A 43,274-nucleotide genomic window follows, 5' to 3' on the forward strand; every position below is an offset into this window, starting at 1 on the left:
TACGGTGATATGGTCCCGTATTAAGCAGATACGGGACAAATTTAGATAGAGCTAAAAAGAGAGGGACTAGCGTTTCAAATCAATGTAGATCTGCTCTACTTTAGTACGAGCCCAGTCTGTTTTACGCAAAAACTTTAAGCTAGATTTAATGCTTGGGTCTTTTTTGAAACAGTTGATGTTCACCATGTAACTCAACTCTTCCCAACCGTAATGCTCAACCAATTCAGTCAGTAGCTTCTGCAATGTGATGCCGTGAAGTGGGTTATTTTCTTGTGTCATGAGATGTTCTCGCCATTTATTTGAGCTCAGTATATCAGTTTCGCTTTATGAATTATCAGACCATTTAAGCTCGTAATCTGTCTCGATAATAGAAATTTCTTCTCGACCTTTATTTCCAAATAACTGAACCTGACTTTGCATCCAAGCTTCAAAGCGTTTGATTTTCTCGCGATGAAAGTATCCCGCAGGTGCACACAAGAAGTAATTGTACTTGGGCTTAAGTGCGATGTTACCTATACGTACCAACTTCTTTTCCTGCAAATACCGATAAACCAAGCTGTGTTTGACCAGTGCGACACCTTGAACGGATAACGCCCCTTCTAAAACAAAATGCGAACCATCAAATTGCAGTGATGAACGTCCTGCCTTTGCTCCAACAACATCTAACCATAGATTCCAATCCATATCAGGCCAGCGGTCTTCAATTAGTTCAGCTTTGTGTAGATCGTCGATGTCATAAATACCATGCTTCTCTTGGTAGATAGGGTGGCAGACAGGGTAAACCACTTCGTCCATTAACCAACGCGATTCAATGTTTGGATAACTACCATGACCATATCGAACGCAGACATCGACATTAGAGTCTTCAAACGTCACGAGCTTGTTGGTCGGTTCAATCAACATGGATAGATCTGGGTGACGATCGCGAAAGTCACCAATTCTAGGTACCAACCAGTGTTGGGCAAATGATGGCACGGTCGAAATAGACAGTTGAGTGGGATTTGGGTCTTGGTTAATTCGCCTCACACCATCTTGAATGTGGGCAAAGCCTTTCTTAGCTTGCAGGTAAAGCACTTCACCTTCATGAGTGAGTACTATTTTTCGGTGCTGACGAATAAACAAGTCTGCACCTAACCACTCTTCAAGTTGGCGAATTTGTTGGCTTACTGCTGCTGCTGTGACAAACAGTTTTTCTGCCGCAAGTTTAAAACTGCCAGTTTCAGCTGCAGTGTAAAAGTAATAGATCCCTTGAAATGGTGGAGTTCGTTCTCTCACATTAGTTTTCCTTAACTGAATGTCAGTATCTATCGTTTGTCGATGTTGCTCTGTTGGTCGATTATTGACCATAACAAAGCGAAAGATCAACAGGAGAAAGGCTATGAATACGATAACAGCGACATCAAGGGCTAACCAATTATTCTTATCATCGTTATCAGTTAAGAAATTCTATTCTAACTTTGAGCGTTATCTTCAGAATCGTAGAACCAGACAACAGCTGTCTGAGTTACCAGAGTATTTATTGAGAGATGTCGGGATTACTCAGAATCAAGTCGATAAAGAACTGAAGAAATCGTTTTGGGAGTGAGTCAAGACAGCGTAGCTTTTAACTCGACGTTGCTTTAACTCAACATAATTTGTCGGTGTCGGGAGGTTTACGTTGCCGCTCTATGCTCATTGCTTATTTAAGCCTATTCCTTGTTTAAGAAATTAGTAGGTGAGATCTAATTATCCAATAGCTCGTTTACTTCTTCGTGCAACCAATTGGTGAACGCGGTAATACGCTCTTCTCTCGGGGAGTTAGGGTCAAAGCATAGGTTGACTTGAACCCCAGGTGTCATGCCTATATCAAAGGGCTTCACTAGCAAGCCGCGTTCGATGAAGTCACCAGCTAAGCTGTCTGTTGCCAAGCAAACCCCATGTCCCGCCATGACAGTCGTTAAGCCCATATCAAAGGTACCGACTTCCATCCACTGAATGGTGCTGCTTTGAGTCGATATGTTTGCTTGCCTAAACCATTCCTCCCACGGGAAACAACCGCTATCAAACTGAATCAGCCAACATTTGAGGAGTTGTTCAGGTGATGTGAAGTTCAAAGAGTTTGCGAGTTCAGGGGAACAAAAAGGGTAAACCGGTTCGTTGATTAGCATCTCAAGAGTCAAGCCTTCTTCAACGCATAGATCTTCGCCTTGTCGAATAGCAACATCAATCTCGCCATGTTTTAAATTTGGGGTATCACACCCTGTTAGTATCTTAATTGGGATCTCTGGGTGCTTTACCGAGAACTTCCACAGCCTAGGTAGTAACCAACGAGAAGCAAAAGAAGGGGGACTTCTAACAACAAGCAGCCCTTGAATAGGTTCTGATTGGATCTTGTTTAACCCCAGCAGAACCTCTTGAAATCCATCAGAGACATGTCTAAAAAGTGTGTGCCCTTCATGCGTCAAAGTCATTGCACGGCCCTTACGAATAAAGAGCTTACATCCAAGCTGTTCTTCTAACTGTCGAATCTTCTGGCTGACGGCTGCTTGAGTGACGAACAGCTCTTCAGCCGCTTTGCTGTAATTGCTCAAGCGAGCCGCAACTTCAAAGTAACGGAGACCTGAAAGGTGACGCAGTCTATTGTCCATAATCTCAGCTTATAGTTCTTGTTAATAATGGTTGTTCGATTATCGAACAGGTTGTTTTCATAATAGCGACAAATAAACAAGGAATACAAGAGAGATAAAATGAAAACAATAACCTGTTGGATCGGCAGATTTGTTAATCAGATGCTTAAAGTTAATGATAAAACCAAGATGAGTAAGACGGTTAAATCGAGACAAGTTATTAGTTCGGAATCGCTGAGCAGTCGAATGAGGGAGGACATCGGTCTGGACAATGGGAGCAATGATGCGGCTGATTACACTAAATACCTATAAGTTGAGCTTACAAAAAAGGAGCCGTACTGGCTCCTTCTCGATTTTGATTACTCTTCCCAAACTACCAATTTATCTTTCGGCCAGTTATGACCGACTTCATGGTATTTCTGCTCAAGGATATGTCGCTTTATCTTGAGAGTTGGAGTAAGAACACCATTATCAATGCTCCATGGTTCTTTAATCATCAGTACGCCTTTGATCTTCTCATGCGAAGCTAACTGTTCGTTCATTTTTTCAATGACGCGTTTGCTTGTTCTTTCGTAACGAGCCCGATCAAAATTAGGGAAGTCATGCGGTACTACGAGCAGGATAGGGCCAGGTAAGCCTAAGCCTATCAAACACATCATTTCTACACGACTGTACTCAAAGAGTTTATTTTCGATTGGTACAGGAGCGACAAACTTGCCTTTTGCGGTTTTAAAGGTATCTTTCTTACGCCCACGAATCGTTAAATAGCCCTCGCTGTCGATATCACCAATATCGCCCGTATGAAGCCAACCTTCTGAGTTAAAAGACTCTTGAGTTGCAATGTCATTTTTGTAATAACCAGAGAACATGCCTTTGCTTCGAACTAAAATCTCTTCGTCTTCTGCAATTTTGAGTTCAATGCCCGGACCTGCATTACCTACAGTGCCAATTTTGTCTGCTCTAAACGGGTGGTTAATCGTGCTGTAGGCGAAAGACTCAGTCATTCCCCAAGCTTCGGTAATGTGTAGGCCAACACTCTCATACCATGCAAGTAGAGCTGGTGATACCGGAGCTGAGCCACAGCCAAGAACGCGAGCTTGGTCTAACCCCAGACCATCAGCCAGTTTCTTCTTAATGAGGTTATTCACGAACGGAATTTTAAGTAAGAAGTTCAGTTTTTTCTGTGGAAGTTTATCTTGGATTCGTTGTTGGAATAGAGTCCATAAACGAGGAACTGAAATAAACAAAGTTGGACGATGCATTTTTACATCATCAATAAATGTGTCTAAAGATTCAGGGAAAGCAGTAACCACCCCACCCATCACTGAAGAACCAAAGATGTACACTCGTTCGGTTATATGGGCAAGCGGCAGATAAGAAAACAGGCGATCGCCAGGTTGGATACCAATGTGATCGATTAATCTCTGAACTGACCATGTAAAGGCACCATACGTGAGCATTGCGCCTTTCGGTAACCCAGACGTACCCGAAGTATAAACAAGCGACATCAGCTTATCATCGTGATGCTGAGGTCTTTTGGTTGAGGGTTCATGTGTTTCGATAAGTTGCTCAAAAGTGTGCTGGCACTTAGCGGCAGTATCGTAGGGTAACGAGATACTAATTAGACTCGGATTATCATCGAGTACTTTTTGAGTGGCTTTAGGATCATCAAGCTTACCGGCAATTACAATTTTACTTTCACTGTGTTCAATACAGTATTGAATAGTGTCTGCACCCGCTGTTGGAAAGATTGGGACGCTGACAAAATCTCCTAACATCATGGCAAGATCACAGATAAACCACTCTGCACAGTTTTTTGAAACGAGAGCGACTCGATCGCCGGGTTGAGCTCCGAGTCCTTCTAATGCTGACGCCAGTTTTAGTGCTTTGTCGGCCACTTCTTTATAAGTAAATTCAACAAATTGGCGGTTGATGATTTGTTTTAAATAGACTTCATCTGGGCGTTCTTCTGCCCATTTTAAAATCATGTCATTGGGTGTAGGGAGAGCTGTTGCTTTTTCTTGGCTAAACTCGTTAGGCTGAATCATTGTCTAACTCCATGTTTTTCGCTAAGTTATTTTTGTTAAAATCATGTTAAATGTACCATGATTTTTTCTTTTAGGGAGTAAAATTAGCGTTTTCTGTTATCCGTGCAGGCACGTCTGTAACTTGCGGGTGTTACTCCGGTCCTTTTCTTAAAGATTCTTGAAAAATACGACACATCCTTGTATCCACATTGGTAAGAAATAACAGCTATTTTTGATTCGGTATCGGCTTCGATTAACTTTTTGGCTAACAGGATTCGTTTATCGCATACAAAGTCTCTAAAGCTTACTCCAAAGTGTAGATGAAACTTCTTAGAAAAGTAGGTTGTTGAACAATGGCACTTTTCTGCGATTTCTGTTTCTCTGATTTCTTTGTTGATGTTGTCCATAACAAAGTTAACGACTTCAGAGGTAAACAACTTTGCAGGTAATTGATTGTTGTTGTTTGTATCTCGGTCTAGATCAAAGTGAGGCTCGAAGATATGTTGTGTTTTACGTTGTAGTTCTTCGAACTTACTGGTCAGATGTTTACTGTTTGTTTCGATAATAAAAAATATATTCTTATGATTTCGAACGATATTAGGTAACGGGTCTGAGCAAATAATGACTATTCTTTTATTTAGGTTCTCGCAAATAGATAAAGCCATTGTAAGTAGTTGAAGTTTATCTGGCTTATTCAATATGAAAAACACTAACCTTACATCTAAGTTACTGATTATAGATATATCTTGTCCAAAGTTTTCAATAGGAAAGTAGTGGCTTATTTTATTGATAATAACAGCGTTAAAATCACTATCCTTATCTGATAATAAAGGTGTTACTACTTTCATATAAATACCAACTCTATTTCATATTTAAATGTGGCTTTAAAATTAGCTAAATTACTATACGTAACAATTAGATTAGAAGTACCACAAAAAAGTGCAAGTGAATGGCAAAAAAATCCTAACCGAATATATCTCTCACCTCTAGATTTAGTTTACAGGTAAACAAAGCCTGATACGTAAATCAAGGAGAGGTTCTCATGGATAAGTTTTTGAATAATTGTAAAGAATTCATGAAAGATGAAGAAGGGTTGACTGTTATCGAGTACGTAATCGGTGCAGCATTATTAGTATTAGGTATGACAACCGTATTTTCTGGTTTAGGGAATACTCTGGCAGCCAAACTGAATACAATCGTTGGTGGTTTATGATCGGAAAGGAGTGAGGCAGCAAAGAGGGCTTACTTCGGTTTCCTATATTATCGCTGCTGCCTTACTTGTTATTGCGATAGGGTTGGTTTTTTCTGGGATGGCAACAGCCTTACTTAGTAAAATCCAGAGCATTATTTTGAGTGTATGAATTAAATATATGATTAATGAGCCTTCAGTTTTTTGGGCATTGCTAATTGCAGTTTCGGTATACGATGTTGAGAAGCATCGTATACCAAACAAAATATTGATACTGTTTTTGTTTGTGTATTTTTTATCAATGTTTAACCGCAATTACACCTTTGATGTTTTTTTAATGTCCTTCGTTGGATTTGTGGTGTTTTTTTGTTTTGGATTACTCTTATATTTTGTAAGAGCTATGTCTGCAGGAGATGTGAAGCTATTAGGTATTGTGGGGATGTATCTCGGGTGGGGACAGTTACTTGATGCGTCGTACTTTATCTTACTTTCTTCTGGAGTGATCGGGACTTTCTACCTGCTATATAACTTTTCCAACTCGAACAGTCTTAGTATTAAAGGCTATTTTGAAAATAAGCTGATCGTGCTTGGTGGAGTGACACCAGTATTGGATGAAAGTGAGAGTTTGCACGCTAGGTATTCAAATAAGGTGACGATGCCTTTTGCACCCTCTGTTGTCATGGGATTGGCGATGTATAGCTACTTTACTTAAATCTGTTGTTGGTTAGCTTCATGGAGAGGAATAATATATGGATATTATAGGGCGTACTGATCCAACAACTTTGAAGCCTCAAATTTCAGCCCCAGCCGTTCCTACATCTATTGATATGTTGGGTGTTCCTGAAGTTGTTATAGAAAACCTTGTGTTGAAGCACCTGTCAGCCTACCCCAAGTCGGATGTTTTAGATCTTTCTAACTATTTATGTGTTGTGACACATATTGTTGAAAGTGCGTTGGCTGTGTTGAGAACAAAGTCATTGATTGAAGTTTTTCAACCAACCTCGAACCTTTCTCTCTCATCTGCATCTCATAGTCACGTCCGCTATTCCCTTTCTGAGAAAGGACTTGAAGAAGCTGATCTTGCCTTTAAACGTGATGCTTATTTAGGTCCTGCCCCCGTTTCACTTACTCAATATAGTGATGTGGTAAAGCAGCAGGATCTAAGAGCAGAGCTAGTGACTCGGCCACATGTCGAAGCTGCACTGAATGATGTATATGGTGTCGACAAAATGATTTCGGTATTGGGGCCAGCAATAAATTCGGGACGAGCTTTGTTGCTGTATGGGCATGCGGGGACGGGTAAAACATTTGTAGCTTCACGTATTGTCAATGCGCTGCATACGTCTGTTTTCATTCCTTATGCAGTCTATGCCTTAGGCAACATTATCAAGGTGTTTTCTGCACAACATCATAAACCGTTAGACAGTAACGGTAGCGATCAAAGTATCTCCCTCAAAGATCAATACGACAAGCGTTGGCTTAATTGTGAAAGGCCGAATATTCAGGTGGGTGGAGAGCTCACTATGGATATGCTTGAAGTCAATCATTCTGAGAACAGTCGTGTTTGGTTAGCGCCTGTACAAATGATGGCAAATAATGGGATTTTTATCATTGATGACCTTGGTCGTCAGCCCATGCCTGTCGATGCTTTGCTTAATCGTTGGATTGTACCAATGGAATATTCCTTTGATTATTTATCGCTACCTAATGGCCAGCAAATCACGATGCCGTTTGTTCTAACGCTTGCCTTTTCTACCAATCTAAATCCCAAGAAAATAAGCGACCCTGCATTTCTACGTCGTTTAGGTTACAAAATTGAATTCAAGCCGCTGAATCAGCGAGATTATGAAGCTTTATGGATGAGCGTCGTCGCTGAAAAAGAGATGGAGCTTCAAGATGGTTTCTTTGAGCGTTTGTCTCAAATGCACACGCTTCTTAAGGTGCCACTTTTCCCCTGTTTGCCGAAAGATCTCGTTGGTATAAGCAAAGACATTCTTTCGTTTGAGCAACTCCCACCTGTTATCACATTCGATATTCTTTCCATGGCATGGGAAGTCTATTTTACCTCTGATGGACACGAGGAAGAGAATAATGAATAAGAGTCAAGTTTTCCTACTGTTTTTACTGTCCGTAGTATTCGGCTTAGCGGCTGTATTTTTTGCTAAGCAGTGGATGGATGATCAAGTTCAGCCAACCGTTGAAGTTGAAACGGTCGAGCGTCACCCCGTTGTTGTCGCATCACAAGAAATTGAAGCCGGAACCATTATCGAGGATCAGTTTTTAACCACCAGGTTGATGGAAGTTGATTGGATTAATGAAAATAACTATTCGGATAAAGCGGATCTGATTGGCAAGGTTGTTGCGAATACTATCTATGCCGGAGAGGTGCTTCACAAGTTACGATTTACTGTACCAGGAGAAGGGTCAACACTTGCCGCTCTTATCCCTGAAAATAAACGTGCGGTAACGATACGTGTTGATGATGTTATTGGTGTGGCGGGGTTCTTATTACCGGGTAATAAGGTTGATATTCTCAATACCGTTTCTTACGGAAAAAATTCTGCAGCGACTCAAACCGTTCTTAAAGATATTAAGGTTTTGGCTGTAGACCAAACGGCTAAAACGAAAGAAAACAGTCCGATTATTGTACGAGCGGTAACTCTTGAGATGACGCCGAAAGAGGCCGAGAAACTTCTCACGGCTAAAAGCAAAGGCAGTATTCAGCTGACCTTGAGAAACCCACACGAAGTAGAGAAAAAAGTGGTTCGTCGATATGTGCCTAGACCAAGTGTCACCATTATCAAAGGTACAGAAACATCTAATGTGCGCGTCAAGGATTGAGGTGAAATATGAAAATATTAATTGCGTGTGTTTTGAGCCTGATTTGTTTTTCGACGGCCAGTGTTGCGGCATTGCAGACAGGAAAAACAGTCACGGTTCCACATCATAAATCTACGCATGTGGTTCTGTCGGGAAAAGCGGCGAAGGTTTCTCTTGGTGATCCTGAAGTCTTAGATATTGTAATTTTAAAGTCAAATGAACTGTTTTTAATTGGTAAAAAATTAGGTGCGACAAACCTAATGGCTTGGGATTCACGAGGTCAGTTGATCGAGTCTATTAATATTGAGGTTACTCATGATCTTAATAGCCTCAAAGCTAAATTATATGAGTTCCTTCCTGATGAAACTATTGAAGTGCACAGTGCGCAGAATCGCTTACTGCTAAGTGGTCAGGTCAGTAACCAGCAACAAATGAATGTGGCGATGCGAATCGCGGAAACTTATTCATCGGGGCAGGCTGCTGACGAATCAAAAGAAAGTGGCAGTGAACAAGCTGCAGCGACAGGCGTTATTAACCTAATGTCTATTGGTGGTGCTCAACAAGTCATGTTAGAGGTGACGGTTGCAGAGGTTCAGAGAAGCTTAGTGAGAAAGTTTGATGCGAATTTTCATTTCTTCCAAACAAGTGGTTCGAATTTTTCTTGGGGAGCGTCTTCAGTACCTGCGGGTGTGTTAGGAGCAACCCCAATCTTCGATATCCCAACCTCTACTGATTACGGTATTTTAGGGTCTTTCATTGATAGTAATACCTTGTTTACTTTCGCATTGGATGTTGCGAAACAAAACGGTGTGGCGAAAGTTTTAGCTGAACCAAATTTAACCGCACTAAGCGGTTCCAAGGCTGAGTTTTTAGCCGGTGGTGAGTTTCCTATTCCTGTTCCCGACGATGATGGAATTACCATTGAGTACAAGGAATACGGTGTCGGGTTGAAATTCATACCTACCGTACTCAGCGATAAAAAAATCAATCTGAATTTGGCTGTTGATGTCAGTGAAATCGCTAATAGTAGTTCGTTAACTATTGATCCTGGAACTACCAATGCGACCTATCTTATCCCTCCAATTACTAGACGAAGTGCTTCGTCGACGCTTGAGTTAGCCGATGGCCAAACAATCGGTATTGCGGGTTTACTCAGTGAGAATGTCAGAGATGTCAGCAACAAAATGCCGGGTATTGGTGATGTGCCTATTTTAGGTCAGCTCTTTAATAGTCAAGAGTATGTGTCTGGAGAAACTGAGCTGGTCATTCTTGTTACGCCTCGACTCGCCAAACCGGTGGATAGAAGTAAGGTAACACTGCCAACTGATGCCTTTGTTGATCCTAATGATCTGGAATATTACTTGTTAGGCCGAAGCGCTTACATAGCTGAACCGTCTGAATCTGATTCAGAGCAATCTCAAGCTTCACAGGATATATCACCGACCGATGGTGGTAGCGAAGGCTCATTTGGGCATGATTTATAAGGGGATAGATATGACTAAAATAATGATGATCTTTCTCGCAATGTTATTAGTTGGCTGTGCGAACGATGCTCGTTTAGGGCATTCGGTAGCACTAGTGAAAACAGAGCAAACGTATAACCCTAATGCTACCCAAGAGAATTTACTCGAAGTACCTGATGGTACAGGGGAGCGGATGCAGACTGGTTACGACAGATATGTTGGCAGAGGTGAAAACGAACTGTCCGGAAGTAGTAGCCAGATCTTAGAAGATTTTAACTAAATCTGGAGGTACTCATATGTTGTATCGAGTATCACAAAGCCCTAAAAAGCAACAAGGCTTAGTTGTGGTGATGATTACTGCTGCCTTGTTGGTTTTTCTAGCTGTCTCAGCGCTAGCTGTAGACATAAACCATATGGTTGTAAATAAAACGCGCTTACAAAATGCAGTTGATTCTGCAGCGCTGGCTGCCGCAACCATATTAGACAATAGCAAAGATAAAGACGCGGTAGACGCGGAAGTCGGTACGGCGCTCAATGCTATGGCGGCTTCAACAGGGAACCAAGAAATTGATTTTTCGACCGCTTCTATAAGCATTGATTATTCGAATGACCCACAGGATTTTACTGGCACGGCGACGTTCGGTGCAAGTGATGATGTTTATGTGCGAGTTCGCGTGGATGCACTAGAGATGGATGAATTTTTCATTCATATGTTTGGTCTTGATAAGGCAGTATCGGCAAGTGCCGTTGCTGGGCCAAGCTCAGGGCAAGAAGTCGTTAATAACGTTGTACCCATTGGCGTATGTATTGGTGATGGCACTTCGGATAACGATATTGATCCTGAAGATGGTTTTCACGATGACACCGGTGAGGTAATAACCAATGTGTTTGGTTATGAGGTCGGTACCGTTCATGCTCTTAAGGTAGGGGATAACAAACTATCTGAAATGGGTAATGGTAATTATCACCTATTAGACTTTGGCTCTGGTGGTAAAACCGTCAAAGAAGGCTTAGGTGGGAATTATAGTTATCCTGTAGCGATTGGTGACAATATAACCACTAAACCAGGTGGCACGGTTGGTCCCACAGGCGATGGCCTGAATACTCGTTTTGGTGATTATGGTGGTGGCTTATCTGCATCAGATTATCCTTCAGATTATGTAACCACAGAACCTACCAACGAAATAACGATTGATGCCGGTACGGGAGAGATCGACTCTGACGGAAGTTATACCTACGCTCAATATGAGTCAGAGACTAACGCCTGTATAGCAAGCGGAGGTTCAGGGTGTGCATCTAATGGTGTGGCTTGGCGAAGAATTTTACCGATTCCTATGGTTGATTGCTCAGGTAAAAGTGGTGGTGCAACCGACTTTACCGTAAACAAAATTGGCTGTTTTTTCTTGTTGCAAAAAGCACCAACTAATAACTCAGGTACACCCGCCGTTTTTGGTGAGTTTATCCACTCTTGCAGTGTTGCTGGTGGTTCTGGTAGTACAACGTCGACAACGGAAGGGACTTATAAGATTGTTTTGTATAAGGACCCCAATAGTGGGGAGTCTTGATCATGAAGCAATCTAATCAATTTCAACAGGGGTTTGCTGCTGTAGAGATGGTCATTGTGACTCCCGTCTTATTGTTTTTTCTAGTTTTAGTTCTAGAGCTTGGCAATGTTCTGGTTCACTACAATGTGATATCGAAGTCAGTACAAAATGGCGCTCGTTATGCGGTTAGTGAAGTATATGGAACCATTGGTGGAACCATCGCACCGACGTCTGAAATTCAGAATGTCGTGGTCTATGGTCAGAACAGCGCGGGGACAGCTGTACTATCTTCATTGACGACATCGGATGTGACGGTAACCCCGCCTTCAGGCGACAGTTATGTACGAGTTAGTGTGACGTATGATTATGTTCCACTTTTCTTGTCTATTCCTTTTTCGAATGAGAGTTTTGCTGTTCCATTAAGTGTGACTTCAGTGATGAGGGTGCTGTGATGACAAGGCTTAAAAGACGAATTGAAGGGCTGGCCATTATTGAGTTCACTCTGGTCTCATCGCTAATTTTTCTACTTCTCTTTCTCATTTTAGCGTTGGGTGCCTATATATTTTCGCTACAAATGGTTAGTGAAGCGACTAGGAAGGCGGCTCGGTTAGCGACGGTATGTTACGTCCTAGATAGAGACAATATTGCAGGAATGGTGGTGGATGATATTCCTCTTGTTGGATTTACTAATGCGAACTTAGAAGTGGCTTACTTAGACGCGAGCGGGGGAGAGGTTGCTTCTGATTTTGAAGCGAACTTTGGCACCATTAAGTTTGTGCGTGCTAGGGCTACGGGTTATGGCATTCAGTTAATCAGTAACCTAAGCTTTCTAGGAGTGAATGGATTTCTTGCTGCCCCTGCGTTTGAAACAATATTACCAGCTGAAAGCTTAGGTGTGGTTAGGGCGGACTCTGAAAAAAGGAATCGGTGTCCATAAGTTATTTATTACGGGAGTAGCGGTATGGGGGAAGCGATCAAAATAACGCCGAATGAAAACGATAAAGATATGACGCGTTTAAGAACGAATCTAAAGGTTTGGTTAGTCTACAGTACTGACGGCTTTCATTCGCATATGAGTAAAGAACTAAAAAAATGCCGAAATGTTCATGTAACGTCGTTTTCTCTTGCGGCAATGAGTGAGGAATACCTAAAAAGTGCAGATGTCCCAGAGCTTATTTTCGTTGAAGCTAATGGGAATTGGGCTCAAAAAATGGTTGAGTTGCAAGGGTATGATTTGTCTTTAGAAGACAAGGATTTGTCTTTAGTTGTGCTTGGTGATGAAAGTGATAACGGATCACTAAAAATAGCACTTCGTTTAGGGGCATCAGATTTTTTGTCTCATAATGTGACTCTATCGGACTTACTTCCATTATTGAAGAAAACCGCTTCCGAAAAACTTGAGAACTCCAGTTACGGAGAGTTTATCTTGTTTTTGAATACCAAAGGAGGGATGGGGGCAACTACCTTGGCTTTAAATACTGCCATTGAGATGGCGACTCAACATCCTAATGAAGTTCTTTTACTTGATATCGATCTTCAGTTTGGCGTGATTCCAGACTATTTGAACATAGTTCCGACTTATAGCGTTTCTGATGCGATCAACAGTTCTAATGATTTGGATGAAATGTCTTTGGGCTCTTTGGTAAATAAACACGAATCAGGTCTCCATGTTCTAAGCTTTAAACATGAAAATAACGCTGATGATTTCGAGCAGGCTCAGAAAATTGGCAGATTACTTCCAATTCTGCGTCGTTTCTACCCTTATGTGATCATTGACCTGTCTAGAGGCTTAGATCACGTATTTGCATCAGCAATATCACCCGCGACTAAAGTACTTTTGGTTTTGCAACAGAGCTTAGTGTCAGTAAAAAACACAAGCCGACTAATTAAATCTCTGAAGTTTGAGTACGGCTTACAAAGTGACTCAATAGAGGTCATTCTCAACCGTTATGAAAAGCGACATTCAATTAAGTTGAAAGACATTGAGCAAGCAGTGGGTAACCACGACATACACCTTATGCCAAATGATTTTAAAGTCGCGCTAGAGAGTGCCAACTTGGGGCAGCCGTTAGTTCAGTCGAGAAAAAAAAGCTCTATTACTCGCTCTATCATCGACTTATCTCATGTTCTTTCACCACCGGAGCAGGAAGAGAAAGGGTGGCTGAAAAAGTTGTTTTCATAATGAGTTGATGAAAAGTAAACACGAGGGATTGTGATGTTCTTTAAACGAAAAAATGTAAATCCAGAGTTTGAAAAAAAAGTAGAACAGATTTCGCATGATTCAGAAGATGCCAATCCTGTTGAACGTTTATCAAGTGTTGAGACGTCCAGTCACTCTCGGACAGAAGCGAGCGTTGAAAAGGAGAAAGCGATCGATGAAGCTCGAAAAGTACTGGAGCAAGAATTATCAATCAAACACTTCTTTCATAAGCAGTTGCTTGAAACGTTAGACTTAGGGTTACTTTCTAGCTTGGAGAAAGAGCGCGCCAAGCTAGATTTGCATGAAGCTATCGTTCAGTTGATGGCTGATGATGGTAGTCATGCACTCAGCGCAGAAGGTCGTAAGCGGGTCATCAAACAGATAGAAGATGAAGTTTTTGGTCTTGGTCCATTGGAGCCCTTATTAGCTGATCAAACTGTATCGGATATATTGGTCAACGGCCCTAAAAGTGTCTACGTTGAGCGAAGGGGGAAACTCGAAAAAACGCCCTATACTTTTCTTGATGACCGCCATTTAAGAAACATTATTGACCGTATCGTCAGCCAGGTTGGTCGTCGGATAGATGAAGCATCACCTATGGTAGATGCCCGCTTAGTTGATGGTTCCCGTGTTAATGCGATTATCCCGCCTCTCGCACTCGATGGCCCTTCCGTTTCGATCCGTCGTTTTGCTGTCGATCGTCTGACCATGGATAACTTAATTGGTTACGACTCAGTCTCGCCTCAGATGGCTAAATTTGTGGAGGCTGCCGTGAAAGGTGAGCTGAATATCTTGATTTCAGGAGGGACGGGGTCAGGGAAAACAACCACACTGAATATCTTTTCTGGTTTCATTCCGCGAGACCAGCGAATTATTACCATAGAAGACTCGGCAGAATTACAACTGCAACAACCACATGTTATTCGTCTCGAAACCCGCCCTGCTAACCTAGAAGGGAAGGGAGAAATCAGCCAGCGCGAATTGGTTAAAAATACCTTGCGTATGCGACCAGACCGAATCGTGGTTGGGGAGGTGCGTGGTAGCGAAGCCGTTGACATGCTAGCGGCGATGAATACGGGTCATGATGGTTCACTGGCTACCATTCACGCGAATACCCCCCGTGATGCCTTGAGTCGTGTTGAAAACATGTTCTCGATGGCAGGGTGGAACATATCAACCAAAAACTTACGAGCTCAAATTGCTTCGGCTATCCACCTCGTCGTACAGATGGAGCGACAAGAAGATGGTAAGCGTCGTATGGTGAGTATCCAAGAGATCAACGGCATGGAAGGTGAGGTGATTACGATGTCGGAAATATTCCGTTTTCAGCGTAAAGGTATTGATGAAGACGGCAATATTATCGGTTATTTCACAGCAACGGGGGTTGTGCCTCAATACCATGACCAGTTAGTCAAACGTGGACTCGACCTGCCTTTCGAGCTCTTTAGTGAGACCAAAGGTTAAGGAGGGAATATGGATAATGTAAGCGTTTCATTAGCCCTATTATTTATCGCAGTACTTTTTATTTCACAGGCGTTGTTATTACCTGCTGCCGGTAAGAAAGCGAAACATAAAGAGTTGTCTCGCCGCTTAAAAGAAACGCAGCGTAATATCGATGCAGAGAGTTTGTCATTACTTAAGGAACACTATAACAAAGAGCTTTCTCCGCTGGATCGTAAGCTCATCGTTATTCCTTTCTTCGCTGGCTTGAAAAAAATGTTGGAACTTGCCGGTATGAAAGTGACGTTAAGCCGGTTCTTACTTGTTGTTTCTCTTTGCGCCGGAATACTCTCATTGATATCGATAATGACCAACCAAGTATGGTTCCTTACTGTCGCGGCATTCATTTTTGTTTGGGTTATCGCCTATCTATTTGTGCAAAATCGAGTGACCTACCGAATGGCTCGATTTGAAGAACAGCTTCCTGAGGCTTTAGATATTATTCGACGTGCATTACAAGCAGGACAACCCCTCGTTCAATCATTTAACGAGGTTGGCGAAGAACTTCCAGATCCAATCGGTGTTGAATTTAAAAATACCTATAACCTGCTTAATTATGGTTATGACTTACGTTTGGCGATTCTACAAATGACAGAACGAGTACCAACCGTCTCAATGTTGGCATTTTCTAGTGCTGTAATGTTGCAAAAAGAGACAGGGGGTAACCTCTCTGAGAATCTGCAAAAGGTATCTGAAGTACTTAGAGCACGTTTTAAACTGGAAAGGAAAGTCAGAACGCTCTCTGCTGAAAGTCGTTTATCAGCATGGATCTTAACGTTATCTCCTTTTGGTTTGTTTTTCGCATTAAGGGTCGCTAGTCCTGAGTATATCGAGCCACTCTATAAAGATCCCCGCGGCCTATCCATGGTGAGTGTCGGTATTGTTCTTTTGGCTATCGGGGCCTTGTGGATTAAAAAGATCATCAGCATAGAGATATAACCTATGGAATTATTAAATATTGAAGTTTGGAAGCAGATGTTAGCAGACTTTGGAGTTAGCTCTCAGATGGTTATCTATTCGATGATTTTGCTTACAACAGTGTTGTTAACGCTAACGCTTGGATTTCTTTTTTTAGGAGCTCGTTCTCCCTTGGACAAAAAACTGAGACAGATATCAGAAGATGGGGCACCTACCGGCAGAAAACCATACGACTTCTCGAATACGTTAGAATCATTAAGCCCTTTTATAAGTAAAGGTAATAAAAAAGATAATGAAACTTACTCAGAAAAGTTGATGCATGCAGGGTTTCATGAGAAGAGCTCGTTATCGGTTTTCTATGCGTTGAAGGTTTTATCTAGCTTAATAGGTATCGTCGCGGGCTTTATGGTTTATTACATAGCGTTAGGCGGAGAGTATAATAAATTACTCATCATGACCTGTGTTTTTCTTGGCACATTCACACCTAATATTATTCTAAGTAAGCTGCAAAAAGAGCGTCAGAAAAAAATCAGAAACGGCGTCCCTGATGCGCTTGATCTTCTTGTTGTATGTACTGAATCAGGGCTTGGCTTTAATGCAGCTCTTGGACGTGTTGCATCAGAGCTTTATATCTCTCAGCCTGAACTTGCGGATGAACTAGAGACTGTGTTTGCTAAAATTCAAGCGGGCGTCACTATGCCTGATGCGCTTAGGCAGCTTATCGAACGAACTGGTTTAGTTGAATTGGAAGGCTTGGTTTCTTTGCTTTCTCATGCATCGAGAATGGGCGGAAGTTTAGCGCAAACGCTCCGTGACTATACTGAAGATTTTAGAGATAAGCGTCAGCAAGCCGCTGAAGAAATCGCTGCGAAAATACCGACTAAAATGTTATTCCCCATGTTGATATTTATTTGGCCTTGTTTTTTCATTGTTGCACTTGGCCCTGGACTCTTGATCGTAATGGACGCATTAAGTGCGCCGGGAGCAAGTTTATGATGTTATACAATAAGTTTCTTCTACTACTATTGCCCATTTTGCTACTTGGTTGTGCATCTTCTGACGAACCAACCAACCAATTTGATGCCGAATTGTATTCGGGTAAACCAATCGATAGTTTGACTAGTGATGATCCACCGCTAAATGAAAAAGAAGCAATTATGCGCGGTGACATTGCTCTGCGAGACAACAATATAGACTTGGCGTTGTATGAATACATACGCTCTTTGTCTTTCCCTGAAAAAGAGTTTCACGATAAAACTCTGTTCACTATTGGCCAAATACATTCGTCTCGCGGTAACTATGCGTTGGCCGAGAAAGCTTACCTTGCAGCGCTAGATTTTAACCCCGCTCACACTGAAGTTTTGGAGCAGTTAGGCGTTCTATACACCAAACAACGTCGTACAGATGAAGGACGGAGTTATTTCTTTAAAGCGATTAATTCAGACCAAGTTCGTTTAAAAAGCAGTGAAACTATCCAGAACTACCAAGCATTGAGCCAAAGTGAAGTGGCCAGTTTGAAGGTCGATAGTATGTCTCCTGCATTGGCTTATATGGGGATTGGGGTACTGGAAGATGTTGACGGTAAGCATCAGATTGCACAAGAGTACTTTAAAAAGTCACTGACGATAGATAAAAGTTCAGTCAAAGCTTTGTTGAATATGGGCTATTCTCATTACATGTACGGTAACTACAAAGAAGCCTATCAATACACGCGTTCAGCTTTAGAGTTGGATCCGAATAATGAAAAAGCTCAGAATAATCTGGCACTTATTTATTTAGCGTCTGGGGATATTAAAAAAGCAACCAACGTATTTATGAGACATATGGAAGCTCCGGAGGCGTTGAATAATGTTGGTTATTTCCTAATATTACAAGGAAAGCCCGATCAGGCGGTTCCATATTTACAACAAGCTATCGATAAAAAATCATCTTACTATAAAGTGGCTAATGAAAACTTAAACAGAGCACTAGCGGAAGTGAGAGAGATGGAACAATAGGGATTTGATTTTGGCTCAATGAAAAGGATATTCATATTGCCTAAAAGCGAAAGCTTTAATAAAGATATCATTACAATTTCTGCTCTTTGGCTAGTTTGTGCCACAGTGATATTTTTTTATAAGTGGGAAAGCGTTTCAATACTCAACTTGAATGACAATGACGACTATATGCGTTTTGTTCAGTTTCAAGAGTGGATGAAGAACGGCCATTGGTATCTAGAGCCGATGAGCAACTTCAATACCGCTGATGGTATTATTATTCATTGGTCTCGATTTCCTGACCTAATACTATCTTTAGTCGCTTTCCCATTGCTATTTATGGTCGATGACAGTATTGCGTATGCAATCTCAATTTCTATTGTCCCATTGTTTTATTTGTTGTTTTACGCACTGTCATGTTTTTATTTATGTGAGCATTACTTTGGAGGTAAGTATCGCTTCATAAGCATGATGTTCGCTATTTCTTCCCCTTCAATTATTCATTTCTTACCCGGTTCTATTGATCATCACAATATTCAACTTATATTAGCAACACTGTTTCTGTCTTTAACACCTATTACTATTCACAACCTTAAACAATCATGGCGTGTTTACGCTCAATCTGCTTTTCTGTCTTTATCGTTGTGGACAGGAATGGAGAATATATTGTTATTTATGGCTTTCTTTGTCATTTATACGGTTTATTGCAGCTTTTTTCATAACGGATGGTTTAGTTACATCTCCAAGCTATACGTAACTTGTACTATGTTTTCTATTTTTGCTGTTTTATTAAATAGACCTTACGATGAGTTTTTTGTTTTAAAATATGATGAAATATCATTCATTCTCATTATTCTTTTTCTTAGTGGTTGGGTGTTTGTTAATATTTACAATCGATTGGCTAATGATGACATGAGCTTAAATAAAAGAATGTTATTGTTTGTTTCCCTTGGTTTGTTGTGTTTGTTTCCTGTTGGGGTTCTTTATCCCTCGCTGACCAGTGCTTTGTTTATTGATTACCCACCGATACTTAAACTTTATTGGCTAGATCAGGTCACCGAGGCTAAATCTGTAGTTGATTACATAGAAATTAAAGGTTTTTTTTCTGTTGATAACTATGCCTTACTATTGGTACCCGCTATTCTATACCCAGTTTTAAGAATTAAAAATCACCACTGTACAGTACTGTATCTCATATTCATGTTTAATTTAGCTCTTGCGATATTTTGGCAGGTTAGAGTAATAAGGTTGTGCTTTGTTTTAGCTGCACCTTTTCAAGCATATTTTATTATTAAACTATCTGAATATGTCAGATCCACAATATTAAAAATCATCATTATTTTTTCTGGATCTCCGTTATCGGTAGCATTTTTCATTATTGCATTGTCTCCAACAGGGGGAATTACCACTACCTTTGATGATGAATACAAGTCACCAAGTATCTTTAATGTACTAAAAGATAACGGTATCAATTCACATACTATCCTTTCTGGAATAGAAACTGGCGCACCTGTATTAGCTAAAACGAACAACAGTATAATTGCTGCTCCTTATCATAGAAATATTGTGGGCAACCAATTTTTAATCGAAGTGATGTTAGAAGAGAACATGTTTCTGGCAAGAAAAAAAATAGTAGATAAAAAGGTTGATTATATATTGATCGGTAATGATCCTCACTTATCTCTCCTCAAGAATTCTGGAAGCGAGGACTCTTTAATTAGAAGGCTTTATGGAGATAACATTCCTGCTTGGCTAGATGTTACATACGATGGAATTGAGGATGGTTACCGAGTTTTTAAAGTAAGGAGTGAGCATGAATAAACAGAAAGTAGCAATATTACTCCCATGTTATAACGAAGCCGGAGCCATTGGCGAAACGGTTACCTCTTTTCAACAAGCCTTACCGGGTGCATCCATTTATGTTTACGACAACAATTCGACCGACAACACGGTCAATGAGGCGTTACAAGCTGGAGCGATTGTGCGACATGAACCTCGCCAAGGTAAAGGGGAGGTCGTGAGGCGGATGTTCTCCGATATCGACGCTGATATTTATGTGATGGCTGATGGCGATGACACTTACGATGCATCAGTATGCCCGGCTTTGATCGAGCAATTAAAGACAGAAAATCTTGATATGATTATTGGCAGTCGCGAGCGAACTTCAATGGCTTATCCTAAAGGACATATCCTTGGCAACAAGATGTTTTCAACACTGATTAATTTAGCATTCAATGCACAATTGAATGATGTATTTTCTGGCTATCGAATTATGAGCCATCGATTTGTCAAAACCGCACCTATCTTCAGCGATGGCTTCCAAATAGAAACAGAACTCACCGTGCATGCGTTACACCATAATATGTCCATTAAAGAAGTCTCAACTCAGTACCAATCTAGGCCGGAAGGAACCGCTAGCAAACTGAACACCTTGAGTGATGGCTTCAAGATCCTCAACTTTATCTTGTTCTTATTGAGAGATGTAAAACCAATGTTTTTCTTTGGCGTGCTCTCGATATTGCTTGGTCTTATTTCATTGAGCTTAGGTATTCCCGTTATTGTTGAATTCGTTGACACGGGTTTAGTGGCAAGGCTACCTACAGCTGTTTTGTCTAGCTCAATAGCTTTGATCGCTGTGATGTCTTTTTTCTGCGGTTTGATACTCGATAACGTATCACGAGGTAGGCGAGAGATGAGAATACTCTCTATTTTAAGATTTAAGGACGATAAATAATTAGGCTGAGGTTTTTGGCCAAGGGAGCTGCACTCGAGTGCTTGAAGTGCTAGGTGGAGTTGCAATTGTATAGCTGCTGCTGTGATGACGATTTTGATTAAAGTAAGAAGTAGGCGACTAGCTCCCCTACCTCTTACTCTCAATTATTACTTAGATTGCCAGACTGGTAATCGCACCCAATAACATGAAGATCCCCACTAAACCTACAATCGGCATCTTCACGGTTTTCAATAGCCAAACACCAACAATGATCAGAGCGAAGTCTAAGCCGCTACTCACTGCACTTGTGAAGATGGGTTGGTATAGAGCCGCAAGTAATAAGCCGACTACTGCTGCATTCACACCAGTAAGAGCACCAGCCACCAAAGGTTTACTCGCAATTGCCTGCCAGTTCTTCAATACACCCAGTAGCAGCAAGAAGCCCGGTAAGAACACCGCAATCGTTGCGAGCAGTGCCCCTGTGATCGGTGCTGATGGCATTAATACATAACCTAGGTAAGTGGCTAACGTAAACATCGGGCCTGGTACGGCTTGCGCTGCGGCATAGCCTGTTAGGAAGGCATCTTGAGACAGTTGGTCACCAATGCCATTCTGTAGCAACGGAAGAACCACGTGACCGCCACCGAATACCAAGCTGCCTGCTTGGTAGAACAAGCCAAATACTTCAATGCCTTGAGAGTAAGCACTGAATAGAGGCAGACCAACCAGTAAAGCAACGAAAATCACGAGTGGTGTTAACGATATCTTGTGCGTCGAAGGTACTGTTTTTAATTCGTGTGAGGTTAAGAACTTACTGCCAACCATAGCAGCAAACAATAGAACTAATACCTGAGGCCAGATCCCAGGAATTAAAAGCAGAACAATCGCGGTTATCACACACAGTGCTGTTGCTATCTTTGATTGGCAAAAGTTTTTGTACATGCCGAAAGTGGCGTCAGCTACAACCACGACCGCGAGTAGCTTAAGTCCGTGGATGATTGAAATGAAAAGCGGTGCTTCCAACAACTGGTTGCTCACTAAGGCCAATATCAACATTAGGATGACAGAAGGGGAGGTGAAGCCTACAAATGCGGCAATCGCACCGGTTAAGCCACCTTTTTTGTAACCAACCGCGAAGCCAACCTGACTTGAGCCTGGACCCGGCAGAAATTGACTGAGGGCGACAATTTGCCCGTACTCTTCGTCGGATAACCAATTCAGTTTCTCAACAAAGGTTTTACGGAAGTAGCCAATGTGTGCCGCTGGTCCACCGAAGCTAATCCAGCCAAGCCAGAAAAAGGTTTTAAAAATTGAAAGCATGATCGATTCCAGATAAATGTTTAGCGTAATTTAGGTGGAGTTGAACTATGATTCAAATTAATTGTTTTAATTATAATTATGAATGATATGGGATTGATTTGTGGCTGATTTTAACTGGAAAGGAATTGACCTTAACTTATTGATTGCACTGCAAGCTCTATATAAAACCAACAGTGTGAGTAAGGCGGCAGAACGTTGTTATGTCAGCCAATCAGCGATGAGTCATAGCTTACAAAGACTGAGAAAGCTGTTTGATGACCCTTTGTTTGAGCGGGTCGGTAGCAAGATGGAAGCGACCGACCGAGCGATTGAATTATCAAGCACCGTCGATGCCTTACTCAATACCATTCAGTCAGAAGTACTGTTGTCTAAATCGTTTGATGTAGCAACCTATAAAGGCACTTGGAAGATCGGTCTGACTGATTATGCTGAGCAGATGTTCGCTCCAATGTTGTTTGATCTCATTAAGCAATCTTCGCCTTATTCCCAAGTGACGTTATTCAATGTCAATCGAAGCAACTATCAACAAGTGTTTGAAGACGCTAAGCTCGATATCGCGATCGGTAGTTTTGGTGAGGTACCAAAGCCTTATCGAACAAAGCATTTGTATACAGAGCAACATGTGTGTTTGTTCGATCAGTCGGTTTTATCTATTGAACAACCAATGTCTTTAGATCAGTTTGTGTCTGTAGAACATGCATTAGTTTCTCCTGCGGGATCTCTAAAAACGGGTGTTGATGTTCGATTGGCTGAGCTAGGTTTCAGTCGAAAAGTCGCTATATCTTCAAGTAACTTCTTGACAGTAAAACGATTAATTCGTGGTCGAGAGTTGCTGTGTATTGTTCCTCGGCTCGTGGCGCGTAATGATATTGATACCGAAGATACTTTACTGGCGGTGAAACCACCTATCGATGTTCCAGACTTTGATATACAGCTTGTCTATCGCAAGGCAAAGCATCTAGATGATAAAAATAAATTACTTAGAAAGTTGATTGCTAAAGCTATTTCATCTGTGATTAGTGACTAAATTTATGAGCTGTGATTTGACGTTAAGTTTGTCCAAATTATCCCTAAAAAAATCCGGTTAATTACTAGAACGTGACTATACTTAATTTACGACTCAAAGCAGTCGTAAAGAATAGGCTTTTTGATTTACCTAAGTAAAAAAATTGGTTATATCCTCATGATATAGCTTAAAAAACTACCAGGCTAAACGGACTTAGTTGGTCTTAAAGCGCTAGCTCCCCCTAGCGCTTTTTCTTTTATGTCGATTCTGGCAAAAGGGTCTGAATCCTTTTTAGCAGTTGCTCGATCTCTTGTTTTTCATAGTGAGCCGTCACTTTCGGTTGGCTGCTTTCTCTTGGGAGTAATGCCGTTTCGATATGGTGCTGCAGTAAAGCATCTTGTGAGTTGGCGTTGAGCTTCTCTGCAAGTATCACAGCTTGTCGACCAATCGTGGTGAAGTCTTGTTTGACGGTGGTCAATGGTGGATTAAAAAACGCACTGTCCTCGATTCCATCAAAGCCGACGACCGCAACCTTATCAGGGACAGGTATCTGCAGTTCTTGCAGTGCACGTAAAGCCCCCAATGCCATCTGATCACTTGCCACTAACACGGCATCAAATACGGCTTGTTTAGCGACAGCTTCTCGAACGCCAAGATAACCACTCTCTGCTTGCCAGTTTCCTTGATATTGATACTGCACCTTACTCTCTGCATCTGATAACGCGGCTAACCAACTTTGGTGACGAATCTTTGAGGCGCTGGATTCGTTCGGACCAGTGATTAACAGGAAGTCCGTTCGTCCGCTCTCAAGTAGATGTTGAGCCGCCAGTTTTGCTCCTTCCGCATGATCACCGCAAACATAGTTCACTTGGCTGTTAGAAGGGACATCAATGAAGATTAGGTTGAGGTGCTGATATTGTTCCACTAACAATTCTGCATCGGCACTCTTTAATGGCACATTCAGAATAATGCTGTCGACCTGTTGAGCCATCAATTCACGAATGGCCTCACGGGTGTTCGCGAGATTAGGCTCGGAAACAACAGAGAAAGCGACGCCATAACTCATATCATGAGCCTGCATTCGCACGCCATTGGCGATCATTGCTGCGCCATGCAGTGCCATATCGAGAGTGACTAAGCCAACGCTGGTGGACTTGGCTCGACTGAGCATTTGAGCACCTTTATTGGGTACATAACCAAGTTGCTTTATGGCGGCGTTAACCTTGTTGCGGGTGGATTCCGCGACGTCTTGTGAGCCATTGGTTACTCGAGATACCGTCTGGGTGGATACCCCTGCCAGTTTTGCTACGTCTTTGAAGGTGATACTCATCGCTCTGCTCATCGAATATTTTAGAGTGAAATAAGCCTACCGAAATTTACCAAACTAAACTCTGCTCACTTTCAAATAAATGTCTTTCAAAACATTAAAAATGTTTCCGGAAACAGTCGATCTTGTGCAAGTTTCTCGAATGTTAAAGCCAATTTACATCACGATTTTGTCGGTTTTGGATACTAATTTGGCGTGATGGGTTCACTATTATTTCTATATTATGTTTACGAAAACAATAGAGATTAGTAATGAACGAATTTATTCACTTAAAGAGTAAAAACCATAGTTTGATCATTAAATCAGGGCGCGTTCCAGAGGTTTTGCATTGGGGGGCAAAGATCGCAAGTATTGATGAAGATCTTCTGCTTTCGACAGAGAGACCGATTTCTCAAGCGCGACTAGATGTGGATGTGCCTCTCTCTCTTTGTCCTGAGTTAGGCAGTGGGCACTTTAACGCTCCGGGCATTGAAGGTCATAGAGAAGGGCTTGATTGGGCTCCCGTCTTTAAGACAGTTCGTTACGATGCTCAAGATCAAGAAGTGAGTTTCCTCCTTGAAGACAAGGTTGCTCTACTGGATCTTAAGGTTGAGATCAAACTGGATTTCGAATCTGACGTCGTCCAAAAGCGTGTAACTGTCACCAATAACGGTAGCAATAAATACTACCTGAATAAGCTTTCTTCCACGTTGCCATTGCCAATTCATGCCAACGAACTTATGACGTTCCATGGCCGTTGGTGTCATGAGTTTCAAACGCAACGCCAGCGTTTTGAACACGGCGGCTTCATGCAAGAGAACCGTCGCGGTCGTACTTCACATGAAAACTTCCCTGGCATGTTTGCAGGCACTCAAGGGTTCTCAGAGCAGAACGGTTTGGTGTGGGGATTTCATTTGGGTTGGAGCGGTAACCACCAAATGCGCGCGGATGTTCGTAGTGATGGTCGCCGCTTTGTTCAAGCGGGAGAGTTATTGCTAGCGGGTGAATCGATTCTAGAACCAGAGGCTACTTATCAGACACCTTGGCTCTATGGCTGTTACAGCAATTCTGGCTTGAACGGTATTGCTCAGCGTTTTCAGCAATTTGTTCGCGACAACATTATTAAATTCCCAACCGAAAAACCTCGTCCCGTTCATTTAAACACATGGGAAGGGATCTATTTTGATCACAAGCCTGACTACATCATGAAGATGGCAACGGAAGCGGGCGTGATGGGCGTTGAACGTTTCATTATTGATGATGGTTGGTTTGTGGGGCGTGATGGTGAACGTACCGCACTGGGCGACTGGTATTTGGATGAAGTGAAATACCCAAATGGCTTAGAACCTGTGATTGAACATGTTAATCAACAGGGTATGGAGTTTGGCCTTTGGGTTGAACCTGAGATGGTAAGCCAAGATTCTAACCTTTACCGAAACCATCCGGATTGGGTGCTTGGTTTACAAGGGTACCATCAACCATCTGGTCGTTGGCAATACGTGTTAGACCTACAAAATGAAGCGTGTTTTAACTACTTGTATGAACGCCTCAGTGCGCTGCTGACTCGATACAACATCACTTACCTTAAGTGGGACATGAACCGAGAGTTGGTTCAACCTGGGCATCAAGGTAAAGCTGCTGTGCATGGTCAAACTAAAGCGCTATATCGCCTTGTTGATGAGTTGAATCGAGCGCACCCAGAAGTCGAGATTGAATCTTGTTCTTCGGGCGGCGGCCGTATCGATTTTGAAATTCTAAAACGAACACATCGTTTCTGGGCATCGGATTGTAATGATGCCTTAGAGCGCCAAGCCATTCAGAAAGGCATGAGTTACTTCTTCCCACCAGAAGTGATGGGGGCGCACATTGGCCCAGCAGAATGCCACTCAACCAACCGTCGTCACAGCATCAATATGCGTGGTGTAACTGCACTCATGGGGCATATGGGTGTTGAGCTTGACCCTGTTAAAGAGTCACCGGAAGAGAAACAAGCATTCTCACATTACATTTCACTGCATAAGCAATTTCGTCATGTTTTGCATTCTGGTCGTAGTTTCCGAATGGATCCTTCGGACAAAAATCAGAATATTTATGGCGTTGAAAATGACGATGAAATGCTGATCACCGTGTGCCAATTGGCGATGCCTGAATATGCTCTGCCTTCGCCACTTCGTATTAGCTGTGTGGAAGACAACGCGATGTATCAAGTGAAGTTAGTGGACATGCCAAAAACCAGTTTCCAGTTGATGAAACAGCGCCCCCAATGGCTCGACAAAACGTTGACCCTGAGTGGCGATAACCTCAAGGAAATTGGATTGACCTTACCGATTCTAGACCCAGAGTCAGCCTTGATTGTTCATCTGAAAAAAATATGAAGCGTTAACTCTGAGCTCCCCCTACAAATAAAATTCTAAATATAAAAATATAATCGGCAGCGAGGAATTGCTGCCGCAATAACTAAACTTAAGGAAAACAAAATGTCTATTACAGTTCTGCTGTCATTCTTGTTATTTACTGGTTTTGTTGTCGCGTTTACCTACAACAAAGTTAAAAATGACAAGAACACCTCACAAGACGGTTTCTTTCTTGGCGGAAGAAGCTTAACCGGTGGTTTGATTGCCAGCTCCCTAATTTTAACCAACTTGAGCGCGACTAGCTTTGTTGGCATGAGTGCACAAGCTTATACCCACAACATGAGTGTCATGGGGTGGGAAGTGGCCTCTGGTGTCACTTTGGTGATCATCGCTTTGATGTTGGTACCGCGTTACCTGAAGCAAGGGATAACGACGATTCCAGACTTCTTAGAGAGCCGTTACGACATGTCGGTGAAGAAGTTTGTGACGTTACTTTTCTTGTGCCAGTACGTCATCAATATCTTGCCAACCACACTTTATGCTGGTGCCGTTGTTTTGGGGGAGATCTTTGATGTTCAAGCTCTGCTAAATATTTCAGAGTTTAGTTCAATAGCACTTATTTCGGCGACGATTGGTCTACTTGGCTTCTTTTACGCGATTTATGGCGGCCTAAAAGCGGTTGTGATTGCGGATACGATTAATGGCGTAGGCCTGATTGTTGGCGGCATGATGATCCCCGTGTTTGGTTTGATGGTGTTGGGCGAGGGCAGCTTTGGTGCTGGCTTGGATATTCTGCTTTATGCAGCGCCAGAGAAGCTTCAATCGGTGGGTACAGAAACCGATCCACTGCCGTTCTCAACATTGTTTACTGGTCTGCTTCTGGTGAACTTGTACTACTGGGGTACTGACCAATCCATCATTCAACGTGCACTAGGTGCTAAGAACCTGAAAGAAGGTCAGAAAGGGGTTATCCTTGCTGGTGCAATTAAGGTTATCTCTCCGCTGTTCCTAATTATTCCAGGCATCATCGCGTTCCACATGTTTGGCGCTGATGCCGGTAACCCTGACACCATGTACACGCGCTTGGTAAACGAAGTTTTGCCTAAGCCGTTGGTTGGCTTCTTTGTCGCGGTTATGTTTGGTGCCATCCTAAGTACATTTAATGGTGTGCTTAACAGTTCGACCACTCTATTTGCATTGAATGTCTACAAACCTTTGTTTGGCCAAGGTAAAACAGATGAAGAGCTGGTGGGTAAAGGCCGTATCTTTGGCGTTGTGATCGCGATTATCTCGGTATGTATCGCACCATTCATCATGTACGCACCAGAAGGTTTGTTCCAATACCTACAAATGGTAGCGGGCTTCTTCAGTGTGCCAATCTTCACTATCGTGTTTGTGGGTTACATCTCTAAACGTGTGCCAGCTCTAGCGGCTAAAGTGGCGTTGGTGGTATTTGTAAGTTCATACGCTGCGATGCAGTTAGTGTTCAAAACACCTATTCACTTCTTACACCAATTGGCGATTCTGTTTGTTGTATGTACAGCGCTGATGTTCATCATTGGCTACTTTATGCCACGTGAAGATGATTACGTGATGCCTGTGAATGAAAACATCGATGTCACACCTTGGAAGTTCCGTTTCGAAGCTTCGGCTATCATTCTCTACATGGTATTAGGTGCTTACGTGATGTTCTCTGATGTTGGTTTTGTCTCGGATGATCCAACCATCATGCAGGTGTACGGTGTGTGCGGCATTGTAATGTTGTTCGGAATTGCTGCACGGTTGGCAAAGCGCAAGAAAGCACTTGAAGCTGCCGCATAACCTTCACAGAGCCTGCCATTCGTTCCTTTAGAATGAGCTTGCTAAGTAAAAGGATCATAGTAGGCCAATAACTAAAAAGGCATCTCAATCGTAATGAGTGAGATGCCTAAAATATTGTTTTTATACTGGTTATTGTTTGGCTACTTACTACTTACAAAGAAAAACGAGTCCACTTTTTTGTTCTCCAACGATACGCCATGATGACTCCGCGGAACCATTCATCCATCGCGATTGCCATCCAAGCACCAAATACGCCATAACCCCAATGCACACCAAGTAAATAACTCATCGCAACGCCAATGCCCCACATGCTAAGAATGCCCATTTTGATAGGGAACTTAATATCGCCTGCGGCTTTTAAGCAAGAAATGAAAATTAGGTTAAACACGCGACCAGCTTCTAATAGTATCGAGCCTGCGATGAGTGCGGCAGTCAGTGCGATGATCTCTGGGTCTTGAGTGAATAAATCCAAAATCTCGAATCGGAAAATATAGACCACGCAGGTAATGGTGATAGAGGCGATAAAGCCTACTACAAAGTATCGTTGTACACGGTTGGCTATCTCATCTATCCAACCTTTACCAATGTAATAACCCGTTTGGATTTGGCTACCTTGGCCGATGGCTAAGGCAAAGGCAAAAGAGAGACGTGCGATGTTTTGTGCGTAAGTAAACGCGGCCAGTGAAGACGTTCCCATCTGAACCACAAAGAAGGTAATACTGATTTGCGCCATGTTGTAAGAGAGTACTTCTCCAGCGTTCATAGAGCCGATCTTCATGATTTTTTGATAGATAGCTTTAGGCACAGATTTGAACTGTTTCATCGGTAGGTCAATGCCTTTGTTTCTTACGACACCGATTAAGATCAATAAGCCGATCACTTGGCTAATGACTGTCGCTGTTGCAACCCCTTGTACGCCGTACACTGGCAACCCGAAAGGTTGGTAAAGTGCACAGTAGTTGCCGAAGATGTTGATCACACCTGCAATCATGTTGATGACCATCGGTGATTTTGAATAGCCATGGCTGCGCAGAATCGTGGTGAGAACGACACCTATCGTGACATTAAAGGTGAGAGCACCACTGATAAACAGATACTCTTGAGCGTACTGTTCGACTTGAGCTTCCAGTTGGTAGAGCGGAATAAAATATTCAGCACCAAGAATCGCAATCATACTGAGTAACACACCGGTAATAATGGCCAAGATAATGCTCGCCACGCCCACGTGAGCGCTCTCTTGAGTGCGAGAAGCACCGTTGTACTGTGCGATTAGGATGCCTGTACCACTGCTGACCATGGTTGATACGATGATCAGAAAAAAGGATATCTGAGAGATAACACCAACGGCGGACACGGCTTTGTCTGAGTATCCCGATAACATGAATACATCGCTGGTGTTGAGTGCGGTTCTTAGAAGAACTTCGATAAAAATTGGCCAGGTGAGCGCAACGATTCCCATGCGTTTATTTAGGGTGGAATCAGCATTAGGCATTTAGGTTTTCTCAAAAAAGGGATAGGCGACACTATAGTTTAGCCATTATTGCGTAAACGACTATCAAATTAATGTCCGGAAGACTCTGAAGGATAAATTAATTTCGAATAAGGCTTCAGAAGACAACATTTAGGGACGTGTTATGAAATTTTAAAAGCAGTTTCATAAATTAAGGAACAAGGGGGCGAGGATTGTGGCTGTGTGGAATGATATGAAAAGCGGGTTTGAAATAACACGGTAAAGCTAACGATATCTAGCTTTACCGTTTTTAACGACTTAGTTAATCCGCTGACCTTCAGCATCAAACAGATGGCAATCTTTTGATGAGAAATTTAGATTGAGAGACTGATAACGTGCGACCTCTTGATCTCCGGGTAGGTGGACTTTAAAGCTATCAACACCACATGATTGGCCAAACATGTAAGTACTATTGCCCAATCGTTCTACCACTTCGCTCTGGAACTCAATAGTGATATCTGACTCGCCATTGATCTCCAAATGTTCTGGTCGAATACCAAGAGTCAATTTTTGTCCTTCGGCAAGGCCATCACTTGGCAATGGTAGAGTCATTTTATTAAGTCCATTGACGGTCAGTTGGGCATGAGTTTCTGATGTGCTGTTCACGATACACGGTAAGAAGTTCATTTTTGGAGAGCCAATAAAGCCGGCCACAAATTCATTTTGAGGGGAATGATACAGTTCGAGAGGTGAACCCACTTGCTCAACTCGACCATCTCTCAGTACCACGATTTTGTCTGCAAGTGTCATTGCTTCTACTTGATCGTGCGTGACATAAATCATGGTATTTTGCAGATCTTGATGCAATTTTGCGATTTGTAACCGCATATCGACACGAAGTTCAGCATCTAAGTTTGATAAAGGTTCGTCGAATAAGAACACTCTTGGGTTACGAACAATCGCTCGACCAATAGCAACACGCTGACGCTGTCCACCTGACAGTTCTTTAGGTTTACGTTTCAACAAAGGGTCTAGTTGAAGCGTTTTCGCTGCACTGGTGACTTGTTTCTCGACGACTTCCTTAGCTACACCGTTCATTTTCAGGCCAAAGCCCATGTTTTCTTCAACCGTCATATGCGGATAAAGGGCGTAGGATTGGAATACCATCGCCACACCACGCTCGGCAGGATCGACATCGTTAACCAGATCATCGCCAATATGGATCTCACCTTCAGTAATCTCTTCCAAGCCAGCAACTAAGCGTAAGAGAGTTGATTTACCGCAACCAGACGGCCCAACGAATACTACGAATTCGCCGTTACTTATTTCTAGATCAACACCATGGATCGTTTGAACATCACCATATCGTTTGATGACCTGTTTTAAGCTGATATCAGCCATGCTCTCTCCTTGCTTCGTTGGACTGCATCTCTTTGCCTTTAAAACATACGCTTTCATCAGAAATTTGTTAGGTGCCTCGCATGATTTATTGATCGTGGTCATATAAATTTGGCGATCTATACCGATTTTTGTGGAAACGTTTACAAAAATAAAACATAACTGTGCGCAATGTTATCAATAAGCCTAATATTTGAACGTAATTACTATAAATGCTGCGTTGCTTGATTAAATTTAGAAACCTAGGTGGAAATTAATCAAATAGTAAATGAAGCTTTTAATACAAGGAATTTCGGGAAATGGAGCAATCTGTGAAAACGATATACCCAGAAAATCGCATCCCATCGGCGAAAAAGAAAAGGCGCATTAGTTCTAAGGTGTCGCCTTGGCTGTTCTTGGCGCCAGCCATCGCTATCTTCTCTCTCTATGTTATCTACCCCATCTTGGACAGTATCTGGCTGAGCTTCTTTGAGTGGGACGGGCTAGGTGAAAAAGAGTGGGTAGGGCTTGAGAACTATCGTGAGCTATTTGACTCTGATGCTTTTTATACTTCGTTAACGAATAACTTCCTTTGGTTGATCTTCTTTATGCTTGCGCCACCGTGTGGCTTAGCGATTGCCCTTTTCTTAAACCAACAAGTGAAAGGCATTCGTGTCGTAAAATCCTTATTCTTTTTCCCCTTTGTTATTTCTCAAGTGGTGGTCGGCCTCGTATTTTCTTGGTTTTATGACCCGTCATTTGGCCTTTTCAATATGGTATTGGGTGCGTTCGGTTTTGAGTCTATTTCAATACTCGCTGACGAAGACTATGTGACCTACGGGATCATTGCCGCGGGCCTATGGCCACAAATTTCTTACTGCATGATCTTGTATCTCACGGGGTTGAACAATCTCGACCCAGAGCAATTAGAAGCGGCGCGACTTGATGGTGCAAAGAAGTGGCGCATGCTCTGGTATGTAGTTCTTCCTCAACTAAGACCGGCGACGTTTATCGCCGTAGTCGTGACCGTGATTGGTGCCCTGCGTTCTTTCGATTTAGTGGCAACCATGACGGCGGGTGGACCTTGGGGCAGCTCGACGGTACTGGCGTATCAAATGTATGAAGAGTCTATCTTTAACTATCGAATGGGTTACGGTGCAGCGGTTTCTGTGGTGCTGTTTCTGATTATGGATATCTATATCGCTTACTTCTTGTGGCGTATGTTAAGGAGTGAAAAATAATGTTTCCGCAACCAATTCAAAAAGCCGGTCGCTTTACTAATATCAGCTACCGAGTCGCGTTACCTATCTCGATCGTGATGTGGTTATTACCGCTAATCGCCGTGATGATGACGTCGATTCGGTCGATGGATGACATCAACAAAGGTAATTACTGGGGCTGGCCGAGCGAGATTCAGTTCATTGAGAACTACACCCAAGTTTTTACCTCGACCTCAATGGGGCAGTACCTAATCAATAGCTTGATCATCACACTGCCAGCGGTCGCAGGGGCTGTCGCACTCTCGACTCTGGCTGGGTATGCCTTGGCGAAATACAACTTCAAAGCCAACGTTTGGATATTTGCGATGTTTATTGCGGGCAACTTTGTTCCGTTCCAAATTTTGATGATTCCAGTGCGTGATTTAACGATTGGACTTGGCCTTTACGATACCCATTGGGCATTGATTTTCTTCCATATCGCTTTTCAAGCCGGATTTTGTACCTTGTTCATGCGTAACTTTATCGTCGGGATCCCAGATGCCTTGATCGAAGCGGCGCGTGTTGAAGGGGTGAGTGAATGGAAAATATTTTGGCATGTTGTACTCCCTCTGGTTCGCCCAGCTTTAGCGGCGTTAGCCGTATTGGTGTTTACCTTTATTTGGAACGATTTCTTCTGGGCTCTAGTACTGGTTCAGAGTGATGACGTTCGCCCTGTAACTGCGGGTTTGAGCTCACTTCAAGGCCAATGGCTGGCGTCTTGGCAGTTTATGTCGGCGGGTGCAGTGGTTGCGGCTATCCCACCGGTAGTGCTGTTCTTTACCATGCAAAAGCACTTTATCGCAGGCCTGACATTAGGTGCGACCAAAGGGTAAATAACGAGATAAGAATCGATACACGAATCTAGCAATAGCGACGGCTTTAGTCGTTATTGCTACCGACATCCCGAATGGATGAATCATTGAAGAGAAACTAAAACACGAACAACCCTACGAGAGAAAACAATAAGAATTGGACTTAGAGAGCTTAGCTCCATAACAAGGACCTCAATATGAAATACGTGAAACATATCGCTGCCTCTGCAGTGCTCGCTGCCTCCATGTCTGCAACATCGTTTGCAGGTACCTTAGTCATCAACTCAGATGCTTCTGATCCAGCGCCAAAAGAGGCGTGGGGTGAGATCATTAACCGCTTTGAAAAAGAAAACCCAGATATTACGGTTAAGTACAATTTGTACGATCACGAGTCGTACAAAACAACGATTCGTAATTGGTTGGTCACTTCGCCGCCGGACGTGGTTTTTTGGTATGCGGGTAACCGAATGAAAGCCTTTGTTGATCGCGGCCTGTTTGAAGATGTGAGTGATATTTGGACTGACAACAACATGAAGCAAGACTTTGCGTCAGCCGCACCTGCAATGACGGTGAATGGCAAGCAATTTGGTGTGCCATACACGTATTACCAATGGGGTATCTACTACCGCAAAGATATCTTTGAGCAGTATGGAATTGCTGAACCTAAAACATGGGATGATCTGAAATCGGCATCGGCAACGCTGAAAGAAAATGGTGTGGCGCCGTTTGCTATTGGTACTAAGTACTTGTGGACTGCTGCGGGTTGGTTTGATTACATCAACATGCGTACCAACGGCTTGGATTTCCATATTCAGTTGATGGAAGGCAAGGTGCCTTATTCTGACGAACGTGTGAAGAAAACCTTCGCTAACTGGGCTGAGCTTGTTGAGCCTGGTTACTATCTAGAAAATCACGCCTCTTATTCTTGGCAAGAAGCTCAACCTTTCTTGTACAACGGTAAAGCGGCGATGTACCTGATGGGTAACTTCATCACGCCTAACTTCCCTGCTGAGTTAGATGGCAAGATGGATTTCTTCCAATTCCCTGTCATCGATCCAAGTGTTCCTATGTCTGAAGATGCGCCTATGGATACGCTACACATTCCTTCAAAAGCGAAAAATAAGGAAGATGCACGTAAGTTCCTAGAGTTTGTTGCTCGCGCTGAAAACCAACAGCTGATCAATGAGATGCTGTTACAAATTCCGACCAACAATAAAGCCAAAGCCAAGTCTGATCCGTTCTTAGATAAAGGTGTAGCAATGCTCGCTTCTACCGATGGTACGGCTCAGTTCTATGACCGTGATACCGATCCTGCGATGGCCAAAGAGGGCATGAAAGGTTTCCAAGAGTTTATGGTTCACCCTGACCGAATCGAAAAAATCTTAAAGAAACTCGATAAGGTGAGCAAGCGTACCTTTAAGTAATATCTCAATAGCCGCAGCGGTTCAGGCTGCGGCTTTTCTTTTGTCTCTCTAGGGATTATTGCCAGTGCTGATTCGTTGGTGTTCGTCATGTTTCAATGTTATGGAGCACTGAGTATCACTTGCAATGATTCACTTTGAACGGTTTATCGTAAGGAACACTCAATGAGAACTTTCTCTCAAATCATCTCTGCCCGCGAATGGGAAAACCAACACATCACTCATCATAACGTTGTTGAGGCTCATGCTCCTTTGAATGGTTACACCTCGTTGGCTGAGGCTGTGGGGAAGAAATCGTCACGCACCTTGTCTCTCAATGGGGTTTGGAAGTTTCAGTTGTTCGATTCGCCTGAGTTGGTCGGCGAAGAGTTTGTCTCTGAACATTTTGATGATTCCTCATGGAAGTCGATCGCAGTGCCAAGCAACTGGCAGATGCAAGGCTTTGATAAACCGATCTATACCAATGTGAAATATCCTTTCGCTGATAACCCTCCCTTCGTCCCTAGCGATAATCCGACAGGGCTCTACCGAACGCATTTTAACTGCATGGAACCGGAGCTATTAGATACCCATAGGCTGACCTTCGGTGGCGTGAATTCCGCATTTCATTTGTGGTGCAACGGCAAGTGGGTTGGCTATTCGCAAGACAGTCGATTACCGGCTGAATTTGACGTATCTGAATACTTACAAGCAGGCGAGAACACGCTAGCCGTCATGGTGCTGCGTTGGTCTGATGGTTCCTATCTTGAAGACCAAGATATGTGGTGGCTCAGCGGCATATTCCGTGATGTGACTTTATTGAGAAAGCCCAAGGTCGCCATTGAAGATGTTGGTGTTGAGACGCAGCTAGATGCTTGCTATCGCGATGCTGTTTTAAATATTTCTACGCAAATAACCAAGCACAGCAATGATGTAGAAGGCTGCGATAAGCTGAAAGCTGAACTTTATGATGCTCAAGGACAGTTGGTTTGTGAACCTCAAATCGTGGGCTTTGGTGAGCAAGTTGTGGATGAGAAAGGACCTTGGTCTGAAGTCGCTGAACACCGCATTTCAGTGGTGAATCCGAATAAGTGGAGTGCCGAGTCACCCTACTTATATCGCTGTGTGGTGTCATTGCTCAATGAACATGATGAGCTTGTCGATTGTGAGGCTTACGATGTCGGATTTCGATGTATTGAAATTACCGATAGTTTACTCAAAGTTAACGGTAAGCCGTTGTTGATTCGTGGTGTGAATCGCCATGAACATCACCCTGAATTGGGTCACACCATGACTCGTGAAGGGATGATTCAAGACATCAAACTGCTCAAACAAAATAACTTCAATGCCGTTAGAACCGCTCATTATCCGAATCACCCATTATGGTATGAATTGTGTGATGAGTATGGCCTGTATCTGGTTGATGAAGCGAATGTGGAAACCCATGGTCAGTTTCCGATGTGTCGACTGTCTAATGATTCGTCGTGGTTGAATGCGTACATGAGACGAATGACAAGGTTAGTGGAGCGCGATAAAAACCACGCCAGCGTGATCATTTGGTCGTTGGGTAATGAGTCGGGGATTGCTCGTAATCACCATGCGATGTATCAATGGGTGAAACAAACGGATCCAACACGTCCCGTTCAGTATGAAGGTGGCGGGGCAGATACAGCAGCGACCGATATTTTATGTCCTATGTATGCGCGTGTTGATTGGGATTTACCTGTTGTTGAGAGTCAACCTGAAGTGACACCTCGCGTGGGTATTCGCAAAGCGATCGCTCTGCCAAACGAGCATCGTCCTCTTATTCTCTGTGAGTACGCCCATGCAATGGGGAACAGTCTGGGTAGCTTTGATAAATATTGGCAAGCGTTTAGAGATAACCCAAGATTACAGGGCGGATTTATCTGGGATTGGGTCGATCAAGGGATCACAAAAACCGATTCGAGCGGCAAGCCATATTGGGGATACGGTGGTGATTTCGACGACGATATTAATGATCGCCAGTTCTGCATTAATGGTTTGGTATTCCCAGACAGAACGGTACATCCAACGCTACATGAAGTGAAAAAGGCGCAACAGTTTTATCAGTTCAATCTGGTTTCTGTATCACCACTGGTGATTGAGGTACACAGCGAACACCTATTTGTGACCAGTAGGATTGAAACGTTGAATTGGACGGTTACCCAGAATGGTGTGGTGACGAGCGATGGTTGTATCGAATTGATGGTTGGTGCGGGTGAGAGTGTTCAGATAGAACTCAATGGTGTGACTATTCCTCATACGGCCAATGCGCTTAATTACCTTAATCTAGAAGTGGTATTAAATGCCAATACTGCGTGGGCGAATAAAGGCCATGTGACGGCGATTGAACAGCTTACCTTACCCACTCAGCCGCAATTGATGTTGGATGCCAACCTCTCTCAATTTCCACCGAAAGTAACTGAAACTGACGCGCTGCTGACGGTGAGTGGTGATGCTTATCAAGTTGAGTTCGACAGATTATCTGGGACATTAGAGAGCTGGAAAATCAAAGGGGTGGAACAGCTTGCGAGTGGTCTTCGAGATAACTTTTATCGTGCACCGTTAGACAACGATATCGGTGTCAGTGAAGCAAACCGCGTCGACCCCAATTCATGGATAGCACGCTGGCAGGCTATGAGGTTGGATAGGCTCACTCCAGAGTGTATCGAATTTTCATCCATCACTCAGAAAAACGGGGTAACGGTGACGGCAATCATTGCTCACACAGTGGAAGGGCAGGTTCGTTTGTTGTCGACTTGGCGGTACCAATTATTTACCGATGGTGAGGTTAAGTTAGGTGTGGATGTACAAGCGGCGAAAGGTTTGCCATCTCTGCCTCGAGTCGGTTTTGAGTTTGCTTTGAACCATGTGCCTGATGGGGTGGAATGGTTTGGTCGTGGGCCACACGAAAACTACCCAGATAGAAAAATGTCAGCCCATATGGGGCGATATCAGCAGAACATTGAACAAATGCATACCCCGTATATTTTCCCTTCTGATTGCGGCTTGCGTTGTGATGTTCGTGAGGCAAAGGTTAGTGAATTTGAACTGCAAGGAGACTTCCATTTCTCAGTCAGTCGTTTTGGGTTACAGCAGCTACAGAAGGCAAAACATACTTGTGATTTAACCGAACAAGAACAGCTGTTTGTTTATGTCGATGGCTTTCATATGGGCGTCGGCGGCGATGACTCATGGACGCCAAGTGTCCATGATGAATACAAATTATTGAAAGAGCAGTACCATTATCAGGTGCGCTTCTATTGTGGTGAGAACGGTTAAAGTACAGCGAATAGAGTAAAAGGATCATAGTAGGCCAAATAGTCTAAATGCTTGTTTGTTCGATTATTTGGCTTCAGATATAAAAAAGGCACTCAACATAACGCTGAGTGCCAAAGCCTGAAATTTGTTAATTCGCAGTATCTTATTGAACCGGTGTATTAATGAATCTCAGAGGACAGGTAAAAAGGTTCAATTTACTCTGCGTCAGTAAAGAAATCGTTGTAAAGCATGTACAAGTGAGCCGCACTCCAAGAGAAGTTTGGTGCGCCTTGTTGTTCGCCAGTTAGTGGGTTGTAGTTTTCACGGATTGGACCGTCTTGAACTAATCCATCGGCGTGGTCAAAGAACGCACCTGCCATTTCAATCGCATCGTCACGGTAGCCGTAGCTATCCATGCCTTTTAGGCCGAAGTAGAATTGATCCACCCATACACGTCCACGCCAGTAAATATCTGGGCCAAATGCAGGGCTAGAAAGCGCTGCTGTGCCTAGTGGAACGTAGGTATTGAACTCTTCTGTATCTTTCATTACAGAGACAACTGCATCAGCGTTAGCTTGAGTGGCAGCAGCATTGAACAATGGTGACCAACCTTCAGGGCCTTTACCACGCTCTACAATCGGTTTACCTGCACAGCCATTCGCTAGTGGTTTGTCTTCGATACGAATGTCGTAGAAGAAGTTAGTGCCTTCGTCGAACATACAGGTGTTGATGTAGTTCGATAGATGCTCAGCTTTTTCACGGAACTCTTTCGCTTCTGCGTCTTTACCAAGAATGTCAGCCATTTCTGCTAGGTACTTGTTATCGCTGTACATGTAGCTTGCTTGGTCGACAGATTCTTGCAGTAGTGAGTAGCCTAGTAATGTGCCATCTTCAGCGCGGTTTTGAGCGAACTCAACATCCCAATCGCTGCGCTTGCCGCCATTCGCTACATACGCGTCTAGCTGGTCTTTATCGATGAAGCCAAATGCGGCTGCATCGTCACGACCTGACTCCCAAGACGCGGCAGTTTGTGCTGGGCTTTCGATGTAATCGTAGTTACCTTCAGCAATCACTTTATCCAGTGCAGCTTGGCCTATAATTGTCTCGTGCTTATCGCCACGAACCACGGTGAAGTACATTTCACCTTCCGGTGTGTTGTGTGCTTTATCACGTGCTGCGCCGTATTCAGGTACGCCGTTGCCGTTGTTGTCACGGTTGCGCAGCCACCAATCGTGGTATGCCACGAGCTTTGGATACATCTCTTCGAGCCAAGCTTCATCGCTGGTGGTCTTATAGACTTCCATTACTGCCCATGCTGCTAGGCTTGGTTTGGTATTACGTTCATTCCAGTTACCGCCATCGCCGCCACGTTCTGGACTTAGGTTGTAAGCGAGTAGATCGGGCACGTAACCTTCATCCCAAGGACGAACGGCATCGTCAGCCTGAATTTGGTAAGCGAACATCGCGCGGATGTTATCTTTCGCTACATCTGGGTTGAAGTGAGCCATTGCGTAGGCTTGCTTCCATGTGTCCCAAGGCCAAGTTTGGTTGCCCGAGAACCAACGCGCCGTCACGGATGGTGTCACAGAGTCAAACTCCATCGCACCTGCAGCGCCACGCCAGTTACCGTTTAGGGTTTCCATCGCTTTAACCGCAACACGCTCTTGCTCTGGTGTCGCGTTCGGGTTGGTTAAACCCATCTCAAGATAGCCTTCCCAACGTTCTGCTGATGCCGCTAAGAAGTCGGTAGGGTTTGCCATGATCTTTTTGATTTCAGGCTGTTCCGCTTGCGCTTCTTCTGCCGTTAGAACATGCGAGTATGTGGTGTAGATAGTCGTCGATGCTTCAATGTTTGCCGTTGAAGTAAACGCTAAACCGTCAACCGTGGTTTTCGTTGGAATCGACTTGTGAACTTGGTATTCAGACTCACCAGAAGTCAGTAGATCCCATGTCGAACGAACCTTACCGAAGGTCACTTTTAAGCCATCGTCGGTTGCGACGATTTGACGGTCATACTCAGGGTAAGTTTCAGCGATTGTTTTGTCGGTTTGTGCCACGCCTTCTTTAGCGTGCGTCTTTTCTAGTAGTTCACCATCCCACACCAATTCAACCGGTGAGTCGGTAGTGATTTTGGTTTCTAGCAGAGAGGTACGGTTTGAAGCAAAACGCATCGTCATTTCTACGGTCACATCGTCAGATTTTAGCGTCTGAACCAATGCGCCCGGTAGGCTGTAAGCTTCCATAGTGAAAGCCACTTTTTTGCCGTCTTTGAACACGCTTAGGCGGTCGAAGTTATCAGCCATGAAGTTGATGTATTCTTCGGTAAGCAGTGCTGTACCTGGGAATCCGCCCATGCCTTCTGCACTGTCTGGCAGCAGGTGACCGTGCCATGCACCTAGGTCGAAGAATGGGTTAAAGCGTTGGTGGTCATCGAAGTCGTAGTCACGCATGTATTCAGGTGAGCCAGTACGGTCGATAACGTTCTTAAATTCGTTGGCTTGCAGTTGCTCTGTGTCAGAGCCAGAGCCAGAGATTGAAGCACAACCAGTAACGACAAGGGCTGCACCGATAGCGAGAGCTGCGAATGATTTATTCAGTTTCATGATCAATTCCTGTTATTACCAGTAGAAGTATTGCATTGCGAACACCTGAGCGTCGCCGATTTCAGTGTCGCTGCCTACGCCAAAGCGGTTATCGAAAGCAGTCGCAAACGCGCCGTTGCCGTATTCATACCAAACGCCAGCATTGATGTAAGAGGTGATTTCTTTGTCGCCATTGTCACCGTCAAAGTTTGCGTAGTTGTAGGCTGCAGATAGGTAAACGCCTTGTGCCGCTTCGTACCATGCACTGGTTTGAATACCAGACTCGCTACCGAAAGACTCTTGGTTACCTTTATCTGTATCGTGCCAAACACGAGTGGCGAAGTTTTTGTACTCAGCACCCAATAGCAATAGTTCACCACCATCGTTGTTACGAACTTCACCACCACCCATTAGGGTTAAGTCGTCGGTCAGATCGTATTGGAGGTAACCATTGACCATGGCGTTCTTATCTTTCCATTGGTCTGCGAAGCTGTCGTATTTACCGAAGTGAACAAGAGCATCGTCTTCAGAGAAGTCAGACTCTGGCGCGAAAGAAACGCTGTAGCGAAGCTTGCCTTCTAGGTTTTGAATCTTCACACCAAGGTGCACGTCTCGCGTGTTTGAGATCGCGTAGCCGTATTCAACCGTAGGGTCACCCCACCATTGAACGTCATCTAATGAAGAGTCCATACGACCAATCATGAATTCTGTTTTGTTATCTGTGCGGTAGCCAGCGTAAAAGCGGTTGAAACCACCTTCAAAGCCGCCCCAGCCGTGGCCCGTTGCCCAAGCATTGCCTTCGTCGTCGGCTTGTACTGTCCAGCCTTCCATATAAGCAAGACCAAACCAATTACCGTGCTCGATAGCCAAGCCAGCTTCAATGTAAGTACCGTCTGCGTAGCGGCCTTTATCATCACCTTCGAGTGCCACGTGACCACCAAGGCCAAGCTCACCATAAAAGTTAAATAGGGTTTCAGTTTCTGTCTGAGGAGGCTGAGTATCACTGTGGTTTGCTGCGGACTCTTCCGCGTGGGCAGTGGTACTTAAGGCAGCAAGAATACAGCTTGTAATAAGAGTGTTTTTAGTAAAACTACTTTTCATTTTAATCACTTCTGTGTCGGGGTTATAAATGAAGGTTCGCAAGCAGTTCTGACTTCTAATGTGGGGTGCTCTTCAAGGCGTATTGGTCAGGTTACTTACGATCGCAAAACCAATATTAATGATAATTTTGATGTTTAAAATTAATTAAGTTTAAAAGTGTGATCTATTTTTAGTAAATGTTTACTTTGTTTTTATTTTGACTTTCAGTTGAATTTGCAGAGGTATGGCTAGGGTTGTAAGTATTCGGGAGGTGAATTGTTTGATGGGTGGTTAGATTGTTGGTTCGAATGCTTTGATTCTTGAATGGCTTTGATTTAATCGAGATGGTTAGTGGAAATGTACCGACAAATAAAAAGGCACTCACCAAATGCGAGTGCCTGAAGTTTAAATGAGAGTGCCCGAAGTTTAAGTCAGAGTGCAGGGAAAACTAAGCGTTCGCCGGTTCAGGTTTTTCTTCTAGTTTTTTCTCTTCTGGAGATAAGCTTTTTTCATATTTGCCGTACTTCCACCACGCGTAGCCAAGGAAGATAACAATCCCGCCCACGTTGTAGAAGATGATGGTCATGATGTCAGCACCTGTTGGGAAGGTTGACGCAAAGAAGCCAACAGTGAAAATGCCGATCAGAATCGAGACCACGGTAATGCCTGTCATACGTGAGCCCATTCTGAAATCACGAGGTAAGTGATCCAACTTCAAACGTAAATTAAGGTACGCGATCATGATGAATAGCGGTGGCAACATCGATGCTGCAGCTGTCATGTTGATAATGGTACTCATCAGATCTTGAACCGTATCGGACGCCAGTGTCGGAATGAACATCAGTGGAATCACAATCAAGAACTGAATCCAAGCCGCACGCTCTGGAACGCCTTGTTTGTTTAGAGCGACTGTTTTCTCACCGAAGATACCTTTAGGGATTTCAGAGAAGAAAATCTTAACGGGTGTCGCTGTCCACATCAGCAGAGAGCCTAGCATCGCCGTGAATGAAACCACGCCCACAAAGCGATTCATTAGGATTTCAGACAACCCAAAGTGTCGTGCTAGCCCTTCGAATACCTGCACTGAGCCGCCAGTAAATTTAAGCTCTTCTCGCGACACAAACACGTTTGCTAGTACTGAACCCACCGAGTAAAGCGCACCAATGAAGATACCGGCAATGATGATCACTTTAACGAAAGACTTGTGACCACCTTTGATGTCGTTAACGTAAACCGCAACCGATTCTGCACCGCCTGCCGCCATGAAGA

36 protein-coding genes are annotated in these 43,274 nt (G+C 43.4%); 24 read left to right on the forward strand and 12 right to left on the reverse strand.

The features are described 5' to 3' along the window. Positions 1-66: 66 nt before the first annotated feature. The gene (locus AACR09_RS02165; protein WP_017106559.1) at positions 67-279 is read right to left on the reverse strand and encodes a VF530 family protein; all 213 of its coding nucleotides are present in this window, start codon (positions 277-279) and stop codon (positions 67-69) included. A gap of 45 nt (positions 280-324) precedes the next feature. After that, positions 325-1,275, reverse strand: coding sequence for a LysR substrate-binding domain-containing protein (locus AACR09_RS02170; RefSeq protein ID WP_193835946.1), 951 nt, complete (start codon positions 1,273-1,275; stop codon positions 325-327). Between the two features lie 103 nt (positions 1,276-1,378). On the opposite strand from AACR09_RS02170, the gene AACR09_RS02175 reads away from it, so the two are divergent. After that, complete coding sequence (locus AACR09_RS02175; RefSeq protein ID WP_076645905.1) at positions 1,379-1,585, forward strand: DUF1127 domain-containing protein; 207 nt, start codon at positions 1,379-1,381, stop codon at positions 1,583-1,585. Between the two features lie 136 nt (positions 1,586-1,721). Here AACR09_RS02175 and AACR09_RS02180 read toward each other — a convergent pair whose 3' ends face one another. From AACR09_RS02180 to AACR09_RS02190, 3 genes are all read right to left on the reverse strand, one after another. Continuing rightward, positions 1,722-2,627, reverse strand: coding sequence for a LysR substrate-binding domain-containing protein (locus AACR09_RS02180; protein WP_076645906.1), 906 nt, complete (start codon positions 2,625-2,627; stop codon positions 1,722-1,724). A gap of 338 nt (positions 2,628-2,965) precedes the next feature. Continuing rightward, entirely contained in the window at positions 2,966-4,654 is a 1,689-nt protein-coding gene (locus AACR09_RS02185; protein WP_017084229.1) for an AMP-binding protein, read from the reverse strand. An 83-nt stretch (positions 4,655-4,737) separates the two neighbouring features. Then, on the reverse strand, positions 4,738-5,481 hold the full coding sequence (locus AACR09_RS02190; protein ID WP_102535114.1) for a helix-turn-helix domain-containing protein: 744 nt from the start codon (positions 5,479-5,481) through the stop codon (positions 4,738-4,740). A gap of 194 nt (positions 5,482-5,675) precedes the next feature. Here AACR09_RS02190 and AACR09_RS02195 point away from each other — a divergent pair, with 194 nt between their 5' ends. The 16 genes from AACR09_RS02195 (at position 5,676) to AACR09_RS02270 (ending at position 20,977) form a co-directional block, all read left to right on the forward strand. Continuing rightward, a complete protein-coding gene (locus AACR09_RS02195; protein ID WP_086715348.1) occupies positions 5,676-5,846 on the forward strand; it encodes a Flp family type IVb pilin in 171 nt (56 codons plus the stop codon). 157 nt (positions 5,847-6,003) lie between these two features. Beyond that, positions 6,004-6,534: a prepilin peptidase gene (locus AACR09_RS02200; RefSeq protein WP_193835947.1), complete on the forward strand. Its 531-nt coding sequence runs from the start codon at positions 6,004-6,006 to the stop codon at positions 6,532-6,534. 37 nt (positions 6,535-6,571) lie between these two features. Beyond that, positions 6,572-7,921, forward strand: coding sequence for an ATPase AAA (locus AACR09_RS02205; protein WP_017080022.1), 1,350 nt, complete (start codon positions 6,572-6,574; stop codon positions 7,919-7,921). Next, positions 7,914-8,663 (forward strand): Flp pilus assembly protein CpaB, encoded by a 750-nt coding sequence (gene cpaB, locus AACR09_RS02210; protein ID WP_017080023.1) that lies wholly within the window; start codon positions 7,914-7,916, stop codon positions 8,661-8,663. The genes AACR09_RS02205 and cpaB overlap by 8 nt, the downstream gene beginning before the upstream one ends. An 8-nt stretch (positions 8,664-8,671) precedes the next feature. After that, a complete protein-coding gene (locus AACR09_RS02215; RefSeq protein ID WP_102498641.1) occupies positions 8,672-10,126 on the forward strand; it encodes a type II and III secretion system protein family protein in 1,455 nt (484 codons plus the stop codon). Further along, positions 10,089-10,385, forward strand: a complete 297-nt coding sequence (locus tag AACR09_RS02220) for a hypothetical protein (protein WP_017080025.1) — start codon at positions 10,089-10,091, stop codon at positions 10,383-10,385. Before AACR09_RS02215 ends, AACR09_RS02220 begins: the two co-directional genes overlap by 38 nt. A 16-nt stretch (positions 10,386-10,401) precedes the next feature. Further along, positions 10,402-11,670 (forward strand): TadE/TadG family type IV pilus assembly protein, encoded by a 1,269-nt coding sequence (locus AACR09_RS02225; RefSeq protein WP_108092834.1) that lies wholly within the window; start codon positions 10,402-10,404, stop codon positions 11,668-11,670. Between the two features lie 2 nt (positions 11,671-11,672). Then, complete coding sequence (locus AACR09_RS02230; RefSeq protein ID WP_029222737.1) at positions 11,673-12,101, forward strand: TadE/TadG family type IV pilus assembly protein; 429 nt, start codon at positions 11,673-11,675, stop codon at positions 12,099-12,101. Further along, positions 12,101-12,586, forward strand: a complete 486-nt coding sequence (locus tag AACR09_RS02235; protein ID WP_029222738.1) for a TadE/TadG family type IV pilus assembly protein — start codon at positions 12,101-12,103, stop codon at positions 12,584-12,586. The genes AACR09_RS02230 and AACR09_RS02235 overlap by 1 nt, the downstream gene beginning before the upstream one ends. Before the next feature lie 24 nt (positions 12,587-12,610). Next, entirely contained in the window at positions 12,611-13,831 is a 1,221-nt protein-coding gene (locus AACR09_RS02240; RefSeq protein WP_102398355.1) for an AAA family ATPase, read from the forward strand. Positions 13,832-13,864: 33 nt separating this feature from the next. Beyond that, positions 13,865-15,313: a CpaF family protein gene (locus tag AACR09_RS02245; RefSeq protein ID WP_004734450.1), complete on the forward strand. Its 1,449-nt coding sequence runs from the start codon at positions 13,865-13,867 to the stop codon at positions 15,311-15,313. Positions 15,314-15,322: 9 nt separating this feature from the next. Continuing rightward, positions 15,323-16,288, forward strand: a complete 966-nt coding sequence (locus tag AACR09_RS02250) for a type II secretion system F family protein (protein WP_193835948.1) — start codon at positions 15,323-15,325, stop codon at positions 16,286-16,288. Between the two features lie 3 nt (positions 16,289-16,291). Beyond that, a complete protein-coding gene (locus AACR09_RS02255; protein WP_102498635.1) occupies positions 16,292-17,263 on the forward strand; it encodes a type II secretion system F family protein in 972 nt (323 codons plus the stop codon). Further along, positions 17,260-18,264: a tetratricopeptide repeat protein gene (locus tag AACR09_RS02260; RefSeq protein WP_104215535.1), complete on the forward strand. Its 1,005-nt coding sequence runs from the start codon at positions 17,260-17,262 to the stop codon at positions 18,262-18,264. Before AACR09_RS02255 ends, AACR09_RS02260 begins: the two co-directional genes overlap by 4 nt. Positions 18,265-18,282: 18 nt before the next feature. Beyond that, a complete protein-coding gene (locus AACR09_RS02265; RefSeq protein ID WP_193835949.1) occupies positions 18,283-20,064 on the forward strand; it encodes a hypothetical protein in 1,782 nt (593 codons plus the stop codon). After that, positions 20,057-20,977: a glycosyltransferase family 2 protein gene (locus AACR09_RS02270; RefSeq protein ID WP_193835950.1), complete on the forward strand. Its 921-nt coding sequence runs from the start codon at positions 20,057-20,059 to the stop codon at positions 20,975-20,977. The genes AACR09_RS02265 and AACR09_RS02270 overlap by 8 nt, the downstream gene beginning before the upstream one ends. Before the next feature lie 150 nt (positions 20,978-21,127). On the opposite strand, the gene chrA is transcribed toward AACR09_RS02270, so the two are convergent. Next, complete coding sequence (gene chrA, locus AACR09_RS02275; RefSeq protein ID WP_104215538.1) at positions 21,128-22,276, reverse strand: chromate efflux transporter; 1,149 nt, start codon at positions 22,274-22,276, stop codon at positions 21,128-21,130. Between the two features lie 100 nt (positions 22,277-22,376). Here chrA and AACR09_RS02280 point away from each other — a divergent pair, with 100 nt between their 5' ends. After that, on the forward strand, positions 22,377-23,303 hold the full coding sequence (locus AACR09_RS02280) for a LysR family transcriptional regulator (protein ID WP_054542906.1): 927 nt from the start codon (positions 22,377-22,379) through the stop codon (positions 23,301-23,303). Between the two features lie 235 nt (positions 23,304-23,538). Here the strand turns inward: AACR09_RS02280 and AACR09_RS02285 are convergent, their stop codons facing one another. Continuing rightward, positions 23,539-24,612: a LacI family DNA-binding transcriptional regulator gene (locus AACR09_RS02285; RefSeq protein WP_193835951.1), complete on the reverse strand. Its 1,074-nt coding sequence runs from the start codon at positions 24,610-24,612 to the stop codon at positions 23,539-23,541. 248 nt (positions 24,613-24,860) lie between these two features. Between AACR09_RS02285 and AACR09_RS02290 the strand changes: the two genes are divergently transcribed. Beyond that, positions 24,861-26,963, forward strand: coding sequence for an alpha-galactosidase (locus AACR09_RS02290; protein ID WP_193835952.1), 2,103 nt, complete (start codon positions 24,861-24,863; stop codon positions 26,961-26,963). Between the two features lie 102 nt (positions 26,964-27,065). After that, positions 27,066-28,763: a solute:sodium symporter family transporter gene (locus tag AACR09_RS02295; protein WP_193835953.1), complete on the forward strand. Its 1,698-nt coding sequence runs from the start codon at positions 27,066-27,068 to the stop codon at positions 28,761-28,763. A 151-nt stretch (positions 28,764-28,914) separates the two neighbouring features. Here AACR09_RS02295 and AACR09_RS02300 read toward each other — a convergent pair whose 3' ends face one another. Together AACR09_RS02300 and AACR09_RS02305 are read right to left on the reverse strand one after the other, a co-directional pair. After that, a complete protein-coding gene (locus AACR09_RS02300) occupies positions 28,915-30,255 on the reverse strand; it encodes an MATE family efflux transporter (RefSeq protein WP_193835954.1) in 1,341 nt (446 codons plus the stop codon). 276 nt (positions 30,256-30,531) lie between these two features. Beyond that, entirely contained in the window at positions 30,532-31,614 is a 1,083-nt protein-coding gene (locus AACR09_RS02305; RefSeq protein ID WP_102448414.1) for an ABC transporter ATP-binding protein, read from the reverse strand. 296 nt (positions 31,615-31,910) lie between these two features. Here AACR09_RS02305 and AACR09_RS02310 point away from each other — a divergent pair, with 296 nt between their 5' ends. From AACR09_RS02310 to AACR09_RS02325, 4 genes are all read left to right on the forward strand, one after another. Beyond that, positions 31,911-32,831, forward strand: coding sequence for a carbohydrate ABC transporter permease (locus AACR09_RS02310; RefSeq protein WP_102578447.1), 921 nt, complete (start codon positions 31,911-31,913; stop codon positions 32,829-32,831). Continuing rightward, positions 32,831-33,682, forward strand: coding sequence for a carbohydrate ABC transporter permease (locus AACR09_RS02315; protein ID WP_004734435.1), 852 nt, complete (start codon positions 32,831-32,833; stop codon positions 33,680-33,682). Before AACR09_RS02310 ends, AACR09_RS02315 begins: the two co-directional genes overlap by 1 nt. 176 nt (positions 33,683-33,858) lie before the next feature. Next, on the forward strand, positions 33,859-35,085 hold the full coding sequence (locus tag AACR09_RS02320) for an ABC transporter substrate-binding protein (RefSeq protein WP_017095501.1): 1,227 nt from the start codon (positions 33,859-33,861) through the stop codon (positions 35,083-35,085). Positions 35,086-35,247: 162 nt separating this feature from the next. Then, a complete protein-coding gene (locus AACR09_RS02325) occupies positions 35,248-38,364 on the forward strand; it encodes a beta-galactosidase (RefSeq protein ID WP_193835955.1) in 3,117 nt (1,038 codons plus the stop codon). Between the two features lie 194 nt (positions 38,365-38,558). Here the strand turns inward: AACR09_RS02325 and ygjK are convergent, their stop codons facing one another. From ygjK to AACR09_RS02340, 3 genes are all read right to left on the reverse strand, one after another. Further along, positions 38,559-40,946 (reverse strand): alpha-glucosidase, encoded by a 2,388-nt coding sequence (gene ygjK, locus AACR09_RS02330; RefSeq protein WP_193835956.1) that lies wholly within the window; start codon positions 40,944-40,946, stop codon positions 38,559-38,561. 15 nt (positions 40,947-40,961) lie between these two features. Continuing rightward, a complete protein-coding gene (gene ygjJ, locus AACR09_RS02335) occupies positions 40,962-42,026 on the reverse strand; it encodes a protein YgjJ (RefSeq protein WP_193835957.1) in 1,065 nt (354 codons plus the stop codon). 427 nt (positions 42,027-42,453) lie between these two features. Continuing rightward, the coding region (locus AACR09_RS02340; RefSeq protein WP_228010904.1) for an amino acid permease at positions 42,454-43,274 on the reverse strand (821 nt) is incomplete at its 5' end.

The organism is Vibrio sp. OPT20 (genome assembly GCF_963889365.1).
Classification (GTDB): Bacteria; Pseudomonadota; Gammaproteobacteria; order Enterobacterales; family Vibrionaceae; genus Vibrio; species Vibrio splendidus.

Coding starts and splice junctions, on each gene's coding strand:
- AACR09_RS02225 (WP_108092834.1), top strand. CDS start 10,402: ATGTTGTATCGAGTATCACAAAGCCCTAAAAAGCAACAAGGCTTAGTT.
- AACR09_RS02290 (WP_193835952.1), top strand. CDS start 24,861: ATGAACGAATTTATTCACTTAAAGAGTAAAAACCATAGTTTGATCATT.
- AACR09_RS02250 (WP_193835948.1), top strand. CDS start 15,323: ATGGATAATGTAAGCGTTTCATTAGCCCTATTATTTATCGCAGTACTT.
- AACR09_RS02175 (WP_076645905.1), top strand. CDS start 1,379: ATGAATACGATAACAGCGACATCAAGGGCTAACCAATTATTCTTATCA.
- AACR09_RS02320 (WP_017095501.1), top strand. CDS start 33,859: ATGAAATACGTGAAACATATCGCTGCCTCTGCAGTGCTCGCTGCCTCC.
- ygjJ (WP_193835957.1), bottom strand. CDS start 42,026: ATGAAAAGTAGTTTTACTAAAAACACTCTTATTACAAGCTGTATTCTT.
- AACR09_RS02230 (WP_029222737.1), top strand. CDS start 11,673: ATGAAGCAATCTAATCAATTTCAACAGGGGTTTGCTGCTGTAGAGATG.
- AACR09_RS02220 (WP_017080025.1), top strand. CDS start 10,089: ATGGTGGTAGCGAAGGCTCATTTGGGCATGATTTATAAGGGGATAGAT.
- AACR09_RS02315 (WP_004734435.1), top strand. CDS start 32,831: ATGTTTCCGCAACCAATTCAAAAAGCCGGTCGCTTTACTAATATCAGC.
- AACR09_RS02180 (WP_076645906.1), bottom strand. CDS start 2,627: ATGGACAATAGACTGCGTCACCTTTCAGGTCTCCGTTACTTTGAAGTT.
- AACR09_RS02295 (WP_193835953.1), top strand. CDS start 27,066: ATGTCTATTACAGTTCTGCTGTCATTCTTGTTATTTACTGGTTTTGTT.
- AACR09_RS02245 (WP_004734450.1), top strand. CDS start 13,865: ATGTTCTTTAAACGAAAAAATGTAAATCCAGAGTTTGAAAAAAAAGTA.
- AACR09_RS02235 (WP_029222738.1), top strand. CDS start 12,101: ATGACAAGGCTTAAAAGACGAATTGAAGGGCTGGCCATTATTGAGTTC.
- AACR09_RS02270 (WP_193835950.1), top strand. CDS start 20,057: ATGAATAAACAGAAAGTAGCAATATTACTCCCATGTTATAACGAAGCC.
- ygjK (WP_193835956.1), bottom strand. CDS start 40,946: ATGAAACTGAATAAATCATTCGCAGCTCTCGCTATCGGTGCAGCCCTT.
- AACR09_RS02165 (WP_017106559.1), bottom strand. CDS start 279: ATGACACAAGAAAATAACCCACTTCACGGCATCACATTGCAGAAGCTA.
- AACR09_RS02240 (WP_102398355.1), top strand. CDS start 12,611: ATGGGGGAAGCGATCAAAATAACGCCGAATGAAAACGATAAAGATATG.
- AACR09_RS02255 (WP_102498635.1), top strand. CDS start 16,292: ATGGAATTATTAAATATTGAAGTTTGGAAGCAGATGTTAGCAGACTTT.
- AACR09_RS02200 (WP_193835947.1), top strand. CDS start 6,004: ATGATTAATGAGCCTTCAGTTTTTTGGGCATTGCTAATTGCAGTTTCG.
- AACR09_RS02265 (WP_193835949.1), top strand. CDS start 18,283: ATGAAAAGGATATTCATATTGCCTAAAAGCGAAAGCTTTAATAAAGAT.
- AACR09_RS02310 (WP_102578447.1), top strand. CDS start 31,911: ATGGAGCAATCTGTGAAAACGATATACCCAGAAAATCGCATCCCATCG.
- AACR09_RS02190 (WP_102535114.1), bottom strand. CDS start 5,481: ATGAAAGTAGTAACACCTTTATTATCAGATAAGGATAGTGATTTTAAC.
- AACR09_RS02285 (WP_193835951.1), bottom strand. CDS start 24,612: ATGAGTATCACCTTCAAAGACGTAGCAAAACTGGCAGGGGTATCCACC.
- AACR09_RS02325 (WP_193835955.1), top strand. CDS start 35,248: ATGAGAACTTTCTCTCAAATCATCTCTGCCCGCGAATGGGAAAACCAA.
- chrA (WP_104215538.1), bottom strand. CDS start 22,276: ATGCTTTCAATTTTTAAAACCTTTTTCTGGCTTGGCTGGATTAGCTTC.
- AACR09_RS02195 (WP_086715348.1), top strand. CDS start 5,676: ATGGATAAGTTTTTGAATAATTGTAAAGAATTCATGAAAGATGAAGAA.
- AACR09_RS02305 (WP_102448414.1), bottom strand. CDS start 31,614: ATGGCTGATATCAGCTTAAAACAGGTCATCAAACGATATGGTGATGTT.
- AACR09_RS02185 (WP_017084229.1), bottom strand. CDS start 4,654: ATGATTCAGCCTAACGAGTTTAGCCAAGAAAAAGCAACAGCTCTCCCT.
- AACR09_RS02215 (WP_102498641.1), top strand. CDS start 8,672: ATGAAAATATTAATTGCGTGTGTTTTGAGCCTGATTTGTTTTTCGACG.
- AACR09_RS02300 (WP_193835954.1), bottom strand. CDS start 30,255: ATGCCTAATGCTGATTCCACCCTAAATAAACGCATGGGAATCGTTGCG.
- cpaB (WP_017080023.1), top strand. CDS start 7,914: ATGAATAAGAGTCAAGTTTTCCTACTGTTTTTACTGTCCGTAGTATTC.
- AACR09_RS02205 (WP_017080022.1), top strand. CDS start 6,572: ATGGATATTATAGGGCGTACTGATCCAACAACTTTGAAGCCTCAAATT.
- AACR09_RS02260 (WP_104215535.1), top strand. CDS start 17,260: ATGATGTTATACAATAAGTTTCTTCTACTACTATTGCCCATTTTGCTA.